This window comes from Pseudonocardia wallangbongensis, assembly GCF_054486945.1.
On the sequence record NZ_JBRERS010000003.1, the window covers coordinates 280130 to 337204 of the forward strand.

The 57075-nt window shown below is 73.7% G+C and carries 55 protein-coding genes (2 of these 55 only partly in view); 38 read left to right on the top strand and 17 right to left on the bottom strand.

What is annotated here, in order from left to right; genetic code table 11:
• On the bottom strand, positions 1-875 hold the 5' portion of the coding sequence (locus tag ACU436_RS12720) for a tetratricopeptide repeat protein (RefSeq protein WP_459024799.1). Its footprint begins 235 nt before the window's first position; only the first 875 of its 1110 coding nucleotides appear in the window; it begins with the start codon at positions 873-875; its stop codon lies off the left edge, out of view.
• 82 nt (positions 876-957) lie between these two features.
• On the opposite strand from ACU436_RS12720, the gene ACU436_RS12725 reads away from it, so the two are divergent.
• From ACU436_RS12725 to pucL, 5 genes are all read left to right on the top strand, one after another.
• On the top strand, positions 958-1107 hold the full coding sequence (locus tag ACU436_RS12725; RefSeq protein ID WP_459024800.1) for a hypothetical protein: 150 nt from the start codon (positions 958-960) through the stop codon (positions 1105-1107).
• A gap of 195 nt (positions 1108-1302) precedes the next feature.
• Positions 1303-3201 carry a 2-oxo-4-hydroxy-4-carboxy-5-ureidoimidazoline decarboxylase gene (gene uraD, locus ACU436_RS12730; protein WP_459024802.1) on the top strand — a complete coding sequence of 633 codons (1899 nt, stop codon included), beginning with the start codon at positions 1303-1305 and terminating at the stop codon, positions 3199-3201.
• Complete coding sequence (uraD, locus tag ACU436_RS12735; protein ID WP_459024804.1) at positions 3198-3680, top strand: 2-oxo-4-hydroxy-4-carboxy-5-ureidoimidazoline decarboxylase; 483 nt, start codon at positions 3198-3200, stop codon at positions 3678-3680. The genes uraD (ACU436_RS12730) and uraD (ACU436_RS12735) overlap by 4 nt, the downstream gene beginning before the upstream one ends.
• Complete coding sequence (gene uraH / locus ACU436_RS12740; RefSeq protein ID WP_459024805.1) at positions 3677-3994, top strand: hydroxyisourate hydrolase; 318 nt, start codon at positions 3677-3679, stop codon at positions 3992-3994. Before uraD (ACU436_RS12735) ends, uraH begins: the two co-directional genes overlap by 4 nt.
• Position 3995: 1 nt before the next feature.
• A complete protein-coding gene (pucL, locus tag ACU436_RS12745) occupies positions 3996-4841 on the top strand; it encodes a factor-independent urate hydroxylase (RefSeq protein ID WP_459024807.1) in 846 nt (281 codons plus the stop codon).
• Between the two features lie 320 nt (positions 4842-5161).
• Here the strand turns inward: pucL and ACU436_RS12750 are convergent, their stop codons facing one another.
• From ACU436_RS12750 to ACU436_RS12770, 5 genes are all read right to left on the bottom strand, one after another.
• The gene (locus ACU436_RS12750; RefSeq protein WP_459024809.1) at positions 5162-5674 is read right to left on the bottom strand and encodes a GNAT family N-acetyltransferase; all 513 of its coding nucleotides are present in this window, start codon (positions 5672-5674) and stop codon (positions 5162-5164) included.
• The gene (locus ACU436_RS12755; protein WP_459024811.1) at positions 5671-6459 is read right to left on the bottom strand and encodes an alpha/beta fold hydrolase; all 789 of its coding nucleotides are present in this window, start codon (positions 6457-6459) and stop codon (positions 5671-5673) included. Before ACU436_RS12755 ends, ACU436_RS12750 begins: the two co-directional genes overlap by 4 nt.
• Positions 6460-6562: 103 nt before the next feature.
• Positions 6563-7144 carry a TetR/AcrR family transcriptional regulator gene (locus ACU436_RS12760; protein ID WP_459024813.1) on the bottom strand — a complete coding sequence of 194 codons (582 nt, stop codon included), beginning with the start codon at positions 7142-7144 and terminating at the stop codon, positions 6563-6565.
• Positions 7145-7197: 53 nt separating this feature from the next.
• A complete protein-coding gene (locus ACU436_RS12765; protein WP_459024815.1) occupies positions 7198-8079 on the bottom strand; it encodes a DUF4394 domain-containing protein in 882 nt (293 codons plus the stop codon).
• A gap of 306 nt (positions 8080-8385) precedes the next feature.
• On the bottom strand, positions 8386-9927 hold the full coding sequence (locus ACU436_RS12770) for a PucR family transcriptional regulator (protein ID WP_459024816.1): 1542 nt from the start codon (positions 9925-9927) through the stop codon (positions 8386-8388).
• Between the two features lie 94 nt (positions 9928-10021).
• Here ACU436_RS12770 and ACU436_RS12775 point away from each other — a divergent pair, with 94 nt between their 5' ends.
• The 10 genes from ACU436_RS12775 to gcl are packed head-to-tail and all read left to right on the top strand — an operon-like array spanning position 10022 to position 21140.
• Positions 10022-10894: an FAD binding domain-containing protein gene (locus ACU436_RS12775; protein ID WP_459024817.1), complete on the top strand. Its 873-nt coding sequence runs from the start codon at positions 10022-10024 to the stop codon at positions 10892-10894.
• Positions 10895-10896: 2 nt separating this feature from the next.
• Positions 10897-11361 (top strand): (2Fe-2S)-binding protein, encoded by a 465-nt coding sequence (locus tag ACU436_RS12780; protein ID WP_459024819.1) that lies wholly within the window; start codon positions 10897-10899, stop codon positions 11359-11361.
• Positions 11358-12698 carry an 8-oxoguanine deaminase gene (locus tag ACU436_RS12785; RefSeq protein WP_459024821.1) on the top strand — a complete coding sequence of 447 codons (1341 nt, stop codon included), beginning with the start codon at positions 11358-11360 and terminating at the stop codon, positions 12696-12698. The genes ACU436_RS12780 and ACU436_RS12785 overlap by 4 nt, the downstream gene beginning before the upstream one ends.
• Positions 12695-14968, top strand: coding sequence for a xanthine dehydrogenase subunit D (pucD, locus tag ACU436_RS12790; protein WP_459024823.1), 2274 nt, complete (start codon positions 12695-12697; stop codon positions 14966-14968). Before ACU436_RS12785 ends, pucD begins: the two co-directional genes overlap by 4 nt.
• Before the next feature lie 6 nt (positions 14969-14974).
• Positions 14975-15352, top strand: coding sequence for an allophanate hydrolase-related protein (locus ACU436_RS12795; RefSeq protein WP_459024825.1), 378 nt, complete (start codon positions 14975-14977; stop codon positions 15350-15352).
• A complete protein-coding gene (allB, locus tag ACU436_RS12800) occupies positions 15349-16653 on the top strand; it encodes an allantoinase AllB (protein WP_459024827.1) in 1305 nt (434 codons plus the stop codon). Before ACU436_RS12795 ends, allB begins: the two co-directional genes overlap by 4 nt.
• Positions 16653-17654: an allantoicase gene (gene alc, locus ACU436_RS12805; RefSeq protein WP_459024829.1), complete on the top strand. Its 1002-nt coding sequence runs from the start codon at positions 16653-16655 to the stop codon at positions 17652-17654. Before allB ends, alc begins: the two co-directional genes overlap by 1 nt.
• A 47-nt stretch (positions 17655-17701) precedes the next feature.
• Entirely contained in the window at positions 17702-18487 is a 786-nt protein-coding gene (locus ACU436_RS12810; RefSeq protein WP_459024831.1) for a hydroxypyruvate isomerase family protein, read from the top strand.
• Positions 18484-19365 (top strand): 2-hydroxy-3-oxopropionate reductase, encoded by an 882-nt coding sequence (locus ACU436_RS12815; protein ID WP_459024832.1) that lies wholly within the window; start codon positions 18484-18486, stop codon positions 19363-19365. Before ACU436_RS12810 ends, ACU436_RS12815 begins: the two co-directional genes overlap by 4 nt.
• Positions 19365-21140, top strand: coding sequence for a glyoxylate carboligase (gcl, locus tag ACU436_RS12820; protein ID WP_459024834.1), 1776 nt, complete (start codon positions 19365-19367; stop codon positions 21138-21140). Before ACU436_RS12815 ends, gcl begins: the two co-directional genes overlap by 1 nt.
• 314 nt (positions 21141-21454) lie before the next feature.
• Here the strand turns inward: gcl and ACU436_RS12825 are convergent, their stop codons facing one another.
• Together ACU436_RS12825 and ACU436_RS12830 are read right to left on the bottom strand one after the other, a co-directional pair.
• Positions 21455-23899 carry a putative bifunctional diguanylate cyclase/phosphodiesterase gene (locus ACU436_RS12825; protein ID WP_459024836.1) on the bottom strand — a complete coding sequence of 815 codons (2445 nt, stop codon included), beginning with the start codon at positions 23897-23899 and terminating at the stop codon, positions 21455-21457.
• A 197-nt stretch (positions 23900-24096) separates the two neighbouring features.
• Entirely contained in the window at positions 24097-25317 is a 1221-nt protein-coding gene (locus ACU436_RS12830; protein ID WP_459024838.1) for an ROK family protein, read from the bottom strand.
• Between the two features lie 112 nt (positions 25318-25429).
• On the opposite strand from ACU436_RS12830, the gene ACU436_RS12835 reads away from it, so the two are divergent.
• The 5 genes from ACU436_RS12835 (at position 25430) to ACU436_RS12855 (ending at position 31312) form a co-directional block, all read left to right on the top strand.
• Entirely contained in the window at positions 25430-26932 is a 1503-nt protein-coding gene (locus ACU436_RS12835; RefSeq protein ID WP_459024839.1) for a sugar ABC transporter ATP-binding protein, read from the top strand.
• Between the two features lie 64 nt (positions 26933-26996).
• A complete protein-coding gene (locus tag ACU436_RS12840) occupies positions 26997-28049 on the top strand; it encodes an ABC transporter permease (RefSeq protein WP_459024840.1) in 1053 nt (350 codons plus the stop codon).
• A gap of 10 nt (positions 28050-28059) precedes the next feature.
• Positions 28060-29127 (top strand): substrate-binding domain-containing protein, encoded by a 1068-nt coding sequence (locus ACU436_RS12845; protein WP_459024842.1) that lies wholly within the window; start codon positions 28060-28062, stop codon positions 29125-29127.
• Positions 29124-30305 (top strand): Gfo/Idh/MocA family protein, encoded by a 1182-nt coding sequence (locus ACU436_RS12850; protein WP_459024844.1) that lies wholly within the window; start codon positions 29124-29126, stop codon positions 30303-30305. The genes ACU436_RS12845 and ACU436_RS12850 overlap by 4 nt, the downstream gene beginning before the upstream one ends.
• The gene (locus tag ACU436_RS12855) at positions 30305-31312 is read left to right on the top strand and encodes a sugar phosphate isomerase/epimerase family protein (protein WP_459024845.1); all 1008 of its coding nucleotides are present in this window, start codon (positions 30305-30307) and stop codon (positions 31310-31312) included. Before ACU436_RS12850 ends, ACU436_RS12855 begins: the two co-directional genes overlap by 1 nt.
• A gap of 246 nt (positions 31313-31558) precedes the next feature.
• Here ACU436_RS12855 and ACU436_RS12860 read toward each other — a convergent pair whose 3' ends face one another.
• Positions 31559-32221 carry a GAF domain-containing protein gene (locus ACU436_RS12860; RefSeq protein WP_459024846.1) on the bottom strand — a complete coding sequence of 221 codons (663 nt, stop codon included), beginning with the start codon at positions 32219-32221 and terminating at the stop codon, positions 31559-31561.
• Positions 32222-32405: 184 nt separating this feature from the next.
• Here ACU436_RS12860 and ACU436_RS12865 point away from each other — a divergent pair, with 184 nt between their 5' ends.
• The 11 genes from ACU436_RS12865 (at position 32406) to ACU436_RS12915 (ending at position 42260) form a co-directional block, all read left to right on the top strand.
• On the top strand, positions 32406-33233 hold the full coding sequence (locus ACU436_RS12865) for an SDR family oxidoreductase (protein WP_459024848.1): 828 nt from the start codon (positions 32406-32408) through the stop codon (positions 33231-33233).
• Between the two features lie 94 nt (positions 33234-33327).
• Complete coding sequence (locus ACU436_RS12870; protein WP_459024849.1) at positions 33328-34164, top strand: mycofactocin-coupled SDR family oxidoreductase; 837 nt, start codon at positions 33328-33330, stop codon at positions 34162-34164.
• A 13-nt stretch (positions 34165-34177) separates the two neighbouring features.
• Positions 34178-34987, top strand: coding sequence for a mycofactocin-coupled SDR family oxidoreductase (locus ACU436_RS12875; protein ID WP_459024851.1), 810 nt, complete (start codon positions 34178-34180; stop codon positions 34985-34987).
• Positions 34984-35874 (top strand): AAA family ATPase, encoded by an 891-nt coding sequence (locus tag ACU436_RS12880; protein WP_459024854.1) that lies wholly within the window; start codon positions 34984-34986, stop codon positions 35872-35874. The genes ACU436_RS12875 and ACU436_RS12880 overlap by 4 nt, the downstream gene beginning before the upstream one ends.
• Positions 35875-36002: 128 nt before the next feature.
• A complete protein-coding gene (locus ACU436_RS12885; protein WP_459024856.1) occupies positions 36003-36857 on the top strand; it encodes a vWA domain-containing protein in 855 nt (284 codons plus the stop codon).
• Between the two features lie 112 nt (positions 36858-36969).
• The gene (locus ACU436_RS12890; protein WP_459024858.1) at positions 36970-38046 is read left to right on the top strand and encodes a sensor histidine kinase; all 1077 of its coding nucleotides are present in this window, start codon (positions 36970-36972) and stop codon (positions 38044-38046) included.
• Positions 38046-38822 carry a LytR/AlgR family response regulator transcription factor gene (locus tag ACU436_RS12895; RefSeq protein WP_459024859.1) on the top strand — a complete coding sequence of 259 codons (777 nt, stop codon included), beginning with the start codon at positions 38046-38048 and terminating at the stop codon, positions 38820-38822. The genes ACU436_RS12890 and ACU436_RS12895 overlap by 1 nt, the downstream gene beginning before the upstream one ends.
• A gap of 40 nt (positions 38823-38862) precedes the next feature.
• Entirely contained in the window at positions 38863-39249 is a 387-nt protein-coding gene (locus ACU436_RS12900; RefSeq protein WP_459024860.1) for a hypothetical protein, read from the top strand.
• Positions 39246-40910, top strand: coding sequence for a sodium/solute symporter (locus ACU436_RS12905; RefSeq protein ID WP_459024862.1), 1665 nt, complete (start codon positions 39246-39248; stop codon positions 40908-40910). The genes ACU436_RS12900 and ACU436_RS12905 overlap by 4 nt, the downstream gene beginning before the upstream one ends.
• Positions 40911-40953: 43 nt before the next feature.
• A complete protein-coding gene (locus ACU436_RS12910; protein ID WP_459024864.1) occupies positions 40954-41952 on the top strand; it encodes an RNA polymerase subunit sigma-70 in 999 nt (332 codons plus the stop codon).
• Positions 41953-41963: 11 nt separating this feature from the next.
• Positions 41964-42260, top strand: a complete 297-nt coding sequence (locus ACU436_RS12915; RefSeq protein WP_459024865.1) for a hypothetical protein — start codon at positions 41964-41966, stop codon at positions 42258-42260.
• Between the two features lie 11 nt (positions 42261-42271).
• Here the strand turns inward: ACU436_RS12915 and ACU436_RS12920 are convergent, their stop codons facing one another.
• The 5 genes from ACU436_RS12920 to ACU436_RS12940 form a co-directional block, all read right to left on the bottom strand.
• A complete protein-coding gene (locus ACU436_RS12920) occupies positions 42272-44296 on the bottom strand; it encodes a hypothetical protein (RefSeq protein ID WP_459024867.1) in 2025 nt (674 codons plus the stop codon).
• A 258-nt stretch (positions 44297-44554) separates the two neighbouring features.
• A complete protein-coding gene (locus ACU436_RS12925; RefSeq protein ID WP_459024868.1) occupies positions 44555-45994 on the bottom strand; it encodes a GH1 family beta-glucosidase in 1440 nt (479 codons plus the stop codon).
• Positions 45991-46968: a pseudouridine synthase gene (locus ACU436_RS12930; protein WP_459025694.1), complete on the bottom strand. Its 978-nt coding sequence runs from the start codon at positions 46966-46968 to the stop codon at positions 45991-45993. The genes ACU436_RS12925 and ACU436_RS12930 overlap by 4 nt, the downstream gene beginning before the upstream one ends.
• 4 nt (positions 46969-46972) lie before the next feature.
• Positions 46973-47947 (bottom strand): helix-turn-helix domain-containing protein, encoded by a 975-nt coding sequence (locus ACU436_RS12935; protein WP_459024870.1) that lies wholly within the window; start codon positions 47945-47947, stop codon positions 46973-46975.
• 69 nt (positions 47948-48016) lie between these two features.
• Positions 48017-48229, bottom strand: a complete 213-nt coding sequence (locus ACU436_RS12940) for a DUF397 domain-containing protein (RefSeq protein ID WP_459024872.1) — start codon at positions 48227-48229, stop codon at positions 48017-48019.
• Between the two features lie 122 nt (positions 48230-48351).
• Here ACU436_RS12940 and ACU436_RS12945 point away from each other — a divergent pair, with 122 nt between their 5' ends.
• Positions 48352-48732 carry a hypothetical protein gene (locus ACU436_RS12945; RefSeq protein ID WP_459024874.1) on the top strand — a complete coding sequence of 127 codons (381 nt, stop codon included), beginning with the start codon at positions 48352-48354 and terminating at the stop codon, positions 48730-48732.
• Positions 48733-49189: 457 nt separating this feature from the next.
• On the opposite strand, the gene ACU436_RS12950 is transcribed toward ACU436_RS12945, so the two are convergent.
• Positions 49190-49774, bottom strand: a complete 585-nt coding sequence (locus ACU436_RS12950) for a TetR/AcrR family transcriptional regulator (RefSeq protein WP_459024876.1) — start codon at positions 49772-49774, stop codon at positions 49190-49192.
• Positions 49775-49869: 95 nt separating this feature from the next.
• On the opposite strand from ACU436_RS12950, the gene ACU436_RS12955 reads away from it, so the two are divergent.
• Positions 49870-50568 carry an NADPH-dependent F420 reductase gene (locus ACU436_RS12955; RefSeq protein ID WP_459024878.1) on the top strand — a complete coding sequence of 233 codons (699 nt, stop codon included), beginning with the start codon at positions 49870-49872 and terminating at the stop codon, positions 50566-50568.
• Between the two features lie 40 nt (positions 50569-50608).
• Here the strand turns inward: ACU436_RS12955 and ACU436_RS12960 are convergent, their stop codons facing one another.
• Positions 50609-52189 carry an AMP-binding protein gene (locus ACU436_RS12960; RefSeq protein ID WP_459024880.1) on the bottom strand — a complete coding sequence of 527 codons (1581 nt, stop codon included), beginning with the start codon at positions 52187-52189 and terminating at the stop codon, positions 50609-50611.
• Between the two features lie 87 nt (positions 52190-52276).
• On the opposite strand from ACU436_RS12960, the gene ACU436_RS12965 reads away from it, so the two are divergent.
• Positions 52277-53125, top strand: coding sequence for a PaaX family transcriptional regulator (locus ACU436_RS12965; protein ID WP_459024882.1), 849 nt, complete (start codon positions 52277-52279; stop codon positions 53123-53125).
• Between the two features lie 26 nt (positions 53126-53151).
• Here ACU436_RS12965 and ACU436_RS12970 read toward each other — a convergent pair whose 3' ends face one another.
• Positions 53152-54393 (bottom strand): NAD(P)/FAD-dependent oxidoreductase, encoded by a 1242-nt coding sequence (locus ACU436_RS12970; protein WP_459024884.1) that lies wholly within the window; start codon positions 54391-54393, stop codon positions 53152-53154.
• 90 nt (positions 54394-54483) lie between these two features.
• Between ACU436_RS12970 and ACU436_RS12975 the strand changes: the two genes are divergently transcribed.
• The 4 genes from ACU436_RS12975 to ACU436_RS12990 form a co-directional block, all read left to right on the top strand.
• Positions 54484-55104 carry a TMEM175 family protein gene (locus ACU436_RS12975; protein WP_459024886.1) on the top strand — a complete coding sequence of 207 codons (621 nt, stop codon included), beginning with the start codon at positions 54484-54486 and terminating at the stop codon, positions 55102-55104.
• A 375-nt stretch (positions 55105-55479) separates the two neighbouring features.
• Complete coding sequence (locus ACU436_RS12980; protein WP_459024888.1) at positions 55480-55650, top strand: hypothetical protein; 171 nt, start codon at positions 55480-55482, stop codon at positions 55648-55650.
• Between the two features lie 28 nt (positions 55651-55678).
• A complete protein-coding gene (locus ACU436_RS12985; RefSeq protein WP_459024890.1) occupies positions 55679-56587 on the top strand; it encodes a hypothetical protein in 909 nt (302 codons plus the stop codon).
• Positions 56584-57075, top strand: partial view of an alpha/beta hydrolase-fold protein gene (locus ACU436_RS12990; RefSeq protein ID WP_459024892.1) — the 5' end (the start) only. Its footprint extends 651 nt past the window's final position; only the first 492 of its 1143 coding nucleotides appear in the window; the start codon lies at positions 56584-56586; its stop codon lies beyond the right edge, outside the window. Before ACU436_RS12985 ends, ACU436_RS12990 begins: the two co-directional genes overlap by 4 nt.

Consider the following 57075-nt stretch of genomic DNA (forward strand, 5'->3'; position numbering starts at 1 on the left):
TCGGTGGCGTGGCCGAGCGAGTTGAGCACGACCGCGTGGTTGTGGCGGGACACCAACGTGTCCGGGTGATCGTCGCCCAGCTGTCGGGAGCGGGCCTCGACGAGCACGCGGTTCATCTCCAGCGCTTCGGTGCCCTTGCCCTGGTGGGTGAGCACCGCGGCGAGGTTGTGCCGCACGACCATGGCGAGGTCGTCCGTGTCGCCCGCGGCCGACTCGATGTCGTCCAGGAGCGCCAGGTACATGCGTTCGGCCTCGGCGAGCCGCGCCGGCGAGCCCCGCAACGCTCCCGCCAGCACGTTCCTGCTGCCCAACGTGTCCGGATGGGCGGCGCCCAACACGCGGGTGGAGCGGTCGACCGTGTCCCGCATCAGCGGTTCCGCCTCGTCCCGGCGGCCGAGGTCGAGCAGGACCTTCGCCAGGTTCGCCGCGATCGCCAGCGTCCGGGCGTCGTCCCGGCCGCGCAACCGCTCCCAGCCGGACAGTCCCTCCCGCAGCCGCTGCTCGGCGAGCGCGAGGTTGCCCCCGTCCTGCAGGAGCCTGGTCAGGTCGTTCAACGCCAGCAGCCGGTTCTCCTGGTCGTCGGCCCGGGCGTCGACCAGCCAGCCGAGCAGCTCGACGGCCTCGTCCCGCCGGTCGGGGAGGTTCCCGAGGGCGACCCCGTACCGGTGCAGCGCATGCAGCGTCTCGAGGTGGTGCAGGCCGAGCTCGTCACGTTTGTGCTGGAAGTCGAGCCGGTGGGCGTACTCGGGCGTCAACGACAGCGTGACGTCGATGAGCGGTGGCTCGCCGCGCCGATCCGTCACGTCGATCTCGGCACTGCCGAACTCGCCGACGTGGTGATCGGTGCTCTTCGACTTCTTCCTCCAGAACGGCACGGCTCAGTCCTATCGACACCCACCGGCACGGCGGATACCTTGGCTGATCAATGACCCGAACGGACCAACGCGGCCGGAGGACATGAGCTTCTTCTCCCGATTCCGCCGCAGGTCCACCGACGGGCCGGGGCCGGCCGACGAGGCCGTGCTGGTGATCGACCAGCACGCGGTGGACCCGGGTTGCGGGCCGCGGGGCGTGCTGGAGCTGCTGGCCGCCCGCACGCGGTGGTGATGTCCCACCCGTTCTTCCTGGTCCGGGGACGCAAGCCGGTCTGAGCCGGTGAGGCGGGCTCGCCGCGCCGGCTGGTGGGATCCCACAAACGTGGGTGGCGGGCGCGGGCCGGGGTTCGTAAGTTCCGCGGGTGTCCGGGGTACGTCCCGGGCAGCGATCGTGAATCGTTCCCGCAGCCGCACACCGAGGTGCCCCATGCCGCGACGTCCCCACCCCGTCGACGAGGTCCTGCCCGCCGGCAAGCTCGCCGTGTACGGGTTCCAGCACGTGCTCGCGTTCTACGCGGGCGCGGTGATCGTCCCGATCCTCCTGGCGGGCGCGATCGGCCTGTCCGAGCGCGAGCTCATCCACCTGATCAACGCCGACCTGTTCACCTGCGGGATCGCCTCGATCATCCAGGCCGCCGGGTTCTGGAAGATCGGCGTGCGCCTCCCGCTGCTGCAGGGCGTCACGTTCACGGCGGTGTCACCCATGATCGCCATCGGGTTGGCGGCCGGCGGCGGCACCGAGGGCCTGCTCGTGATCTACGGCGCCGTGATCGTGGCGGGGCTCGCCACGTTCCTGATCGCGCCGTTCTTCGGTCGCCTGATCCGGTTCTTCCCGCCGGTCGTCACCGGTTCGGTCATCCTGATCATCGGTCTGGCGCTGCTGCCGGTCGCCGGTCTGGACGCCGTCGGCGGCGGGTCCGCCCCGCAGCCGGACAACCCCCGCTACCTCGCCTACGCGCTCGGGACGCTCGCCGTGATCGTGGCGATCCAGCGCTTCTTCCGCGGGTTCCTGGCCACGGTCGCCGTGCTGATCGGGCTGGTGCTCGGGACGCTCGTCGCATGGCTGCTGGGCGACGCGCACTTCGGCTCCGTCGGCGAGTCGGCCTGGGTCGGGGTGACCACGCCCTTCTACTTCGGGTGGCCGCAGTTCAGCTTCGCCGCGATCGTGTCGATGATCGTGGTCATGCTCATCACCGCGGTGGAGACCACCGGGGACGTGTTCGCCACCGGCGAGATCGTCGACAAGCGGGTCGGGCGCGAGGACATCGCCCGCGCGCTGCGCGCCGACGGCCTCGCCACGACGATCGGTGGCGTCCTCAACTCGTTCCCGTACACCTGTTTCGCCGAGAACGTCGGCCTCGTCCGGCTCACCCAGATCAAGAGCCGCTGGGTGGTGGTCGCCGCCGGCGGCTTCATGATCGTGCTCGGGCTGCTGCCGAAGGCCGGTGCGGTCGTCGCCGCCATCCCGCACCCCGTGCTGGGCGGCGCGGCGCTGGCCATGTTCGCGGCGGTGGCCGTGGTCGGCATCCAGACGCTCGCCCGCGTCGACTTCCACGACCACCGCAATGTCGTGATCGTCGGTACGAGCGTCGGGCTCGCCATGTTCGTCACGGCCCAGCCGGACGTGGCGACCGCGGTGCCCGGCTGGGCGCAGGTCGTGTTCGGCTCCGGCATCACGCTCGGCAGCATCACCGCGATCGTGCTCAACATCGTGTTCCACCACATCGGGCGCGGCCGCGGGCCGGCCGTCGCCGGCGCGCCGGGGGCGGGCTCGGTGCGGCTCGAGCAGGTCAACCGGATGAGCCGCGACGAGTTCGTCGAGACCTTCGGGCGGCTCTTCCAGGGCAGCCCGGACATCGTGGGCCGCGCCTACGACCGGCGCCCGTTCGCCGACACCGGGAACCTGCGCGCCGCGTTCCAGGAGGCCCTGTTCTCCGCGCCGCCGGAGGAGCAGCGCGCGCTCATGGCCGCCTACCCGGACCTCGGAGCCGACCGCGTCGCCGACGGCGAGGAGGGCGAGGACTCCGAGCGCGACCAGGCGAGTGCGGGCCTGACGAGGCTCGCCGACGAGGACCACGCCGAGCTCGCGGAGCTGACCGCGGCGTACCGGGAGCGGTTCGGGTTCCCGCTGATCGTCTGCGTGCGCGACTCGGGGTCGCGGGAACGCGTGCTCACCGAGGGGCAGCAGCGGCTGGCGAACTCGGCGGCCCAGGAGCACGCCGCGGCGCTGATCGAGATCGCGAAGGTGGCCAACAACCGCTTCGCCGACCTCGTCGCGGACGCCAACCCCATCGCCACCGCGCGCACGAGGGCGTTCGGCCGGTGAAGATCGACGAGTGGAACGCCCTCGCCGCCGCCGACGCCGAGGGGGAGCTGCGCCGGGTGTGCGCGGTGCCCCGGTGGGCGCGGGAGGTGGCGGCGAGCCGCCCGCACCCCGACGTGGCCTCGCTGCAGGCCACCGCCGAGGTGGCGCTCACCGACGCCGACCTGGACGAGGCGATGGCCGGCCATCCCCGGATCGGGGACCGTACCGCGGCCGGCGCGTCGCGGCGCGAGCAGAGCGGCGTGGCCGGCGCGGATGCCGAGGTACTGGCGGCGCTCGACGCCGGCAACCGCGCCTACGAGGAACGCTTCGGGCACGTCTACCTGGTGTGCGCCACGGGTCGGAGCGCGCACGAGCTGCTCGAGATCCTGCGTGCCCGGCTGGGCAACGCCCCGGCCACCGAGCGGGCCGTCGCGCTGGCCGAGCTGGCGGCGATCAACCGGCTGCGCCTCGCGCGCCTCGTCGAGGAGGACGGCGCATGACCCTCTCCACGCACGTCCTCGACGCGTCCCGGGGTACGCCGGCCGCCGGGGTCGCCGTGCGGCTCACGACCAGGGACGGGCGGGAGCTCGCCGCCACCGTCACCGACGCCGACGGGCGGGCCCGCGATCTCGGGGCGCTCGCCGCAGGCGACTACCGGTTGACGTTCGCCACGGGGGAGTACTTCGCCGCCACCGGGCAGCAGGGCTTCTACCCCGAGGTGGTCGTCACCTTCACCGTCACCGACCCCGGACAGCACCACCACGTGCCGCTGCTGCTGTCCCCCTACGCCTACTCGACCTACCGCGGGAGCTGACATGCCGATCGTCCTGGGGGCGAACCAGTACGGGAAGGCGGAGAACCGCCTCGTCCGGATCTACCGGGAGACCGCCCGGCACGAGATCCGCGACGTCACCGTGTCCACGGCGCTGCGCGGCGACTTCGCCGACGCGCACCTGCACGGCGACCAGGCCAAGGTGCTGCCCACCGACACGCAGAAGAACACCGCCTACGCGTTCGCGAAGCAGCACGGGCTGCGCGCGGTCGAGGAGTACGCGCTCACGCTCGCCCGGCACTTCGTCGACGACGTCGAGCCGGTGCGCGCGGCGCGGATCTCCGTCGACGAACACGCGTGGGAGCGGGTTCCGGTGGGCGGGCAGGGGCACGACCACACGTGGGTGCGCCGCGGCCCCGAGGTGCGCACGACCGTCGTCGACGTCTCCGCCGAGGGCACCGAGATCGTCTCGGGCCTGCGCGACCTGGTGCTGCTGAAGTCCACCGGATCGGAGTTCCACGGCTTCCTCGCGGACGGCTACACCACGCTGCCCGAGACCGACGACCGGATCATGTCGACGGCGCTCGTGGCGCAGTGGCGCCACTCGGTGCTCGACGCCGACTGGGACAAGACCTGGGCCGACGTCCGGCGCATCATGCTGGAGCAGTTCGCCACCGTGCACTCGCTCGCGCTGCAGCAGACGCTCTGGGAGATGGGCCGCGCCGTGCTCGAGGCGCACCCGCAGATCGCCGAGATCAACCTGCAGGCGCCCAACAAGCACCACTTCACCGTGGACCTGTCGCCGTTCGGGCTGGAGAACCCGAACGAGGTCTTCTACGCCGCCGACCGGCCGTACGGGCTGATCGAGGCGACCGTGACCCGCTCCTGACCCACCCGGCGGGAAACACCGCAGCGGGGGGTCACGTGGTCGGCACGATCGACCACCGTCCGGTGATCGATCCGAGGTCCCCGCGAGCGCCGTCGGGAAGGCGCCCACGGTGATCTCGCAATGATCAACGGCGCGTGATCCATCCGAGAGGTGCCGAACTGCCCTTCCGGGGGCCCTGAGCTCCGCTTCGCAACGATCAACTGTCTGCAAGCCGGACCCAACAACCACTGCTAACGGCGCCCTCGCACGCTAGGTGCGATCGAACGCGCCGTTCGCTCCACCGGCGCCCGGCGAGCCGGTGAAGGTTCGTGGACATCCCACTAACGCACCAGGTCGGCCAGCAGGTCCTCGTGCGTCACGGTCCAGGCGGCCGGGCCGATCGGGGCGACGAACTGCACGGTCTCGCCGTCGAACCACGGCCGGGCCCAGGGCAGCACGCTGCGGGCGAGCCCCTGCATCGCCACGTTCTCCGGCAGGACCGAGCCCCGCAGTTCGGTGTACCCGATCTCCTCGGCGAGGGCGGCGACGGCCGTGAGCAGCCGCCTGCCGATCCCGCGCCGCTGCCAGGCGTCCACCACCGCGACGGCGACGTCGGCCGTGCCGTTGCCGTCGCCGAAGATCTGGGCGAGCCCGATCGGCCCGAGGTCGCGGTCCTCGGCGACGACGGCGGCGTGCCGGCGCCCGTCGACGTCCACGAGCCGGGCCCGCACGGACGCCGGCAGCCGCGGCACGGGGGAGTGGAAGCGCAGGTAGCGGCTGCGCGGGGACAGGCCGGCGAAGACCGCGTCGACGGCGACGTCCGCGCAGGCGCGGTCCAGCGGGCGGACGATCATGCCGGCCGCCGCGCGGCGCGGGCGGTGGCGACGAACCGGACGGCCTCGTCGATCACCGCCGGGTCGCGCAACAGCCTGCGGTGGCCGAGGCCCTCGGTCTCCCGCAGCCGCGCGCCGGGCCAGGCGTCGGCGATGGCGCGGCCGTGTTCCGCGCCGAGCTCCCGGTCGGCCGCGTCGTGCACCACGAGCGTGGGCGGCACGGGCGTCGAACGGTGCAGCGACGGGACGTCGAACGTCTCCCACGGCAGCCCGACCCGCCGCACGACCGCGCGCTCCAGGCCGGCCCGCACCCGCGGCCCGGCGCCGAGCCGGTGCACGAACCGGTCGAGCACCCAGCGCGGGTCCGCCGCGGGTGCGAGGAGGACGAGCGCGGCCGGCCGCAGCCCGGTGCGGACGGCGTGGGCGACGGCGGCGGCGCCCATGGAGTGGGCGATCACCGCGTGCGGCGTGCCGTGCTCGGCGACGGCGGCGTGCAGCGCGTCGGCGAGCTCGGGGATCGTGGTCGAGCGCGGGCCGTGGGCCCCGGCGGGGGACGCCCCGTGGCTCGGCCCGTCGAAGGCGATCACCCGGTGCCCGGCGGCCACCAGCGGTGCGACGAAGCCGCCGAGCTGCTCGGACCGCCCGCCCCACCCGTGCAGGAGGTAGACCGGCTCGCCCGCGCCCCACGCCACCGCGTGCAACGGTCGCCCGTGCAGCTGCACCCGCGCGGCCTCGCCCGGTGGCAACCCGGGGAGGCGGTCCCGCGCGATCGCGGGCGGGAGGGTGAACCACAGCCGGGCCGCCACGCGGGCGGCGATCGGCGGTGCGAACCGCTCACCCCAGTCAAAGGCACGAACGATCGTGCTATTTGTCGGCGACGCGGGCATGGGCCCCTCCAGGGCATGACGGTCAGGCGGCGGCGGTGGCGAGGAGCGCGTCGAGGGCGCGGTGGGCGCGGTCGGCCGCGTCCGGGTCGGAGAGCAGGCGGCTCGACATGTGGAAGGAGAGCATCACGCCCTGGGCGTCCTGGGCGAACTGGCGGGGGTCGGCGTCGGGCCGGAAGTGGCCCTCGCCGATGCCGGTGGTGAACACCGTGGCGAGGGTGTCGGCCCAGTCGCGCTGCACGCGGACGAGACTCTCCCGCACCGGTCCGGGCTGGTCGTCGAGCTCGAAGGAGGCGGCGACGAGCGGGCAGCCGCCTTCGACCGAGTCCCACGCGAGCCAGCGCCCGAAGAGGTCCCGCACCCGGGTCACGCCCCGCGGCGCCTTGAGCGCGGGGCGGATGACCTCGTCGACGAACCGGTCCCTGCTGTGCTCGAGCACCTGCAGCTGCAGCGACTCCTTGGAGCCGAAGTGGGCGAAGAGGCCGCTCTTGCTCATGTCGGTCTGGGTGGCGAGCGAGCCGATCGTGAGGCCGCCGAGGCCGACGCGGCGCGCCAGCCGGCCCGCCTCGTCGAGAATGACCCCGCGGGTCGCCTCGCCCTTGCTCATGCCGCCATTTCTAGCACGACCGTTCGTACTGGTCCAGGAACGGTCGGCGGATCTCACCGGATGTCGACGGCGATGTCGCTGACCGTGCCGTCGAGGGCGCCGATCCGGGTCGCCGCGCCGCTGAGCAGGTCGATCGAGTACAGCTCGTACCCGCTGCCGCCCCGCATCGTGGCGTAGCCGGTGTTGACGCCGTCCTCATCGGTGTGGATGTCGAACCCCCACCCGGCCTCGGCCTCGACGCCGAGGCTGCCCGCCGGTGCCAGCGTGCCGGCGTTGGCCGGCGACTGCAGCGAGATGCGGCCCGCGCCGGCGTCGAGCACGAACAGTGACGTCGCGGTCGTGTCCTGGGTGTCGTTGTTGGTGTAGGCCGCGGAGACCACACCGGTGGCCGGCACCGTGCCGGTGGCGGGGGCCCGGGCGGGGTTGGTCAGGGCGGTGTCGGCGACCGACTCCGTCAGCGGCGTCGCAGCGAACGGCTGGCGCAGGTTCTGCCCGGTGTCGCTGATGATCCGGAGCGCGTCCGCGGCGGGGTTGAAGTCCACGCCGAACACCTCGCCGTCCAACTGTTGGGCCAGCCGGCCGACCTCGGTGGCGGTGCCGCCGTCGGTGAGCGAGTACAGCCCGCCCGCCTCGCCGACGCCGTAGAGAGTCCGGTCCCGGACCCGGAAGTCGATGCCCACGAGGCGGGTGTCCCCGTCGAGGCCGGACACCGGGACGGCTGGGGCGAGCGCGGTGTCGGCGGTGCTGAAGCGCACCAGCGAGGTCCCACCGACCAGGCCGACGACGTCGACGGGTTCGGGTCCGGCGGCCGGCGCTGCGGCGGGCCCGCCGACGGGCTGGCTGAGCGCGGGGGGCACCTGGTCGGCGATGGCGCAGGAGGCGATCGAGACCAGGGCGGCTCCGGCGATCAGGGCCGCCTTCCACGATGTGTGCACGGAGATCTCCAGGTGTCGGGAAGTGGATCTCTCCGGTGGGTACGGGCGCGAGCCGTGCCGCGTTCACGCGGTCGGCGGAGCGTGCCGGCCAAGGGACCTTCCCGCGCGCCCAGCGGGCGTGGGGTGCGGGCGGACATGATCACGGCATCGGTGCGGGGGCGGCCCCCACATACGGCCGTCGGTGCACCGATCCGCTGATCAAGCCGCTCCCGGTGGCCAGAGCGACCGGGGTATCGGTCCGAGCTCTCCGACCGCGAGGACACCACCCGGACGCCGCTCGCTACGGCCGGAGTTGTTCGGGACCTCCTACAGCGAGCGGAGCGCCAGGTACACGTCCACGCGGTCGGAGAGCTCGGCCAGGTTGCGGCCGGTGAGCTCCTCGACCCGCCCGATCCGGTACCGGACGGTGTTGACGTGCAGGTGCAGCCGCTGCGCGGCGCGGCTCCACGACCCCGAGCACTCGAGGAACGCCTCGAGGGTCTCGCGCAGGCCGGCGCCGGTGCGGGCGTCGTAGTCCAGCACCGGCTCCAGCACGCGCATCGCGAACGCGAGGCGCACCTCGTCGGGCACGGCGGCGAGCAGCCCGACGTGCGAGGTGACCTCGGCGCCGGTGACGACGTGCACCGGGCCGGGCCGGCGGGCGGCCAGCTCGCGGGCGTGCCGGGCCTCCTGGAGCGCGCCGGAGAGCGCCTCGATCGGCGCGGGCCGGCTCACGCCCACCGTGAGCCGGTCCGAGCCCAGCCCGGGGACGAGCCGGCGCAGCGCCGTGCCGAGCACGGCGTCCGACGGTGCGTCCGGCGGGCCCGCGGGCAGCAGCGCCACCGCCAGCCCGTCGTGGACGCCGACCACCGGCGGCCCGACGTGCGTCACGGCGTCGACGAGCACGGAACGGGCGGTCTGCACGCGGTCGGGCGTCCCGAACCCGGCCACGGCGACCACCATCGGCGTGTCCGGGTCGAGGCCCGCCTGCCGCAGCCGCACGGTGACCTCGGGCCGGTGCACCGACCCCGCCGCCACGAGCCCGATCGCGTCCTCGGCGATCTCGCGGGCGAGCCGCAGGCCCTCCCCGCGACGGGCCCGGTCGAGCGCGGTGATCGCGACCAGCTCGCCGACGGTGTCGCCGATCTCGTTCTCCCAGCGCGTGCAGTCGCCGTCGGCGACCACGAACCATGAGGTCACCCGTTCCTCGGAGGCGGGGCCCACCGGGAACACGGATCGCCCGGTGCCGGGCACGACCGCCGGCAGCCGGTTCGCGGTGAGGAACGTGGTGACGGCGGCGTCCAGCTCGTCGCCCGCGAGTGCGATCGGGCCCGCCACGACGGCGCGGCCGGTGGCGGAGAGGACCCGGATCACGACGCCGGTGGTCATCGAGACCTCGGCGGCGAGCTCGTCGAGCCCGAGCCCACCCGCGACGGCCGAGAGCAGCCTGCGCTGCCGGCCGAGGGTGTGCGCGAGCCGGTCGCCGCGTGCGGCCGTGAGCGCGCCGACCACCAGCTCGGTGACCGCCGCGAACGACACCTCCTCGGGTACGGCGAGCAGTGCGAGGTCGTGGCGGCGACAGGCGTCGACCAGGTCGTCCGGGATGCCGTGGAACACCGCCTCGCCCGCGGCGAGCGCCACCGCGCCGGCGCCGGCGACGGCGGCGACGAACCGCTCGCTGTCGGCCGGCTCGTGGTGCCAGACCAGCCCGCTGATCACCAGCTCGCCGCCCGACAGGTAGCGGCCCGGGTCGATCAGATCGGTGGTGTAGACCCAGCGGACCGGCCGATCGAGGGCGTCCGGCGCGCTGCCGGCGTGCAGCAGCCGCAACCGCAGGGCGGGGTTCGCGAGCAGGTCGCGCAGCTGCATTGGAGGAACCTACAACCCATTCGGGGTCCCGGGTCGGGCGATTCGTCACGACGGCGACTTCTGCGTGTCGCCCGACAGCGCTCTACTTTCTGGCATGGACTTCCTCGCCCCGACGACGTGGGCCGACGCGCTCGCGGCGAAGGCCGAGCAGCCGGACGCCGTGCCGGTGGCCGGCGGCACCGACGTGATGGTCGAGATCAACTTCGACCACCGGCGCCCGCCCGCGCTGCTCGACCTCACCCGCGTCCCCGAGCTGCGGGAGTGGGGCGCCGACCCCGACGGCCGGATCCGGCTGGGCTCGGGCGTCACCTACACCCGGATCATCGACGAGCTGGGCGACCGGTTGCCGGGCCTCGCGATGGCCGCGCGAACGGTGGGGTCACCGCAGATCCGCAACCGCGGCACGGTGGGCGGCAACCTCGGTGCGGCCTCGCCGGCCGGGGACAGCCACCCGCCGCTGCTCGCGGCCGACGCGGAGGTCGAGCTCGCGTCGGTGCGCGGAGTCCGGCGCGTCCCCGCCGCGGAGTTCTACACGGGCGTGAAGCGCAACGTGCTCGCACCCGACGAGCTGATCGCGGCGATCCTGATCGCGCCGGCGAGCGGGCCCCAGCAGTTCTGCAAGATCGGCACCCGCAACGCCATGGTGATCGCCGTGTCGGCGTTCGGGCTGGCCCTGCACCCGGGCCGGCAGGCCGTCGGCACCGGCATCGGCTCGGCCGCACCCACCCCGCGCCGAGCCCTCGCCGCCGGGGACTTCCTGGCGGGCGAGCTGGCGGCGGCCGGGCTGTGGGAGTCCCGGGGCGCGCTGCCCGAGGGGCTCGCCGTGGAGTTCGGGCGGAAGGTCCGCGACGCCGCCGCCCCCATCGACGACGTGCGCGGCAGCGCCGCGTACCGGCTGCATTCCCTGTCGGTGATGGCGCGGCGCGCCGCCACCTGGGCGTGGGACGACTACCGGAGGGCCGCGTAGAGATGCGCATTCAACTGACGATCAACGGCGAGCGGCGGGAAGCCGACGACGTGTGGGAGGGCGAGAGCCTGCTCTACGCCCTGCGCGAGCGGCTCGGCCTGCCCGGGTCGAAGAACGCCTGCGAGCAGGGCGAGTGCGGCTCCTGCACGGTCTACCTGGACGGCACCCCGGTGTGCTCGTGCCTGGTGGCGGCGGGGCAGGCGAGCGGGCGCGAGGTCACCACCGTGGAGGGGCTCGGGTCCGGCGAGGAGCTGCACCCGGTGCAGCAGGCGTTCGTGGAGCGGGGCGCCGTGCAGTGCGGCTTCTGCACGCCGGGTCTGATCGTCTCCACCCACGACCTGCTGCAGCGCAACCCCCACCCGTCCGACCCGGAGATCCGGGAGGCCCTGGCCGGGAACCTGTGCCGGTGCACCGGCTACGAGAAGATCATGGATGCCGTGCGGACCGCCGCGGAGCGTGCCGAATGATCGTCATCGAAGGGGCGCACGTCATCACCGTCTCCGGGCAGGAGTACCCGGACGGGCACGTGGTCGTGGAGGGCAACCGGATCACCGCGGTCGGCTCGGGCCCCGCGCCGCGCGCCGAGGGGGCGCGCGTCGTGGACGGGCGGGGCTGCCTGCTCACACCGGGGTTCGTCAACACGCACAACCACCTCTACCAGTGGGTCACCCGCGGCCTCGCCGTCGACTCGACGCTCTTCGAGTGGCTCACCACGCTCTACCCGGTGTGGGCCGGGATCGACGAGCACGCGGTGCACGTCGGCGCGAGCGGGGCGCTCGCCCAGCTCGCCCGCACCGGCTGCACCACCAGCACCGACCACCACTACGTGTTCCCGCGGGAGGGCGGCGACCTGCTCGGCGCCGAGATCACCGCCGCCCGCGACGTGGGCCTGCGTTTCCACCCGACCCGCGGCTCGATGGACCTCGGGGAACGCGACGGCGGGCTCCCGCCCGACGACGTCGTGGAGGACCGCGACGCGATCCTCGTCGCGTCCGAGGAGGCGATCGACCGCTGGCACGACCCGGCGCCCGGTGCGATGCTGCGGATCGGGCTGGCGCCGTGCTCGCCGTTCTCCGTCACCGGCGACCTCATGCGCGAGACCGCCGGGCTCGCCCGCCGCCGCGGCGTGCGGCTGCACACCCACCTCGCCGAGACCCTCGACGAGGAGGAGTTCTGCCGCGAGCGGTTCGGCTGTTCCCCGTTGGAGTACGTCGAGAGCCTCGGCTGGATCGGCGAGGACGTCTGGTTCGCCCACGCGATCCACCTCGACGACGCCGCCGTGAAGCGGATCGGCGACACCGGCACCGGCGTGGCGCACTGCCCGTCCTCCAACGCCCGGCTCGGCGCGGGCATCGCCCGCACCCGCGACCTGCGCGACGCGGGCGCCCGGATCGGCCTCGGCGTGGACGGGGCGGCGAGCAACGAGGCCGGCAGCCTCCTGGAGGAGGTGCGCCACTCGGTGCTCTTCGCCCGCGCCGTCGGCGGTCCCACCGCGCTCTCCGTGCGCGACGGCCTGGAGCTCGCCACGCTCGGCGGCGCCACCGTGCTCGGGCGGGCCGACGAGCTCGGCTCCGTCGACGTCGGCAAGCTCGCCGACCTCGCGCTCTGGCGCATCGACGGCCCGGCCCACGCCGACGTCGCCGACCCCGTGGCCGCCCTCGTGCTGGGCGCCCCGCCACCCCTGGAACTGCTGCTCGTCGACGGTAGCCCGGTCGTCGAGCGCGACCGGGTGCTCACCGTCGACGCGGACGCGCTGGCCCGCGAGGCGCAGGCCGTCCACCGTCAACTGCTGGAGAAGTCATGACCAGTACCGAAACCCGCGCCACGGGCCGGATCGGCGACAGCCCGCTGCGCCCGGACGGAACGCTCAAGGTCACCGGCGAGTTCGCCTACGCCAGCGACCTGTGGCACGACCAGATGGCGTGGGGCGCCACCCTGCGCAGCCCGCACCCGCACGCCCGGATCGCGTCGATCGACATCACCGCGGCTCTCGCCGTGCCGGGCGTGTGGGCCGTGCTCACCGCGGCCGACGTCCCGGGCGAGAACTCGGTCGGCCTCGAGCACCAGGACACCCCGGTCCTGGCCGGCGAGATCGTCCGCTACCAGGGTGAGCCGGTGGCGCTCGTCGCCGCCGACCACCCCGAGACCGCCCGGCGGGCCGCCAAGAAGATCGTCGTGACGTACGAGGAGCTCCCCGCCGTCACCGACCCGCGCCGCGCACTGGACGCGGCCGCCCCGCCGGTGCAGCCCGGGGGCAACCTCGTGCGCCACCTGAAGCTCCACCGCGGCGAGCCGGACCCCACCGCACCCGTCGTCGTCGCGCTCGACTTCGAGGTCGGCATGCAGGACCAGGCCTTCCTCGGCCCCGAGTCCGGCCTCGCCGTGCCCGCCGAGGACGGCGGCGTCGACCTCTACGTCGCCACCCAGTGGCTGCACGTCGACCAGCGGCAGGTCTGCCGGGCACTCGGCATGGAGCCGGCGGAGGTGCGGCTGCACCTCGCCGGCGTCGGCGGGGCCTTCGGCGGGCGCGAGGACCTGTCCATGCACGTCCACGCCTGCCTGCTCGCCCTGCACACCGGCAAGCCGGTGAAGATGAGCTACTCGCGCGAGGAGTCGTTCTTCGGGCACGTGCACCGCCACCCCGCCTGGCTGCACTACGAGTTCGGCGCCGAGCGCGACGGCACCCTCGTCTACGCCAAGGCCGACATGCTCTTCGACGGCGGCGCCTACGCATCCTCCACGCCGGCGGTCGTCGGCAACGGCGGCACGTTGGGCCTGGGGCCGTACCGGATCCCGAGCGTGCGGGTCGACGCCCGCGGCGTGTACACGAACAACCCGCCGTGCGGCGCGATGCGCGGGTTCGGCTGCGTGCAGGCCGCGTTCGCACACGAGGCGCTGATGGACGAGCTCGCCGACACGATCGGCGTCGACCGGGTGGAGATCCGGGCCCGCAACGGCATGCGGGAGGGCGACGTCAACATCACCGGCCAGCTGATCGACTCCGCCGCCCCGGTGGCCGAGCTGATCCGCAAGGTCCGTGACCTGCCCCTGCCGCCCGAGCCCGGGACCGAACGCGACCTGCGGGACCTGCCCGGCGGGGTCTCCAACACCACCCACGGCGAAGGCGTGGTCCGCGGCATCGGCTACGCGGTGACCTACAAGAACGTGGGCTTCTCCGAGGGCTTCGACGACTACTCCACCGCCCGCGTGCGGCTGCAGATGATCGGCGGCGAGCCGGTGGCCACGGTGCAGACGGCCGCCGCCGAGGTCGGCCAGGGGCTGATCACCGTCGAGCAGCAGATCGTGCGCACCGAGCTGGGGGTCGACCGGGTCGTCGTCGCGCCCAAGGACACCACCGTCGGGTCCGGCGGATCCACCTCGGCGTCGCGCCAGACCTACGTCACCGGCGGCGCGGTGAAGGCCGCCTCCGAGGCGGTGCGCGCCTCGGTGCTGGGGCGGGCATCCACCGTGCTCGGGCGGTCCGGCCTGCGGCTGGACGGCGTCAAGATCGTCGACGCCGGCGGCGAGGTGCTCGCCGACCTCGCGGAGGTCCTCGGGGACGACGCCGTGGAGGAGACCGTCGAGTGGCGGCACCGCCCGACCCACCCGATCGACCCCGAGACCGGCCAGGGCGACGCCCACGTGCAGTACGCGTTCTCCGCCCACCGCGCGGTCGTGGACGTCGACGTGGAGCTCGGCCTCGTCAAGGTCGTCGCGCTGGACACCGCGCAGGACGTCGGCAGGGCGATCAACCCGGACGCGGTCGTCGGCCAGATCCAGGGCGGCAGCGCGCAGGGCATGGGCCTCGCCCTGATGGAGGAGGTGCTGGTGCGCGACGGCATCGTCCAGAACCCCTCGTTCACCGACTACCTGATCCCCACGATCCTCGACATGCCGCCGATGAAGATCGAGGTTCTCGAGTACGCCGACCCGCACGCCCCTTACGGTGTGCGGGGGGTCGGCGAACCGCCGACGATCTCCAGCGGCCCCGCCGTCGCGGCCGCGATCCGGGCGGCGACGGGGCGGGCCCTGCGCCGCGTCCCGATCCGTCCCGAACAGATCACGGGGGTCTGACCGCACATGCCACGGATGTTCCTGAACGGCACCGCCATGTCCGGCGGCGCCGACCACCACCTCGTGGGCGACGCCCCGCTGGTCGCGCGCACCACCACGGCGCCGCGCTACCGCTTCCACGCCGTCGGCGGCAGGTACCCGGCGCTCGAGGACGTCGGCGAGGGTGGCGCGGCCGTCGAGGGGGAGGTCTACGACCTGCCTTACGAGCAGCTGCGCGACGTGCTGCTGCCCGGCGAGCCCGACGGGCTGGAGCTGGGGGTCGTCGAGCTGGCCGACGGCACCGGGTCGCTCGCGATGGTCCTGCGCCGCGAGTACCCGCGGCTCCCGCCGTTGGAGGACATCTCCGAGCTCGCGAGGTGGCGTTCCTACCAGGAGAAACAGTGATCGTCATCCGGGCGCCGCGGGCCGTCCTCGGCGGTGCCGAGCGCCCGGCGGCCGTGCTGGTGTCGGGGGAGCGGGTCGAGGCGGTGCTGCCCTACGACATGCCCCTCGATGCCGAGGACGTGATCCTCGCCGACGACGAGGTCCTGCTGCCCGGGCTGGTCGACACGCACGTGCACGTCAACGAGCCCGGCCGCACCGAGTGGGAGGGCTTCGCCACGGCCACCCGCGCCGCGGCCGCCGGTGGCGTCACGACGATCGTGGACATGCCGCTCAACTCGCTGCCGCCCACCGTCGACGCGGCGGCGCTGCAGACCAAGCGCGCCGCCGCGGCCGGGCAGTGCGCGGTCGACGTCGGTTTCTGGGGCGGCGCCATCCCCGGCAACACCGGCGAGCTCGGGAAGCTGCACGCCGACGGCGTCTTCGGCGTGAAGTGCTTCCTGCTCGACAGCGGGGTGCCCGAGTTCCCGCCGCTGTCCGCCGACGGCCTGCGGGCCGCCCTCGAGGCGGTGGCCGAGTTCGACGGCCTGCTCATCGCGCACGCCGAGGACGGCCACGCGATCCGTCCCGCGTCCGGGCGGCGCTACGCCGACTTCGTGGCCTCCCGCCCGCCCGCCGCCGAGGACGGGGCGATCGCCACACTGCTGCGCCTCGCCCGCGAGACCGGGGCCCGCGTGCACGTCGTGCACCTGTCGGCGGCCTCGGCGCTGCCGCAGCTCGCCGCCGCCCGGGCCGACGGCGTGGCCGTGAGCGTCGAGACCTGCCCGCACTACCTCGCGCTCACCGCCGAGGAGGTGCCCGACGGCGACACGCGGTTCAAGTGCTGCCCGCCCGTGCGCGAGGCGGCCAACCGGGACGCGCTGTGGCGGGGCCTCGCCGACGGCGTGATCGACATGGTGGTGTCGGACCACTCGCCGTCGCCGCCCGCGCTGAAGCACCTGGAGACGGGGGACTTCGGCACCGCGTGGGGCGGGATCGCCTCCTTGCAGGTCGGGCTGCCCGTCGTGTGGACGGAGGCGCGCCGGCGCGGGCACGGGCTCGCCGACGTCGTCGAGTGGATGGCCCACGCGCCCGCCGCGCGCGTCGGGCTGGCCCGGAAGGGCCGCATCGCCGCCGGCGCCGACGCCGACCTCGTCGTCTTCGCGCCCGACGCGCCGTACACGGTGGGAGAGCTGCACCACCGCCACGCGGTCACCCCGTACACGGGTCGCGAGCTCACCGGTGAGGTGCGCCGGACCTGGCTGCGCGGCGCACCGGTCGACGACACGCCGCGCGGACGGCTGCTACGACGAGGGGAGGACTGATGACGGACTTCCGGGAGCTGCCCGATCTGGCGTCGCGTTCGATCGGCGGTGCCGTCGTGCACGCCAACGACGACGCGTTCGCCGCCAAGGAGAACCTGATCACACCGGGGCGGCCGGTGTTCGACCCGGCCGACTTCGGCTCGCAGGGCAAGGTCTACGACGGCTGGGAGACCCGCAGGCGGCGCGCACCCGGTCACGACGAAGCGATCCTGCGACTCGGGGCGTCCGGGGTGGTGCACGGCGTCGTGGTCGACACGGCCTGGTTCACCGGCAACTACCCGCCCGAGGTGGCGGTCGACGGCATCCGCGCCGACGCGGGCGTCGACGTGGCCGAGGTGGTGGACTGGGAGCCGCTCGTCGCGCGCAGCGCGGTGAAGGGCGACACCGAGAACGCCTTCGCCGTGGAGAGCCCGCGGCGGGTCACCCACGTCCGGCTCCGGATCTTCCCGGACGGCGGGGTGGCGCGACTGCGGGTGCACGGCGAGGCCCTGCCCAACCCGTCGCTCCTGGACGTGCTCGGCAACGCCGACCTCGCCGCGATCGAGAACGGCGGCCGGGTGGTGGCCTGCTCCAACGCGTTCTACGGCTCGCCGAACAACCTGCTGCTTCCCGGGCCCGCCCGCACCATGGGCGAGGGCTGGGAGAACGCCCGCCGCCGCGACGAGGGCAACGACTGGGTCGAGGTGGCGCTCGTCGCCGAGGCCGAACTGGTGCTGGCCGAGCTCGACACGAGCTGGTTCCTGCACAACGCCCCCGGCTGGGCGGCGCTCACCGGCCGCACCGCCGACGGCGCGCCCGTGGACCTGCTCCCGCGCACCGCGTTGCAGCCCGACACCCGCCACCGTTTCCGCGTGCCCACCACCCCGGTCACGCACGTCCGCATGGACGTGTTCCCCGACGGTGGCCTGGCCCGCCTGCGCCTGCATGGCGCGCTCACCCCGAGGGGCCGCGCCGATCTGGCGGCCCGTTGGTCTGGAAGTTCAGGAAAGCCACATTCCTGAACCTGGAGGACAGCAATGTGGCTTTCCTGAACTTGCCTGGAGGACACGTGACCACCCGCTACACCGTCAACTGCTCGATCCTCTTCACCGAGCTGCCCCTGCTCCACCGGCCCGCCGCCGCCTCGGCCGCCGGGTTCGACGCCGTCGAGTTCTGGTGGCCCTTCCCCTCGGCCGCGCCCGACGACGGCGAGGTCGACCGCTTCGTGCGCGCGATCGAGGACGCGGGCGTGCAGCTCACCGGGCTCAACCTGGCCGCGGGCGACATGCCGGGCGGGGATCGCGGGCTGGCCTCGTGGCCGGGACGCGAGGCCGAGTTCCGCGACAGCATCGACATCGCCGCGGCCATCGGCAAGCGCCTGGGCACGCGGGTGTTCAACGCGCTCTACGGCAATCGCGCCGACGGCGTCGACCCGCGCGACCAGGACGACCTCGCCGTGCAGAACCTCGCCCGCGCCGCCGCCCTGCTCGACGGCACGGTCGTGCTCGAGCCGCTGTCGGGCGCGGACCGCTACCCGCTGCGCACCGCCGCCGACGCCCTGGCCGTGGCCGACCGGGCGGGCGTGCCGAACGTCGCGCTGCTGGCCGACCTCTACCACCTCGCCGTCAACGGGGACGACGTCGCCGCCGTGATCCGCGACCACACCGCGCGGATCGGGCACGTCCAGATCGCCGACGCCCCCGGCCGCCACGAGCCCGGCACCGGCGAGATCCCCTTCGACGCGCACCTGTCCGCCCTCGCCGCGGCCGGCTACACCGGCTGGATCGGGCTGGAGTACGTGCCGTCGACCACCACCGACCAGTCCTTCGGCTGGCTGCAGGAGGAGAAGCAGTGACGACCATCGCCTTCATCGGGCTCGGAATCATGGGCGCCCCCATGGCCGGCCACCTGATCGACGCCGGCCACGACGTGGTCGGCCACAACCGCTCCCGGCCCGCGGTCGACGCGTTGGCGGAGCGCGGCGGGCGCGCCGCCGACAGCGTGGCCGACGCCGTGCGCGACGCCGCGGTCGTGATCACGATGGTGCCGGACAGCCCGGACGTCGAGCAGGTCGCGCTGGGGGACGACGGCATCTACGCCGCCGCGAAGCCCGGCACCCTGCACGTCGACTGCTCCACCATCCGCCCCGACGTCGCCCGCGCGGTCGCCACGGCCGGCAACGAGCGCGGCATCCGCGTGGTCGACGCCCCCGTCAGCGGCGGGGAGGCCGGCGCGAAGGAGGGCTCGCTCTCGATCATGGTCGGCGGCTCGGCCGAGGACGTGGAGGCGGCGCGGCCCTACCTCGACGTGGTGGGTGGCACCGTCGTGCACGTCGGGCCGGCCGGCGCGGGCCAGACCGTGAAGGCGGCCAACCAGCTGATCGTCGCGGGCAACATCCAGCTGCTCGCCGAGGCGCTGGTGTTCCTGGAGGCGCACGGCGTCGACACCGAGGCCGCCACCGAGGTGCTCGGCGGCGGGCTCGCCGGCAGCACCGTGCTGCAGCGCAAGGCCGCCGGCATGCGGGCCCGCGAGTTCGCGCCCGGCTTCCGCATCGACCTGCACCACAAGGACCTGGGCATCGTCACCGCCGCCGCCCGCGAGGCCGGCGTCACCATCCCGCTCGGGGCGCACGTGGCGCAGCTGGTCGGGGCGCTGCGCGCCATGGGCCACGGCGACCTCGACCACAGCGCGCTGCTGCTGCTCGTCGAGCGGCTGTCGGGAAGGAGTACGTGATGGCAGGCACGCCACGCATGCGGGCGGTCGACGCCGCCGTCGCGATCCTGCGCCGCGAGGGCGTCGCGCACCTGTTCGGGGTGCCGGGCGCCGCGATCAACCCGTTCTACGACGCCGTCCGCCGGGACGGCGGGCTGCAGCACGTCCTCGCGCGGCACGTCGAGGGCGCCGCGCACATGGCCGACGGCTACAGCCGCACGGCGGCCGGGAACATCGGCGTCTGCGTCGGCACGTCCGGGCCGGCGGGCACGGACATGATCACCGGCCTCTACGCCGCAGCGGCCGACTCCGTGCCGATGCTCGCGATCACCGGGCAGGCGCCGGTGGCTCGGCTGCACAAGGAGGACTTCCAGGCCGTCGACGTCGCCGCCATCGCCGCTCCCGTCGCCAAGTGGGTGGTCACCGTCCGCGAGCCTGGGCAGGTGCCCGGCGCGTTCGCCCAGGCCTTCCACCTGATGCGCTCGGGGCGGCCGGGGCCGGTGCTGATCGACCTGCCGCTGGACGTGCAGCAGGCCGAGATCGCCTTCGACGCCGAGACGTACGCCCCGCTGCCCGTGCACCGGCCGGCGGCCACCCGCGCCCAGGCCGAGAAGGTCCTGGACATGCTCGCCGCGGCGCAGCGGCCGCTGATCGTCGCGGGCGGCGGCATCGTCGGGGCGGACGCCTGCGCGGAGCTGGTGGAGCTGGCCGAGCTCCTCGACGTGCCGGTGGTGCCCACGCTCATGGGCTGGGGCGCGATCGGCGACGACCACCCGCTCATGGCCGGCATGGCGGGCCTGCAGACCGCGCACCGCTACGGCAACGCCACCCTGCTCGCGTCCGACCTCGTGCTGGGCATCGGCAACCGGTGGGCCAACCGGCACACCGGCGGGCTGGACGTCTACCGCGCGGGCCGCACGTTCGTGCACGTCGACATCGAGCCCACCCAGGTCGGGCGGGTGTTCGCGCCCGACTACGGCGTGGTGTCCGACGCGGGCGCGTTCCTGCGCGAGATGCTCGCCGCCGCCCGCGAGCGCGAGCTGCCGGGCCGCGCCGCGTGGGTCCGCGACTGCGCGCAGCGCAAGGGCACGATGCAGCGCCGCACGCACTTCGACGACATGCCGATCAAGCCGCAGCGGGTGTACGAGGAGTGCAACCGGGCGTTCGGGCCCGACACCCGCTACGTCACGACGATCGGCCTCTCCCAGATCGCGGCCGCGCAGTTCCTGCACGTCCAGCGGCCGCGGCACTGGATCAACGCGGGCCAGGCCGGCCCGCTCGGCTGGACCGCCCCCGCCGCGCTCGGGGTGCGCGCCGCCGACCCGGACGCGCTCGTCGTGGCCGTCTCCGGCGACTACGACTTCCAGTTCATGATCGAGGAGCTCGCGGTGGGCGCGCAGTTCAACCTGCCCTACCTGCACCTCGTCCTGAACAACTCCTACCTCGGGCTGATCCGCCAGGCGCAGCGGGCGTTCGACATGGACTACTGCGTGCAGCTCGGCTTCGACAACATCAACGCGCCCGGCCTGGGCAAGTACGGCGTGGACCACGTCGCGGTCGCCGAGGGGCTGGGCTGCAAGGCCCTGCGCGTGACCGACCCGCGGGAGCTCGCGGGTGTCTTCGCCAGGGCCCGGCAGCTGATGTCCGTGCACCGGGTGCCGGTGGTCGTCGAGGTCATCTGCGAGCGGGTCACGAACATCGCCATGGGCACCGAGATCGACGCCGTGCAGGAGTTCGAGGAGCTCGCCACGACCCGCGCCCACGCCCCGACCGCGACGGTCCCGCTGGACGCCTGAGCCGTTCCCGTACCGAGGAACGGCACGCCCGTCGGTGCCTGTCGAACGGCCGAGCACTTCGACATCGTGACGTGGAGTCGACATGATCATGAACTCCCGGGGCGTGATCGTTGCGGGATGCGGCTCAGCGCCCCGGACAGGGCGATCCGCCGCACTTCGGCCCGATCATGCGACCTTGATCGCTGCGAGACCACCCTGAACGCCCTGGTGAGGGCAGTCTCCAGCATCTCGGTTCGATCAAGGGCGCGCCGATCGGCGCGAGCCCCGATCCCCGGACTCCGACGAACGTGCCGCCCGTCGGATGCGGGTGGCGCTCACCCGGGTTCGGACACCGGGCGGAAGTAACGGCCGGCCGCGAGCCGGGTGTCGCTCGTGCGCATCCCGCGCAGGTGCGGGGCGAGGATCGGGAGGTCGGCGAGCACCGCCGGCGTGAGCTGGGCGCCGGTGGCGGGGCGGGCCACGAAGTGGCCCTGCACCAGGTCGCAGCCCTGGCGGCGCAGCTCGTGCAGCTGCCCGGCGCGCTCGACGCCCTCGGCCACGGTGCGCAGGCCCAGGTGGCGGGACAGCTCGAGCAGGCCGCGCAGGAACCAGCGCTGCTGCTCGTCGTGGTCGATGTGCGCCACGAAGCACCGGTCGATCTTCACGGTGTCCACGGGGGTGCGGGCGAGCCTGGACAGGGTGCTGTAGCCGGTGCCGAAGTCGTCGAGCGCGATCCGCACGCCGAGCTCGCGCAGCCGGTGCATCACGTCGACGGCGTTCTCGGGGCGGTTGTTCACGGCCGTCTCGGTCATCTCCAGCGCGAGCTGGCCGGGGGAGATGCCGTAGCGCCGCAGGACCCCCGCCACGCGGTCGGGCAGCCCGCTGTCGCCGAACTCGGTGGGGTCGACGTTCACCGCGATCCGCAGCCGCCGGTGCGCGAGCCCGGCGTTCCACAGGCCGAGCTGGGCCAGGCCCTGTTCCAGCATGAGCGCGGTCAGCTGGCCGGACAGACCGGCCGCCGTGCAGGCCGGGATGAACGTGGACGGCGGGACGGACTCGCCCTCGTGGGTCCAGCGGGCGAGCACCTCCATGGCGGAGATCCGCCCGGACACCGGGTCCACCACCGGCTGGTAGATGGCCTGCACGTCGCCCCGGTGCAGGGCGTCGGCGAACGCCTCGGGGAGTGGCGGGCGGACCCGGCGCACCGAGTGCCGCCCGTTGCGGCCCGTCGGTTCCCCGTCGAGCGCGGCGGTGTGGGCGGCGACGTCACCCTTCCCGGACGCCTTCACCGCGTACATCGCGACGTCGGCGCGGTGCACCAGGGTGGCGGCGCGGGTTGCGGCGTCGGTGCCGGTGTCCTGATCGGCCTCGACGGTGGCCACGCCGATGCTCGCCGACACCGCCACCGACCGGCCGTGCACGTGGAACGGGTCGCGCAGGGTGCCCAGCAGCCGCCGGGCGGCGGCCGTCGCGTCGTCGCCCTGTTCCACCAGCACGGCGAACTCGTCGCCGCCGAGGCGGGCGAGGGTGTCGGCGCTGCGCAGCGCCCCGCGCAGACGGTCGGCGACCGCGACGAGCAGCGCGTCGCCCGCCGCGTGCCCGAGCGTGTCGTTGACGGCCTTGAACCCGTCCAGGTCGACGAAGGCCACGGAGACGGGCTGCCGGGTGCGTTCGGCCCGGCCGAGTGCGTGCTCGAGGCGGTCGAGGAACAGCGCCCGGTTCGCGAGGGCGGTGAGCGGGTCGTGGAAGGCGAGGTGGTGCAGCTCCACCTCGCGTTCGCGGATCGCGCGCGTGAGCTCCTGGTTCTCCCGCATCGTCACGTACTGGCGCACGAGGACGAGCAGCACGAGCGCCGCGATGCACGCCACCTCGACGCCGTCGAGGCCCACGCCGCCCGTGGCCTCGAGCGCGACGAGCACGGCGGCGGCCCCGAGCGGGAGGTAGGGCAGCAGCCCGGCGCGGACGGACTCGCGGGGCGCGGGCGCGCTGCGGAGCTCGGTGGGCCGGCCGCCCGGCACGAGCGTGCCGGCGATCCCGAGCAGGCAGAACGCGATCCGCCATCCCCAGTCGACGACCGACCCGCTGCCGTAGGCGCCCACCGCCGCCTGGTAGGCGAACGCCGTGTCGGAGGCCGCCATCGCGAGCACGGCCGCGCCGAGCAGGCCCCAGCGCAGCGGCGAGTCGCGGGTCTGGGCGAGCGTGAGGACCGTGACGGTCAGCAGGACGGCGTCCGCGACGGGGTAGGCGATCGCCATCGCGGCGTGCGTCAGGTCGCCGGAGGTGCCGATCACGGGGTCGAGCACGGTGACCCAGGCGACCAGCCCCACCGCACAACCGATGAGGAGCGCGTCGAGCACGCGCCGTGGCGTCGCGAGGCCGGAGGCGGCCGGGGCGAGGAAGGCCAGCCCCACCAGCGCGGCGGCCGGGAAGCCCAGGAAGCCGACGTCGGCCAGGGACGGGTACGGCGTGGGAACCCCGAGCAGCTCCTCGTACCCGGCCCACACCGCCTGCCCGGCCGCCCACGACCAGCACGCCACGGCGAGCGCGCCCCAGCCGCGGCGGATCCGCCCGTGGCTGCGCCGGGCCGCGCCGATGCAGCAGACGCCCGCCGCCGCGGCGAGCGCGAACACCCCGAGACCGGCCACCAGCCGCCGCGCGTCGCCGTCGAGCACCACGCCGAGCCCGCCGAGCGCCAGCAGCGCCACGGCGGCCGCCGCGGCCGCGGCCGCGCCACGGGGGCGGCCCTCCGCGCTCGCCAGCGGGATCGACGTGAGCCTCATCGACGTCCGTTTCCGTCCGGGTTCCGTGACCAGTAAAGATGCCTGTTCCCCGGCTAGTGAATCCGGCCCGCTGCCGCTCGCGTCACCGGGGTCCCCTTATTCACCCGATCCCGTGACGCCGGCCGGCCCGCCGCCACCACGCTCAGGGCTCGGCGCTTCGCGCAGGCACTGTGACATTGATTCGCTCGCAAGCTCGCTCAGCGCGCGAGGAGCAGCTCGATCGACTCCGTCGACAGCACGCGCTCGATCCCCAGCACGGCGGCGCCCGCGAGCCCCGCGTACTCGCCGAGCACGCTGTTGGTGAGCACCAGGTTGCGGGTGGCGAGCGGCAGGGCGCGCTGGTAGGCGACGCTGCGCACGCCGGCCAGCAGCTCGTCGCTGGCCGCGGAGAGGCCGCCGCCGATCGTCACGCGGGCCGGGTTGTAGAAGTGCACCAGCGTGGCGACGAGCTCGCCGATCAGCGCGGCGGCCTCCCGCACGGCCGCGGCGGCGGCGGGGTCCCCGCGCGCGAGCAGGGCCCGGACCTGCGCGGTCGGGATCGGCGGGCCGGGCGCCCCGAGCCGGCGTGCGATCGCACCGGCCGACGCGACGGCCTCGATGCAGCCCACGTTCCCGCACACGCAGGCGTCGTCGGGGGCGCCGCGCACCCGGACGTGTCCGATGTCGCCCGCCGCGCCGTCGGCGCCGTGGTGCAGCACCCCTTCCCGGCTCACGAGGCCTCCACCGATGCCCGTGCCGACCTTCACGAAGAGCAACGGGACCTGGTCGGCGGGCAGCGCCCTGGCCTCCCCGAGCGCGCGGAGGTTGACGTCGTTCTCCAGCACCGCGGGGCAGTCGAAGGTCTGCGAGAGCCGGGTGGCCACCGGGTAGGCGTGCCATCCGGGCATGATCGGTGGCCGGACCGGCACGCCGCGGGTGCCGTCCACCGGACCGGGCAGCCCGATCACGACCGCGCGCACCGGGACGCCGTCCGCAACCGTGGTCCGCAACCGGGTGAGCTGGCTCTCCACCGTTCGGAGCACCGTGTCCGGACCGTCGTTCATGTCGATGTCGACCTCGGTGCGGGCGAGCATCCGCTGGCTGAGGTCGACGAGCGCGAGGTGGGCGCTGCTGGCGCCGACGTCGGCGAGCAGTACGTGGCCGCCGCGCGGCGAGAGCGCCAGCCGGTCGGCCGGTCGTCCCCGGCCGACGGTCGGGCGGGTGCCGTCGATCTGCAGCAACCCGCGGGCGAGCAGCTCGTCCACGGCCGTGCTGACGGTGGTGCGCGCCAGCCCGGCCGCGGGCACGAGGTCGGCCTTGCTCACGGCGGCTCCGGAGGCGACGAGCCGGGCCACGGTGCTCAGCGTGACCGCGGCGTCGATTCGTCCGGTTCGTGCCGCGGACAGCCGCAGGGGCGGCAGCGGGGACGGTTGCAGCATCACAGCCCGATATCGACGGAAAACTCACGGAAAGAGGCATTATTCCGTCGTTGTACGGCACTGGTCAATGCTCCTAGGTTCCCCGGCTGGGGGCCTTGACCAAGGTGGGGAGATGACTGGAGAGCCGCTGCTCGCGATGCGGGGCATCGTCAAGCAGTTCCCGGGCGTGCGGGCCCTCGACGGCGTCGACCTGGACGTCGCCGCGGGCGAGGTGCACTGCCTGCTGGGACAGAACGGCGCGGGCAAGTCCACGCTCATCAAGGTGCTGGCCGGGGCCCACCGGCCGGACGCCGGCGAGATCGAGTGGGCGGGGCGGCAGGTGGCGTTCGCGGCGCCCCAGGCGGCCGACGCCGCCGGCATCGCGACCATCTACCAGGAGCTGGACCTGGTGCCGGGCCTGTCGGTCGCGGAGAACATCGTGCTCGGCCACGAGCCGTCCCGGCTGGGGTTCAGCCGGCTGCGCGCCGCCGAGGACACCGCGCGGGTGCTCCTGCGCAGGCTCGGGCACCCCGAGATCCCGCCGCGGCGCGAGCTGGGCCGGCTCTCGGCCGCCGGGCAGCAGGTCGTGAGCATGGCACGGGCGCTGGCCCGCGACGCGCGGATGATCGTGATGGACGAGCCGTCGGCGGTGCTCGACCCGGAGGAGGTCCAGAACCTGTTCCGCGTCATCCGCGAGCTCACGGCCGACGGCGTCGCCGTCGTCTACATCTCCCACCGGCTCGAGGAGATCCGCGAGATCGGCGACCGCGTCACCGTGCTGAAGGACGGCCGCACGGTCGCCCGCAACCTCCCGGCCCGTGAGACGCCGACCGCGGAGGTCATCCGCCTGATGACCGGGCGGACGATCGAGTACGTCTTCCCGGAGCGGGCCGCACCCTCGGGCGAGATCGTGCTGGAGGTCGAGGGGCTCACGCGCGCCGGCGAGTTCGCGGACGTCTCGTTCACGGTGGCATCCGGCGAGGTCGTCGGGCTGGCCGGGCTGGTCGGATCGGGTCGCTCGGAGATCCTGGAGACCGTCTACGGGGCCCGCAAGGCCACGGCGGGCACCGTGCGCGTGCACGGGCGGCCCCTGCGGCCGGGGTCGGTGCCCACCGCCGTCCGGGCGGGCATGGGGCTCGCCCCGGAGGAGCGCAAGAGCCAGGGACTGCTGCTCGGGGAGCCGGTGTTCCGCAACGTCTCGCTGCCCGGGATGGGCCGGTTCGCCCGCGGCGGCTTCCTCGGCCCGCAGGCCGACCTGGACGCCGCGGCGGGCGTGACCGCTCAGCTCGACGTCCGGCCGACGGACCCCACCCGACCGGTCCGCACGCTGTCCGGCGGCAACCAGCAGAAGGTCGTGCTCGCGCGCTGGCTGCTGCAGGGGTGCACGGTGCTGCTGCTGGACGAGCCCACCCGCGGCGTGGACGTGGGTGCGCGCAGCGAGATCTACGCGCTGGTCCGCAGGCTCGCCGCGGAGGGGGCGGCGATCCTGCTGGTGTCCAGCGAGGTGCCCGAGGTGCTCGGGCTCGCCGACCGCGTGCTGGTCGTCGGGGAGGGCCGGGTCGTGCACGAGGCGCCCGCGGACGAGCTGGACGAGGGCCGCGTGCTCGACCTGGTGATGGAAGGGAGCAGGGCGTGATCGAGCTTGCGAGATCACCGTCGGACACGGGCACGGCGCTGACGAGCGTCAGCGAGGAGGCGTCGTGACCGAGCGGACGACGGGACAGGCCACGGTTCCCGCGGCCGACGAGCACGCGCGCGTGGAACGGGCCGCCCGGGATGCGGAGCCGGCCCGCTCGTCGTGGAGGGGGGTGCTCGACACCGGCGTCGGGCGCAACCTCGGGCTCGTCGCCGTGCTCGTGCTGCTGGGGATCGTCGGCGTCGCCACCGCCGACACGTTCCTCACGGTGCCGAACCTGCTGATCGTCCTGACCCAGGCGTCGATCATCGGCGTGATCACCGTGGGCGCCACGTTCGTGATCATCGGCGGCGGCATCGACCTGTCGGTCGGCAAGGTGATGGCGCTGTCGTCGGTCTGGGCCACCACGGTCGCGACCCAGTCCTACGGGCCGGCGGTGATGGTGTTCTGCGCGGTCGCCGTCGGGGTGGGCGCCGGCCTGGTCAACGGCCTGCTGATCGCCTACGGCCGGATCGTGCCGTTCATCGTCACCCTCGCGATGCTGATCTCGGCCCAGGGTCTCGCGGAGCAGATCTCCGGCCGGCGCAGCCAGATCGTCACCGACCCGGTGATCGCCGGCATCGCGAGCACGCGGCTGCTCGGCATCCCGCTGCTGGTCTACATCTTCGCGGCCGTGGTGGCCGTCGGCTGGGTCGTGCTCAACCGCACGACGTTCGGCCGGCGCACGTTCGCCATCGGCGGCAACTCGGAGGCCGCACGCCTGGCCGGTCTGGACGTCAAGCGGCACACGGTGCTGCTCTACGTGGTCTCCGGGCTGTGCTGCGGCATCGCCGCGATCATGATCGCCTCGCTGACCACGACCGGGTCCAGCACGCACGGCACGCTCTACGAGCTCGACGCGATCGCCGCGGTGATCATCGGCGGCACCCTGCTCTCCGGCGGCCGCGGCACGCTGATCGGCTCGATCCTCGGCGTGCTCGTGTTCACGACGATCACCAACCTGTTCGTGCTCAACAACCTCGAGACCGACGTCCAGAACATCGCGAAGGGCGCGATCATCGTCGTCGCCGTGCTGATCCAGGCCCGAGCCCAGCGCTCGTCGGTTTCTTCCACCTGAGGAGATGAAGATGTCCGATCCCACCCGGGGCCTGCACCGTCGCAGGTTCCTCACCGGCGCGCTCGGCGTCGGAGCCGGCGCGGCCCTCACGGCGTGCACGAGCAACGAGGCCGCGGCCCCGGCAGGTGGCGCCCCGGTGGCCCCGGCGCCCGCCGGGGGCGAGGCCGCGGCGCCCGGCACCCCCGTCACCATCGGCTTCTCCGCCCCGGCGGCCGACCACGGCTGGATCGCCGCCATCGCGAACAACGCGCAGGCGCAGGCGGAGCAGTTCACCGACGTCACGTTCGAGCCGGTGAACCCCACCAACGACATCGCCCAGCAGATCGCGGCGGTGGAGACGCTGATCAACCGCGGCGTGGACGTGCTGGTGATCCTGCCCAACGACGGCAGCCAGCTCACCCGGGTGGGGCAGCAGGCGATGGACGCCGGCATCCCGGTGGTCAACCTGGACCGGATCTTCGACTCGCCGCTCGCGTACCGGACGTGGGTCGGGGGCGACAACTACGGCATGGGCGTGAGCGCGGGCCACTACATCGGCGGGCGGCTGCGCGACGCGGGCGTCGCGAACCCGATCATCGCCGAGATCGCCGGCATCGACAGCCTGCCGCTCACCCAGGAGCGCACCCGCGGCTTCAACGACGCGCTGGCCACCTACGGCTTCGCCGTGGGCCCACGCCAGGCGGCGGACTTCACGGCGCAGGGCGGGCAGGAGGTCACCGCCAACCTGCTGCAGGCGGCACCCCGGCTGGACGCCATGTGGAACCAGGACGACGACCAGGGCATCGGCGTGCTCGCCGCGATCAACCAGGCCGGCCGCAACGAGTTCTTCATGGTCGGCGGGGCCGGGTCGGCCAACGCGATGCGCGAGATCCAGGCCGACACCAGCGTGCTCGAGGCGACCGTGACCTACAGCCCGTCGATGGCGTCGTCGGCCGTTGCGCTGGCGCGGCTCGTGGCGCAGGGTCGGGGCATGAGCGATCTTGCCGAACAGGAGGTGCCGGCGTCGATCACGCTGGCGTCGGTGATCATCACCAAGGAGAACGTGGCCACCTACCTGCCACTCGGTTTCGAGTCATGACCGAAAGCAAGACGCTCGGGGTCGGGATGGTGGGCTACGCCTTCATGGGCGCGGCCCACTCCCAGGCCTGGCGCACCGCGGGGCGGTTCTTCGACCTCCCGTTGCAGCCGGACATGGCGGTGCTCAGCGGCCGCAACCCCGAGGCCACCACGGCCGCCGCGCAGCGGATGGGGTGGCGGCACACCGAGACCGACTGGAAGGCGCTGCTCGGCCGCGACGACGTGCAGCTGATCGACGTCTGCACACCGGGCGACACGCACGCCGAGATCGCGATCGCGGCCCTCGAAGCCGGCAAGCACGTGCTGTGCGAGAAGCCGCTCGCCAACACCGTCGACGAGGCGAAGGCGATGGTCACCGCGGCGGAGAAGGCGCGCGCGCAGGGCGTGCGCAGCATGGTGGCGTTCAACTACCGGCGGGTGCCCGCGGTGGCGCTCGCCCGTCGCCTCGTGGAGCAGGGCCGGATCGGCCAGATCCGCCACGTCCGCGCCGTCTACCTGCAGGACTGGATCACCGACCCGGAGTTCCCGCTGGTCTGGCGGCTGCAGAAGGACAAGGCCGGCTCCGGCGCGCTCGGTGACATCGGGGCGCACATCGTCGACATGGCGCAGTTCGTCACCGGCGACCGCCTGAGCGGCGTCTCCGCGCTCACCGAGACGTTCATCAAGGAACGGCCGCTCCCGGAGGCGTCCAGCGGGCTGTCGGCGTCCGGTTCGACGGAGCGCGGCGAGGTGACCGTCGACGACACGGCGCTCTTCCTCGGCCGGTTCGGCGGTGGCGCGGTCGCAACGTTCGAGGCCACCCGGTTCGCCACCGGCCGCAAGAACGCGCTGCGCCTGGAGATCAACGGCAGCGGGGGATCGCTGGCGTTCGACTTCGAGTCGATGAACGAGCTGTCGTTCTACGACGCGGAGGAGGACGCCGAGACCGCCGGCTTCCGCCGGATCTACGTCACCGAACCGACCCACCCCTACGTCGGCGCGTGGTGGCCGCCCGGCCACGGGCTCGGCTACGAGCACTCGTTCACCCACGAGGTCGTGGACCTGGTCCGCGACCTCGCCGCGGGCACCGACCCCACCCCGTCGTTCGCCGACGGCCTGCAGGTCCAGCAGGTGCTGGACGCCGTGGTCCGCTCGGCCGAGTCCGGCAGCGGCTGGGTCCCGATCGCAGGAGAGGCCTGATGGCACGACCGATCACGCTGTTCACCGGCCAGTGGGCCGACCTGCCCTTCGAGGAGGTCGCCCGGCTCGCCGGTGAGTGGGGCTACGACGGCCTGGAGATCGCCTGCTGGGGCGACCACTTCGACGTCCGGGCCGCCGTCGAGGACGACTCCTACATCCGGGGGCGCCGGGAGATCCTGGAGAAGCACGGCCTGGAGGTCTTCGCGATCTCCAACCACCTGAACGGCCAGGCGGTCTGCGACGACCCCATCGACGAGCGGCACCGCGGCATCGTGCACCCGCGCGTCTGGGGCGACGGCGACCCCGAGGGCGTGCGGCAGCGGGCCGCCGAGGAGATGGAGTACACGGCACGCGCCGCCGCGAAGCTCGGCGTGAACACCGTCGTCGGGTTCACCGGGTCGAAGATCTGGAAGACCGTCGCGATGTTCCCGCCGGTGCCCGAGTCGATGGTCGAGGACGGCTACGCCGACTTCGCCGCCCGCTGGAACCCGATCCTCGACGTGTTCGACGAGGTCGGCGTCCGCTTCGCCCACGAGGTCCACCCGTCGGAGATCGCATACGACTACTGGACGACGGTCGCCGCACTGGAGGCGATCGGGCACCGGGAGGCGTTCGGCCTCAACTGGGACCCGAGCCACTTCGTGTGGCAGGACCTCGACCCCGTCGGGTTCCTGTGGGACTTCAAGGACCGGATCTACCACGTCGACTGCAAGGACGCGAAGCGCCAGGTCGGCAACGGCCGCAACGGCCGCATGGGCAGCCACCTCCCGTGGGCCGACCCGCGGCGCGGCTGGGACTTCGTCTCCACCGGCCACGGCGACGTGCCGTGGGAGGCCTGCTTCCGGATGCTGAACACCATCGGCTACGACGGCCCCATCTCGGTCGAATGGGAGGACGCCGGCATGGACCGCCTGGTCGGTGCCCCCGACGCCCTGGAGTTCGTGAAGCGCACCGTGTTCGACGCGCCGGCGGCGGCCTTCGACGCGGCGTTCAGCAGCGGCTCGTAGCGGCGCGTTCGGCGCCACCGGAGGCCGGTCTCCGCGGGCATGATCGTTGCTTCGGTGCGAAGGCGGGCGAAATCGACACGAGAACGCGTCGAAGCGCCGATCATGAGGGCGTTGCGGCCAGGTGATCGCCGGGCAGGCCCGAGGCTCACACACCAACATCCGCGCTCACACACGAACTGCAGTCACTGTGCGGGCACCACAGTTGGTGTGTGAGCACCCGGCGGCCGGGGCGACCCGGGCGTAGGGCTACTGCGGGCGGCTGAGGGTCGCGATCGCATCCAGGCGCCGCTCCAGCTCGACGATCCGGCGCTCGTCGGCCACCAGCATGGCGAGGACGTCGCCGAAGGCCTCCACGGCGCGGACCTCGGGGGCGAGCAGCTCCCGGCGGCTCACGACGAACAGCACGCCGAGCGCGGCGCCGTCGCGGTGCACGGCGACCGCGACCCCGTGGCCGGTCGAGCGCGGCTCCGGGAACGCGGACTCGGCGGGGTCGAACAGGCACGGGCGCCGGTTGCCGAGGGCCCGCGCGACCGGCGCCGGCGGGGGAGCGGCCGAGAGTCGCTCGGCCAGCCAGCGCGGCACCCCGAACGCCGCCGCGAACCGCGGCTCCCCGGTGCGCAGGAGGTAGAGCCCCGCGCTGTCGGCCTCGAGCGCCTGTGCCAGCGGGCGGACGGCGGCGCGGGCGGCTGCGGCGACCGTGACCGCGTCCGCCGGCGCGGGCGGTTCCACCGGCGCTCCGGCGTCGCCCCAGGCGGAGGCACCGCCCGCCCGCTCCGCGTACCGGCGCAACTCGGCGGGGTCGTAGCGGCGATGCCCGCCGGGTGTGCGCAGCGCGGTCAGCAGGCCGGCCTCCTCGGCGGCCAGCAACGTGGTGCGGGAGAGCCCGAGCACCCGGCTCGCCTCGCTCACGCTCAGTCGCCGTTCGATCCCCACTCCACCTCCGATCCGTCCGAGTCGATCCGAGACGATTTGTGCCGTCACCCGATCGAGTGGTACACCTCACATGGCGGGCGGTCAACGGCGGCGTCCGCCTCCAATCTGTGTAGTTCCGGACAGTTCCGGACAGCTCCGCCGGTTTCGGCCGGGGGTGGCTGTGCTCGATCCGCGTGGCGCGGCCCTCCCCGACCTCACCGGGCAGGTCGCCCTGGTCACCGGCGCCGGCCGGGGCCAGGGCCGCTCCCACTGCCTGGCACTGGCCGAGTGCGGGGCCGACATCGCCGCCCTCGACGTGTGCGCCGACCTCGACGTCCCCGCCTACCCGCTCGCCACCCGGGCCGAGCTCGACGAGGTGGTGGCCGCGGTCGAGGGCATGGACCGCAGGGCGCTGCCGCTCGTGGCGGACGTGCGGGACGCCGCCGCCGTGCGGGCGTCCGTCGCGGCGGTCGAGGAGGCCTTCGGCCGGCTGGACGTGCTCGTCAACAACGCCGCGGTGGTGACGAGCGCGCCGTTCTGGGAGCTGTCCGAGGAGCAGTGGTCGGCCGTGGTGGACACCAACCTGTCCGGGGTCTGGCGCACCACCACCGCGGCGGCGGGGTTGCTGCGCCACTCGCCGCGCGGCCGGGTCGTGAACATCGCCTCCACCGGCGGCGTGCGGGCCGTGCCGGAGTTCGCGCACTACGTGGCGGCCAAGCACGGCGTCGTCGGGCTCACCAGGGCGATGGCGATCGAGCTGGCCGACGCGTTCGTCACGGTCAACGCGATCCTGCCCGGCGCCGTCGACTCGCCCATGCTCGCCGGGCTCGCCGACGAGCTCGGGCTCACCCCCGAAGACGTGCACAAGCGCTGGCTGCACGACCAGCTACTGGTGGAGGTGATCACCCCCGAGGAGATCACCGGGGCGCTGCTGTGGCTGCTCAGCGACTCGGCGAGGCACGTCACCGGTCACTGCCTCGCGGTCGACGGAGGCGCACTGGCCCGCTAGCAGATGCTCGAGGAGGAGCGATGAGTGAGCTTGCGAACGAATCATGTAACAGCGTCTGCGCGAAGCGCCGGCCGAGCGTCAGCGAGGCCGTGCGGTGAGTAGGTTCGACGGCAAGGTCGTGCTGGTCACCGGCGGTGCGCGCGGGCAGGGCCGCTCGCACGCGGTGCGGTTCGCCCAGGAGGGCGCGGACGTGGCGTTCTGCGACATCGCCTCGCAGCTCGACACGGTGCCCTACCCGATGTCGACGCCGGACGACCTGGCGGAGACCGTGCGCCTCGTCGAGGACCTCGACCGGCGCTGCGTCGCCGCGCGGGCCGACGTGCGCGACCGCGGGCAGGTCGACGCGTTCGCCGAGCAGGCGCGCACCGAGCTCGGACGCATCGACTTCCTGCTCGCCAACGCCGGGATCTTCACCTTCTCCACCGTGGCGGAGATGGACGACCGCACCTGGCAGCAGATGATCGACACCAACCTGACGGGGGTCTTCAACGCCATGCGGGCCGTCCTTCCCGCGATGATCGCGCAGGGGTACGGCCGGATCGTTGCCACCTCGTCGATGGCGGGGAAGACGGGTTCCGCCAACATCGCGCACTACTGCGCCGCGAAGTGGGGCGTGATCGGGCTGGTCAAGTCGGTGGCGAAGGAGGTCGCCGGGAACGGGGTCACGGTCAACGCCGTCTGCCCCACCGGCGTGGACACCACCATGATCCAGAACGAGGCCGCGTACCGGTTGTTCGTGCCCGATGCGCAGAACCCGACGCGCGAGGACGCCGCACCCGCCTTCCAGGGCCTCAACGCGATCCCCGTGCCGTGGGTGGAGCCGAGCGACATCTCGAACGCGATGGCGTTCCTGTGCTCCGACGAGGCCCGCTACATCACCGGCGAGACCATCGCGGTCGCCGCCGGGTCGAACGCCGCCAACGCCGGTTAGGGAGGAGAGGTTCATGGCAGGACGCCTGGAGGGCAAGGTCGCGCTGGTCTCGGGGGCCGCGCGGGGGCAGGGGCGGTCCCACGCGGTGCGGCTGGCGCAGGAGGGCGCGGACGTCATCGCGTTCGACGTGTGCAGCCAGATCGGCACCGTGCCGTACCCGATGGCCACGGCCGCGGACCTCGCGGAGACGGTCAAGCTGGTCGAGGACCTGGACCGGCGGATCGTCGCCCGCGAGGCCGACGTGCGCGACACCGCGGCCGTGCAGGCCGTGGTCGACGAGGGTGTGCGGGAGTTCGGCCGCCTCGACGTCGTGTCCGCCAACGCGGGCATCGTGACGTTCGCGGACAACGTCTGGTCGCTGACCGACGAGCAGTGGGACGACATGCTCGCCGTGAACCTCACCGGGGTGTGGAAGACGGTGCGCGCCGCGGTGCCGGCGATGATCGGGGCGGGCAACGGCGGCTGCATCGTGCTCACCAGCTCCACCGCGGGCGTGAAGGGCATGGCCGGGATCGGGCACTACGTGTCGGCGAAGCACGGGGTGGTGGGCTTGATGCGCACGCTCGCCGTGGAGCTCGCCGAGCACTCGATCCGCGTCAACACCGTGCACCCGACGGGCGTCAACACGCCGATGGTGGTCAACGACTTCACCGCGGAGTTCACGGCGAGCGACAGCGGCCAGAGCAACATGCAGAACCTGCTGCCGGTGGAGATGGTCGAGCCCGTGGACATCTCGAACGCCATCGTGTGGCTCGCCTCCGACGAGGCCCGCTACGTCACGGGGGTGTCGTTGCCGGTGGACGCCGGGATGCTGCAGAAGTGACTGCTGCCGCCCGCCGCGACGAGATCGCCGCAGGGGTCGTCGGCCGGCGCCGCGAGCTCGACCTCGTGCTGGCCGCCGTGTCGGCGGGCCGGGACATCCTCCTCGAAGGCCCGCCCGGCACGTCGAAGTCGACGATCCTGCGGGCGATCACGGCGAGCTGGGGCGTGCCGTTCGTCCTCGTCGAGGGCAACGCCGAGCTGACGCCGGCCCGGCTGGTGGGCCACCACAACCCGGCCCGGGTGCTGCGGGAGGACTACTCGGAGGACAACTTCGTGCCCGGGCCGCTGGTCTCGGCGATGCAGGCGGGTGGGTTCCTCTACATCGAGGAGCTCAACCGGGCGCCGGAGGACACCCTCAACGTGCTGCTCGCCGCGATGGCCGAGCGGGAGGTGGCGGTGCCGCGGGTCGGCACGATCGCGGCGCTGCCCACGTTCCGGGTGCTGGGGTCGATGAACCCGTTCGACGACGTCGGCACCGCGCGGATCTCCGACTCCGTGTACGACCGGTGGTGCCGGCTCGCCGTCGGCTACCAGGACGAGCCCGACGAGCGGGCCATCGTCGTGGCCCGCACCGGCAGCGCCGACGACACGCTCGTCGCCGACGCCGTGGCGATCACCCGGGCGACCCGCGGCCACCCGGAGCTGCGGCGCGGGTCCAGCGTGCGCGGGGCGATCGACCTCGTCGCGGTCGCGACCGAGCTCGCCGCGCTGGGCAGCTACGGGGGCGACCGGCCGCGCCTGGTGCTCGACGCCGCGCTGCTCGCGCTCTCCGCCCGCATCGCCGTGGACGAGACCGGTGACGCCACGCCGGAGGAGGTGATCACCCGGATCTGGGAGGACCATTTTTTCTCGCGCCCCGGCGTGCGGCGCCGGGTGTCCACCGGGTAGAGGTCGAGAACGCGGTCCGGCTGCCGGGAGCCGGGTCGCCGGCGCGGGGCCTCGCTCCGCTGCGGCGCCGACCCAAGGAGCTCACGGCGGCGCCCGCGCTGTTCCACTCCGGCGCGGGTACGCCCCTGGTGCGGCACGCGGCCGCCGAGCGGGGCGCCGGGGAGGCCACCGGGCCGGCCGGTGGCCAGGGCGTTCTCGTCACCGGCCAACCCGCGGCGCTGCGCGACATCGGGGAGCTGTTCGAGAACAGCGCCCCGGACCGGGAGGCCGCGGCGATGGCCCAGCGGATCGCACGGCGGCTCGCCCTGCGCCGCCGCCCCCGCGAACGCCGCGGCGAGCGCGGTGCGGGCCGGCTGGCGTCCGTGCCGTACCGGTACCGCAGCGACGACATCGACCTCGACCGCACCATCGAGGTGCTCACCGAACGCCCCGTGCCGGAGGACACGGACATCGTGGTGCGGGAGCGCATGCACGCCCGCCGCGACGTCGTGCTCGTCGTGGACGTGTCCGGCTCGATGAAGGGCGAGAAGGTGCGGGTGGCGGCGGCCACGGTGGCGGCCCTGTCGGAGGAGGTGGTCGCCCGCGGCGACCGGCTCGCCCTGGTGGCGTTCTGGTCCGACGCGGCGCTGCTCAAGCCGTTCGACGCGGACGTCCCGGCCGGGCGGCTGCTCGACCGGCTCTTGCGGATCCCCGCGCGCGGGCTGACGAACGTCGGTTTCGCGCTCGCGGTGGCCCACGCGGAGCTCGGCCGCTCGCCCGCCCGGCACCGCGCCGCCGTGCTGTTGTCCGACGCCGTGCACAACGCCGGACCCGACCCGAGGGCCGTCGCCCGCCGGTTCCCCCGGCTGCACGTCCTGCTCGAGACCGACGGTGAGCACGACGCCCCGCTCGCCGCGGACCTCGCCCGGCTCGGCCGCGGCCGCCTCGCGCCGGTGGCGACCCACCGCGACGTCGCACCCGCGCTCAACCGGCTGCTCGGATAGGTGCTTCCCGATCTCCCATATCGATTCCGTCCCGTCCTCGCTGCCGGCTGGTCCCGGTGGCCGGGGTGACCTAACGTCATCCTGTTCGACGGAGGCGGCGATGGTTTCGGCGATGGATTCAGCGGACGCGGACGCCCCGCCAGAGGAGCCCCGCCGCCGGTGGCGCCGGGGCCGGGGCGGTGCGGAGTCGATGGTCACCCTCGCAGAGGCGCGCCGGATCGCGTCCGCCGTCCGGGGCGGGCTCGGCGGCCCCGAAGCGGTCGCGGCGGCGCGCGGGCTGCGGCGGCTGCTCGAGGCGGACGCGGTCGGGCTCGGTGGCCTGAACGGTGTGCTCGTATGGGCGGGCCGCCCGCCCGAGGACGCCGCTGCCCTCGCCGACTCGGTACTGCGCGACGACGCCCGCGCGGCCTCCCGCGGGATCGTCGCGCTCCCGGTGCACGCGCGGGACGAGTTCGCCGGGGTGATCGTGGTGGCGGGGGCCGTGGCGCCCACGGCCGTGCGCGAGGCGGCGCTCTGGGTGGGGGAGTCGCTCGAGCGGGCCCGCCTGGAGGAGTCCGCGGCCGTCGCCGAGCAGGCCGAGCTGCGGGCGCTGCGCGCGGAGATCTCACCGCACTTCGTCTACAACAGCCTCACCGCGATCGCGTCCTTCGTGAAGTCCGACCCGGAGCGGGCCCGCGATCTCATGCTCGACTTCGCCGAGTACACCCGCCACAGCCTGGCCCGCCACGGCGACTACACCACCGTGGCGGGCGAGTTCCGGGCCATCGAGGCGTACCTGGCGCTGGCCAGGGCGGTGCTCGGGGAGCGGCTGAAGGTGCAGGTGCGCATCGCCCCGGAGATCCTGCCCGTCGCGCTGCCGTACCTGGCGCTCCAGCCGCTCGTGGAGAACGCCGTCCGCCACGGCGTCGAGCTGCCGGGCGGCAGCGGTCTGGTGCAGGTCAGTGGCGAGGCCGACGGCACCGAGTGCGTGATCGCGGTCGAGGACGACGGGCCCGGCATGGACCCGGAGTACGCGGCCGCGGTCCTGGCCGGTGAGGGCTCGCCGGGAAGCATGGGCCTGGTGAACGTCGACAGGAGGCTACGGACGGTGTTCGGACCGGGCTACGGTCTGGTGATCGAGACGGGGGACGGCGCGGGCACCCGGGTGCTGCTGCGGCTGCCGCGCTTCCAACCGGGGGTGGTGGTGTGATGACCCGCCGCATGCGGGTGCTCGCCGTCGACGACGTCGCACCGGCGCTGGCGGAGCTGTCCCGGATGCTGAGGGAGTCCCCGGACGTCGGGGAGGTGGCCGAGGCCGGCGACCCGATCACGGCGCTGCGCCTGATCCAGGCCGGCCCGCTCGACGCCGTGTTCCTGGACATCTCGATGCCCGGCATGAACGGGCTCGAGCTCGGGTCGCTGCTCGCCCGGATGACCGATCCCCCGGTGGTCGTCTTCGTCACCGCGTACGAGGAGCACGCCGCGTCGGCGTACGGGATCGGCGCCGTGGACTACCTGCTCAAGCCGGTGAGCGCGGAGCGCCTCGCCGCGGCGCTCGCCCGGGTGCGGCGCTTCGGCGCACCGGAGAGCACGCCCGCGCCGGCTCCCGTCGACGCGCTCGCCGCGGTGCCGGTCGAGCTCGCCGGGCGCACCCGCTTCGTGCGCCGCGACGACGTGCGCTTCGTCGAGGCCCACGGCGACTACGTGCGCCTGCACACCCCCTCCGGCGCGCACCTCGTGCGGATCCCCATCTCGCGGCTCGAGGAGCACTGGGAGCACGCCGGCTTCAGCCGCGTGCACCGCAGCTACCTGCTCGCCGTGCCGGCCGTCCGCGAGCTGCGCAGCGACCTGTCCGGCGGGCTGCTCGCCCACACCGACGTCGGCGACGTGCCGGTGAGCCGCCGGCACGCCCGCGAGCTGCGCGAGCACCTCCTCGAGGCCGCCACGCGGGGCGCGTTCGAGTCCCCCGACCAGCGGGCCCGATGAGGGCTGTGCCGACGAGGGCTGTGCCGATGAGGCGGCGGCGATGAAGCAGCGGCGTCGCGTCGCGGTGACGAGCCCGCAGACCCGCGTGGCGCTCGCCGGCAGGCGCAGCGGTACCCCCGCCGCACCACCGCACCTCGCCCCGGCCGATGCCGAGCGGGCCCGCCGCATCCACCACCGGCAGCTGCGCTACGCCCTCACGGTGCTGGGCCTGCTGTGGGCGCTGCTGCTGGGGCTGCCGGTCGTGCTCGCCGGTGCCCCCGCCCTCGACACCGTGCGGCTGGCCGGGATCCCCGTCTCCTGGCTCGCCGTCGCCGTGCTGCCGTTCCCGCTGATGGCGCTGCTCGCCGGGTGGCAGCTGCGCAAGGCCGAGCGGGCGGAACGGTCGACGACGCTGGCGGCGCCGGCCGGGCGCCGGGTGGCCCGGTGATCCTCGCGATCGTCCCGGTCCTGCTGCTCACACTGCTGATCGGCGCACGCGGGGTCGCGGCCATGCGCACGACATCGGACTTCCTGGTGGCGTCGCGCCGGATCTCCCCGACGGTCAACGCGGCCGCCGTGTCGGGCGAGTACCTGTCCGCGGCGTCGTTCCTCGGGATCGCCGGTCTCGTCGTCAAGGACGGCGTCGGCTCGCTCTGGTACGCCGTCGGCTTCGCCGCGGGCTACGTCGCGATGCTCGCGCTCGTGGCCGCCCCGATGCGCCGCACCGGCGCGCTCACCGTGCCCGACTTCGCCGAGGCCCGGCTCGGGTCGCCCGCCCTGCGCAAGCTGTCGGCGGTGGTCGTGCTGGTGATCGGCTGCCTCTACCTGGTGCCGCAGTTCACCGCGGCCGGCCAGGTGCTGGGCGTGGTGAGCGGCAGCCCGTACTGGGTGGGCGTGGTGATCGCCGGCGCCGCTGTCAGCGTCACGCTGGCGCTCGGCGGGATGCGCGCGGCCACGTACGTGCAGGCGTTCCAGTTCGTGCTGAAGCTCGCGCTGTTCATCGTGCCGGCGATCTGGCTGGTTCTGCACGTCGGCCCGGACACCCGGCGCGACGCGCTGACCCCGGTCGAGTTCACCCGGTTCGAGACGGCCACCCCCGTGCAGTTCCGGCTCGACACCACCCTCACGCTCACCGAGCCGACCGACGTGCGGGTGGCCGGCGGCACCGACGAGGTGCTCGCCCCGGGTGAGTACGCCGTCAAGGCCGGGCAGACCTGGGAGTTCGCCGCCGGGGCCGCGGTGCCGCACGTCGGCACCGGGCCACCGGGCGGCGCCACCTGGGCGCGGCCACTGCTCGACCCCGGCGGCCACCCGCTGCTCGCCACCTGGTCGGTGCTGGTGGCCACGGTGCTCGGCACGATGGGCCTGCCGCACATCCTGATCCGCTTCCACACCAGCCCGAACGGGCGGGGCGCCCGCCGCACGGCCGCGATCACCGTGGGGCTGCTGGGCGTCTTCTACCTGTTCCCGGCGGTGTACGGGCTGCTCGGTGCGGCGCTCCTGCCCGAGCTGTACCTCTCCGGCGGCACCGACACGGTGGTCGTCGCCCTCCCCGCCCGGGTGGACGGTGGGTTCGCGGGCACGCTGTTCACCGCCCTGCTGACCGCAGGGGCGTTCGCCGCGTTCCTCGCGACCTCCCTCGGACTGCTGCTCGCCGTCTCCGGCGCCCTGTCCCACGACCTGGTGGCGAGCCCGCTGCGCAGGCTGCGGTTCACGCCCATCGTCGCGGCGCTCGCGGTCGTCCTGCTCGCCCTCCCGGCGGCCCGCCTCGACGTCGGCGTGCTGGTGACCTCGGCGTTCGCGGTGGCCGCGTCCACGTTCTGCCCGCTGCTCGTGCTCGGCATCTGGTGGCCCCGGCTCACGGCCCGCGGCGCGATCGTCGGGATGGTCACGGGGCTGCTGGCGTCGGCGGGCGTGATCGGGATCGACCTGTTCCTGGGCGTGCCGCGGGGCCTCGCCGGGATCCTCCTCGGCCAGCCCGCGCTGTGGTCGGTGCCGCTCGCGTTCGCGACGATGGTGCTGGTCTCGCTGCGCGGCCGCCCACCCGCCTGGGCGTCGGCGGCGATGCTGCGGCTGCACCTGGACGAGACCGAGACCGGCCGCCGGTGAGAGTCGCGCGATGAGTTTCGGGGCCCCCGAGGGTCTCACTCTCATGACGGCAGCGACTGATGGCCACATCTCCGGCGCGGTGGCAGCGGCCCAGGCAGGCGACCAAGCGGCGTTCGCGGCGCTCGCCGAGCCGCACCGGCAGGAGCTCCACGTCCACTGCTACCGGATGCTGGGCTCGTTCACCGACGCCGAGGACATGGTGCAGGAGGCGCTGCTGCGGGCCTGGCGCCGCCGCGAGACCTACGCCGGCCGCTCGACGTTCCGCGCATGGCTGTACCGCATCGCCACCAACGCCTGCCTCGACCACCTGGAACGCCACCCGCGCCGCCCCGCTGCCGCCGGCGAGGTGACGTGGCTGCAACCGTTCCCGGACCGGCTGCTCGAGCAGGCGGCGCCGGACGCCGAGCCGGACGTCGCGGTCGTGGCGCGGGAGACGATCGAGCTGGCGTTCCTCGTCGCGGTGCAGCACCTGCCGCCGCGGCAGCGGGCGGTGCTGATGCTGCGGGACGTGCTCGGCTGGTCGGCCGCGGAGAGCGCCGCCGTCCTCGGATCCAGCGTCGCGTCCGTCAACAGCGCGCTGCAGCGGGCGCGGGCCACGCTGCGCGAGCACCTGCCGCGGCGCCGGTCGGAGTGGTCTGCGGCCTCCCACCCCAGCGACGAGGAACGCTCGGTCCTGCAGCGGTTCATGGACGCGTGCGAGCGCGCCGACATGCCCGCGCTCGCCTCCCTGCTTCGCGAGGACGCGGTCTTCTCGATGCCGCCGCAGCCCGAGGTGACGCGCGGCCGGGATGAGGTCCTCGAGCTCTGGGCCCCCGCACTCGCCGGAGTGTCCGAGCTCGGGACGCTCCTCCTGGTGCCGGTCTGGCTCAACCGCCAGCCCGCCGCGGCGAACTACGTGCGCCGGCCCGGCGACCCGACGTTCCGCGCACTGGCGGTGGACGTGCTGCGCGTCGAGGACGGGGTGATCACCGACGTCATGTCGTTCGAGCACACGGCGACGTTCCCCGTTTTCGACCTGCTCGACCTCCCGGCCACCCGGTAGCGGGAGGAGACGTGGACGCCGAGCCGATCACGTTCCTCGGCCGCCCGCTGGGGCCGTCGTTCCGGGCCCGCACCGTGACGATCCGCCCCGGCGCCACCCGGCCCTACGTGGAGGACGAGTGGCGGGACGCCCTGGTCGTCGTCGAGCTCGGGGCGGTCGTCGTGGAATGCCACGCCGGCGGGCGCAGGGCCTTCGGCACGGGCGACGTCCTCTGGCTCACCGGCATGGGGGTGCGTGCCGTGCACAACGAGGGCGGGGAGAGCGCGGTGCTGGTCGCGGTCTCGCGCCGGTCCGCCGACGAGCGCTGAGGGTGCTTCCACTAGAGCCGGGTGAAGGCGGTGACGACCGAGGTCAGGGACTTGGCGACGGACTTGACCGCGTCGCTGACGTGGGACAACGCGGAGCTGTCGGAGTCGCCGTCGCTGTCGTCCGAGTCCTTGTGCGAGTCCTTGTGCGAGTCCTTGTCCGAGTCCTTGGAGTCGGAGTCGTCCTTCTTGTCGCTGTCCTTCTTGTCGCTGTCCTTCTTGTCCGACTTGTCGTCCGACGAGGATTCGTCACTGGACTTCTCGTCACTGGACTTCTCGTCACTGGACTTCTCGTCACTGGACTTCTCGTCGCTGGACTTCTCGTCGCTGGACTTCTCGGAGTCGGACTTGTCCGAGTCGGAGTCGGACTTGTCGCTGTCGGCCTTGTCGCTGTCGGCCTTGTCGCTGTCGGCCTTGGTGGTGTCGGCCTTGGTGGTGTCGGCCTTGGTGGTGTCGGCCTTGGTGGTGTCGGCCTTGGTGGTGTCGGCCTTGGTGGTGTCGGCCTTGGTGGTGTCGGCCTTGGTGGTGTCGGCGGCGTCGCTGGTGGTGTCGGGCTTGGTGGAGTCGGACTTGGTGGAGTCCGGGGCGGGGGCGTCCGATCCGTCCGTAGCCGATTCGGCCGCGCCGGCGGCGGCCTGGGCGGCATCCTCGGCCTGCTCGGCAGCGTCGTCGGTGGGTGCAGCCTCGATCACCGGCGGAAGCGGGGGGACCGGGATGCCGAGGGTGGGGCCGCCGTCCTCCGCGGGCGTTTCCGGCCCGCCCTGGGCGGCCTCGTCCGCCGGAGCGTCGTCGGCCTGCTCGTCGTCCGCCGCCGGAGGGGTCTGCTCGTCCTCGGCCGGCGCTTCGTCCCCCGTGGTGCCGGGCTCGTCCGCCGTGCCGTCGCTCGGCTGGGAGGGTGACTCGTCGGTGCTGCCCGTCCCGTCGTCCGACTGCGTGCTCGGCTCGCCCTCGGAGTCGCTGGGCCCGGAGTCGCTGGGCCCGGAGTCGCTGGGCCCGGAGTCGGTCACAGTGCCGGATCCGGAGTCGGTGCCGGGGTCGGATCCGGAGTCGGTGCCGGGGTCGGATCCGGAGTCGGTGCCGGATCCGGCGGGCGGATCGGCCGGAGCCTGCGTACCGCCCTGCGGCTCGGCGGGGGATTGGCTGTCGCCGCCCTGCGCGGTGCTCGGGGTGCCGGCGGAGCCCGCGGTGGCGTTCTGGTCGGTGCCCGAGGGGCCGCCAGGCGCGGCGGCCCGGACATCGGCGTCGGGTGCGCCGGGCGCCGTGCCGGGCTCGTCGCCCGCCGACGGGCCGCGTTCGCCGCGCGGACCGGGCCCTTCGCCCTCGTCCTCGCCGTAGGCCGGTGGCGCGGCGAGGATGCGCTCGTCGGCCGGCCCTTGACGGTCCGGCTCGCGTGGTGCCTCGGGCTCGTTCGCCTCGGAGGGACGCCCCGGTCCGACCGTGTCGGCGAGCTGACGCTGCTCGCGGGCGAGGCCCTCGTGGCCCTCGTCCGGCCGCACCTGGGGCAGGCTCGCGGCGGCGGCATCGATCTGGCGCGCGGCCTCGTCGGAGCGGCCCGCACGCAGCGCCGCCCGCGCCTGCTGCAGGTGGTCGTTCACCGCCATCGCGGCCTCGACCGACCGCGCCCGCTCCGCGTAGAACACCTTCGAGACCGGCCAGAGGACGCTGCCCGGTTCGGCGTCGGAGGCGCCGACGGCCACCCCCGAGGTGGCGAGGGCGATGAGCGCGGCCGCGACCCCGAGCCGCCGCGCGTAGGGGGTCATGGTCGTGCGGTGCCGGCCGGGACGCAGCGCGGTGACGGAGGCACCGGCGGGCTGCGCGGGAGCGGGAACGTCGGCCTCGGCGGCGATGATGCCGGTGGTGGGCGCATCCGCGGAACCTGTGGCGAGGCCGGAGGCGATGGCCTCGGGCCGCACCTCGGCAACCCACGCGGCGAGCATCGCGACGAGCTCGTCCTCGGTGCCCCGGTCCGCGGCGGGCACGTCGCGCGGGGCGATCCGCCCCATGGCCAGGCGTTCGATGAACTCGTTGTCGGCGCGCAAAGCCGCGACATCGAGGGGATGCTCTGAGTCGTGGGACGGGGAGCCGCGGTTTTCGGCGCCGCCGCCGTCGGGGAGATCGTTCTCGTCTCCGAGCCGCACCCCGACCTCCGTTTCTCGTGGGTGGTGCCGGCCGGGTAACCGGCGACAAGACTACCCCGGTCGCTGTAGCGGCCGGGGTGGTCCTGCCGTGTAGTCGTTCTCAGAGCGCCCGATGTTTCGCACCCTCGGACTTTCGCTCCACTTTCGTTCCGGACGGCGCTAGGGAAGCGCGTTGCGCCGGATCACCTCGGCGAAGAACCGGGCGCTGTCCTTCGGGGTGCGGACCTGCGTGTCGTAGTCGACGTGGACGATCCCGAAGCGCTTGGCGTAGCCCCACGCCCACTCGAAGTTGTCCAGCAGGGACCACACGTAGTACCCGCTGACCGGCGCACCCACCTCGATCGCCGCGTGCACGGCGGCCAGGTGGTCGCGCAGGTACTCGACCCGGTCGGCGTCGACGACCCGGCCGTCGGGTCCGACCACGTCCGGGAACGCGGCGCCGTTCTCCGTGACCAGCAGCTCCAGGCCGGGGGCCTCCCGGGCGACGCGGAGGAGCAGTTCCGTGAGCCCACGCGGATCGATGCTCCACCCCATGTCGGTGGTGGGCCCGGGCTGGATCGGGAACTCGACGTCGTCACATGCGATCCACGGGGTGGCGGAGCCGTCGCCGTGGCCGTCGGCGTTCTCCTTCGGACGTTCCCGCGTCCAGTGCCGCACGTGTGTGGGGGTGTAGTAGTTGACGCCGACCGCGTCGATCCGGGACGAGATGACGTCGAGGTCGCCGTCCCGCACGAACGACCAGTCCGTCACCCCCGCCGTGTCGGCCTGGACGTCCGCCGGATAGCGGCCGTGCAGCACCGGGTCGAGGAACACCCGATTCTGCAGGCCGTCGACGCGCCGGGCCGCATCGACGTCCAGGGGCGCGTCGGGCTGCTCGGGCCGCACCCAGGCGAGGTTCAGCGTGATCGCCACCCGGGTGGTGGGCGCCGCGCGGCGGATCGCCTCCGTCGCCAGCCCGTGGGCCAGGTTGAGGTGGTGGACGGCGGCGAGCGCGGCCGCGGGGTCGGTGCGGCCGGGAGCGTGCACCCCGCTGGCGTGGCCGAGGTAGGCGCTGCACCACGGCTCGTTCAGCGTGATGAAGAGCGGCACGCGGTCTCCCAGCGCCGCGGCCACCACCTGCGCGTATTCGCCGAACCGCTCCGCGGTGCGCCGCGCCGTCCAGCCGCCGGCGTCCTCGAGCGCCTGCGGGAGGTCCCAGTGGTAGAGCGTGATCGACGGGCTGATCCCGTGCGCGAGCAGCTCGTCCACCAGGCCGGAGTAGAAGCCGATGCCCTCGGGGTTGACGGGGCCGAGCTCGTCGGGGGTGACCTGCGGGGTGATCCGGGGCCACGACACGGAGAACCGGTACGAGGTGAGCCCCAGCCGGGCCATCAGGGCGACGTCGTCGCGGAAGCGGTGGTAGTGGTCGACGGCGACGTCCCCGGTGTCGCCGCGGGCGACGCGCCCCGGCGTGTGGGAGAACGTGTCCCAGATCGACGGGGTGCGCCCGCCCTCCGCGACGGCCCCCTCGATCTGGTAGGCGGCGGTGGCGGAGCCCCACAGGAACCCCTGCGGGAAGCGGATGGCGCCGGTCTCCGTGCTGGGCTGGGTCGTGGTCACGTCAGTCCTTCTGTTCTCGGTGATGCCCACTCCTCGTACGACGTCCACGCCCGCAGCTCGAGGCGGGTGGTGAACCGGCGCAGCGCTCCGCTGAACGGGTCGCGGAACTCCAGGGTGGAGGCCAGCAGCTGCAGGGGACGGCTGAAGTCGTCGAGCGGCTTCTCGGTCAGCTCGGGGAAGAAGTCGTCGCCGAGGATGGGGACGCCGAGCCCGTTCATGTGCACCCGGAGCTGGTGGGTGCGTCCGGTCTCGGGCACGAGCCGGTAGCGGGCGAGCTCCCCGCCCGTCTCGTCGTTGCGGTGCGCCAGCAGCTCGACGTGCGTGACGGCGTTGACCGGGCCGGGCTCCTCGTACGCGCGGATCACGCCGCGGTCCTTGACGATGCGGCTCTGCACGGTGCGGGGCAGGGCGAGCGCCGGGTCGTACCTGGCGACGGCCTCGTAGGTCTTGCCGACACGGCGGTCGCGGAACAGCGTCTGGTAGGCGCCGCGTCGCTCCCGGTGCACCACGAGCATCAGCAGTCCCGCGGTGGGCCGGTCCAGCCGGTGGGCGGGCGAGAGCTCCGGGAGCTCCAGCTCCTGGCGCAGGCGCACCAGCGCGGTCTCGAGGATGTGGCTGCCACGCGGGATCGTGGCGAGGAAGTGCGGCTTGTCGACGACGACCAGGTGGTCATCGCGGTGCACCACCCCGATCTCGAACGGCACCGGCGCCTCGTCGGGGAGGTCCCGGTGGAACCAGAGGAACTCCTCCGGCACGAACGGCGCGTCGAGCGCGACCGGCCCGCGGCGATCGACGATGCGGTCCTCGCGGAGCATCGCGTCGATCCGCGCCGGGTCGACGCGCGGCAGCCGATCGACCAGGTGGTCGCGCATCGTGACCCAGCGCGGGCCGTCAGGGGATTCCGCCGGCGTCCGCAGCCGCACCGGGTCGAGCCCGTGCCGCTGCGGAAGCGGCGACGTCAACTTGCGTCTGATGACACTAGATCGTATCCGCGCGGATCCTGGTGAGGATCTCCTCTGTGCGGTCCGGCTGCTCCACCTGCGCGCACAGCCGGTCCATCACCGCGGCGTAGTGCTCCACGTCGGAGCGCTTGTCCAGGTAGAGCGCGCTGGTGAGCTGCTCCAGGTAGACGATGTCGGGCAGGTCCGGCTCGGCGAAACGAAGGATCGCGAACGGGCCGCCCGCCGCGGCGTGGCCACCGTAGGAGAACGGTGCCACCTGCAGCGAGATGTTGGGCAGCTCGTTCATCTCGATCAGGTGCGTGAGCTGGGCGCGGCTCTGCTCCGGACCCATCAACGAGCGCCGAAGGGCCGCCTCGTCGACCACCGCCCACAGGGTGGGCGCGTTGGGGCCGGTGAGCAGCTTCTGGCGCAGCATCCTCAGCTCGACGCGCCGCTCGACCTCCACGGGGTCGGTGTGGCCGAGCATCGTCACGGCACGGGCGTAGTCGCGGGTCTGCAACAGCCCGGGCACGAACTGGAGCTCGTAGTTCCGGATCACCGAGGAGGCCTGCTCGAGCCCGAGGTAGGTCTCGAACCAGCTCGGCAGCAGGTCGGAATACCGGTGCCACCAGCCGGGGGTGTTCGCCTGGCGGGCCAGGTCCAGGAACTGCGCCCGCTCGGCGGGGTCCCGCACCCCGTAACAGGTGAGCAGGTCGGCGACGTCCCGTTCCTTGAACCCGACCCGTCCCAGCTCGAGCCGGCTGATCTTCGCGGGCGAGGCGCGGATCGCCTCGCCCGCTCGCTCGCGCGTGATCCCGACGGCCTCACGCTTGCGTCGGAGCGCCCCGCCGAGCCCGATGCGGAGCACGGTGGGACCCGTCGGGGCTCCCTTCGGAGCGCGAACGGCGGCACGGTCGAGAGTGGACTGGTCCAGTGACCCGGACTCCGCGTCGTCGGGCACGACGATCATCAGGTTCCCCCGGGAGTGTGGCTTGGGTGCGTTCGCCTGCATGCGCACTGTAGTGAGCACATTCACTTTGCCGTGCATCGGCACGTACGGCAAGCGCGCGCAGATGCGCGTTCAGCAGGCCAGGTCGTCGAGCTCCCCACTTCTCGCGGCCAGTACGAAGGCCGCCACCGCGGCCCGGGTGCCGACGAGCACGGGGCCCGCCGGGAAGCGCGAGTTGCGCATTGCGACGTCCCCACCTGTGAGTACTGCCAGTTCGACACAGTTTCCACTGGGGTTGCTGGCCGTGCTCTTGCGCCACTGCACGGACTCGTAGTTCTCTGTCATGACGTGTTGCACGTGCAGATGCTCATGCACTGGCACTTGCGGATGCAAGTTAGGAGGGCCACGATCAGTGCGAGAAGCGCCACCCGGCCGGGTGGGCGCGGCAAGTGGAACGGGGGAGCGCCATGAGTTACTCCTGGGGGGCGAGCCACGGCTCGGCGCGAGCGGGCGGAGTCGCGTTCGATCGTGCAGGGGTCACGGTGCACGGCGCAGCCTCGACGCGCCACCCCGTCGAGGCTGCGGGCCCACTCCAGTCCGGCGACGACCCGGCCGACCTCGGCGACGCCATGCCGGAACAGCAGCGGGTTGCCGATGAGCTGGCGCCGATGGTCGAGGTATGGCAGCGGCTGCTCGCGCAGCACGTCCCCGACCGCGCCGGCCGCTGCCGCACCTGCACCAAGGGAGGCACCGGACTGCCCACCACCCCCTGGCCGTGCGTGATCCACGGGATCGCTGACATGGCCCGCCGCTCCTACGACGCACAGCGCAGCCGCGCGGCCTCCTAGGCCGCCCGGCGCAGGGCTCGCCCGCCCGCGCCCGGACCCCGCCCCGGCGGTCACCACACCCCGCCGGGTGCCGGGCGCCCCAGCGGGCGACCCCCCAGCCGCGGCCGCGGATCGTCAGCGCAGCCGGTCCGCGGTCGCATGCCCCACCCGATGGGGGAGACGTGCTCGCGGACGGCGCTCACCGTCATCGGGTGTCGCGCGTCCTCTGGGGGCCCAGCCCCCAGACCCCGGCCGGGGGCGCGCCCCCGGACCCCCGTCCGTCGTGGTCGGTCTCTCGGGTTGGCCGGCGAGTTTCGGGTTGGCCGTTTCGTCGGTCGACCCGGTGAGGGGTGTCGTTGGCCGGCTGTGCCGCGCCGCCGTCATCGTGATCAGCAGGATCGGGACATGGGCTGCACCCGTGCGGTTGATGTCCCTTCTCCGCTGATCACAGGTTCGGCTGCGGGCCCGCGCCCTGCTGTCAGACCGGCGTTCTGATGCCGTCCAGTGCCATGGTGAGCACCCGCTCGCGCTGGGCGTCGTCCGCGATGTTGGCGCCGCTGACGCCGTTGATCAGGTAGCGCACGTCCTCGAAGCTGACGTCGGCGCGTGCTCGTCCCGCGTCCTGAGCGCGTTCGAGCAGCGGGCGGCCGGTGCAGTGGATGCGGTCGATGCAGGCGGCGAACATCGGCGAGTCGAGGTTCAGAGCCTCGTAGATGGCCTTCTTGGTGTTCGCGTAACCGACGAACCGGCGCAGCCAGATCTCCAGTGCGTCCCACGGGTCGTGGTCGTTCAGGTCGTCGGCGACGCGGGCGAGGGCGTCGACCTCGTCGACGTAGACGGCTTCGAACAGGGTCTGGCGGGTCGGGAAATTGCGGTAGAGCGTGCCGATCCCGACCCCGGCGCGCCGCGCGATCTCCTCCAGCGAGCCGTTCACGCCGTCCGCGGCGAACACCTCACGGGCCGCGGCGAGGAGGGCCTCGAAATTGCGGCGGCTGCTGGCGCGCTGCGGCCCGCGCACCGCGACCGGTGAGTCGTTCCGGCCCTCGCGTTCGATGTCGGCCATCCCACGTCCCTTCGCGTGACCTGCTGTGTTGCTGCCGGAGGCACCCCTCCGCTAACGTGGAGGCACCCCTCCGCCGGAGGGGTGCCTCCACTGTAGTGGAGGAGCGAGAAGGGACCGGCCCGGAAATGAAGACAGTCGGGATCATCGGAAGCGGGCACATCGGGGGCACCGTCGCGCGGCTCGCCGTGGCGGCCGGTTACTCCGTGATCGTCAGCAACTCGCGCAGCCCACGGACACTGGACGACCTGGTGGCGGAGCTCGGCCCGAACGCCCGGGCCGCGACCCCCGCCGAGGCGGGCGACGGCGGCGACCTCGTCGTGGTCTCCGTGCCGCTGCGGGCCTACCCGGACGTTCCGGTCGACGCGCTCGCCGGCAAGACCGTCATCGACACGAACAACTACTACCCCGAGCGCGACGGCCGGTTCGCCGAGCTCGACGCGGCCTCGACCACCAGCAGCGAACTGCTGCAGAAGCACCTGCCGGCATCGCGCGTCGTCAAGGTGTTCAACAACATCTTCTTCGAGACGCTGCGCACCCTGCCCCGCCCCGGCGGGGCACCCGACCGCACGGCACTGCCGATCGCGGGCGACGACCCCGGCGCCAAGGCCGAGGTCACCGCATTCCTCGACGCCATCGGCTACGACGCAGTGGACGCCGGCCCGCTCGCCGAAGGCCGGCGCTGGCAGCCGGGAACCCCGGCATACGGCGTCTTCGCCGGGGCGACGATCCAGGACGCGGTACCGGGCGACGGCGCGAAGGTGCGCGAAGCCCTCGCTGCAGCAGGGACGCGATGAGCTCCTGCGGATGAACGGGTGAAGCGCAGGCGGTCCGGCGTCAGACTCTCTCCCCGCCGGCCGCCTGCTCCCGCAGCACGAAGCGTTGCAGCTTGCCCGTGCTCGTGCGGGGGAGCTCGGCCACGAACTGCACGACCCGCGGGTACTTGTAGGGCGCGATCGTCTGCTTCACGTGGTCCTGCAGCGCCGCCGCGTCGTGCGCGGCGCCCTCGCGGAGCACGACGTACGCGGTGACGAGCGCGCCACGCTCCTCGTCGGGCGTGGCCACCACCGCGCAGTCCACGACGTCCGCATGTCCCAGCAGCGCCTGCTCGACCTCCGGCCCCGAGATGTTGTAGCCGGACGAGACGATCATGTCGTCGCTGCGGGCGAGGTAGGTGAAGTAGCCGTCGGCATCGCGGACGTAGGTGTCACCGGTGAAGTTCCAGCCGTGGCGCACGTAGTTGCCCTGCCGGTCGCCGTCCAGGTAGCGGCAGCCTGTGGGCCCCTTCACGGCGAGGTGGCCCGGTGTGCCGTCCGGCACCGGCCGGCCGTCGTCGTCGAGCACGGCGGCTCGGTAGCCGGGCACGGCGCGGCCGGTGGTGCCGACCCGGATGTCGTCGTCGGCGGCGGAGATGAACACGTGGAGCATCTCGGTGGAGCCGATGCCGTCGATGATCCGCAGACCGGTGGCGTCGTGCATCGCGTGCCACACGCTCGCGGGCAGCGTCTCGCCCGCGGAGACCAGCCGGCGCATGCCGGCCAGGCGGTCCGCCTTCCCGGCCGCGAGGATCGCCCGGTACGCGGTGGGCGCGGTGAAGAGCACGGTGGCGCCGTGCTCGGCCGCGGCGTCGGCGAGCTGGGGCGGCGTCACCCGGTCCAGCAGCAGCATGCACGCGCCGGCGCGGAGCGGGAAGACGACCAGCCCACCGAGCCCGAACGTGAACGCGATCGGCGGTGTGCCGGTGACCACGTCGGACGGCTCGATCTTGATCACGTGCCGGGAGAAGGTGTCGGCGATCGCGAGCACGTCGCGGTGGAAGTGCATCGTGGCCTTCGGGCGGCCGGTGGTGCCGGAGGTGAACGCCAGGAGCGCCACGTCGTCGGTGGCCGTCTCCACCGGGGTGAAGCCGCCGTCGTGGCCTTCGACCATGCTGGTGAGCCCGCCGGCGTCCCCGTACGTGACGGTGTGCAGATCCGGCGGCACGTCGTCGACGAAGCCGTGGTGGACGAGCGCGAGCGACGGGCGCGCGAGCTCGCAGATCGTGTCGAGCTCGGTGCGCCGCAGCATGGGCATGGTGGCCACCGCGACCCCGCCGGCCAGCAGCACGCCGAGCCAGCAGGCCACCTGCCACGGTTCGTTCGGTCCGCGCAGGAGCACCCGGTTGCCCGGCACGAGGCCGAGGTCCTCGGTGAGCACGGCGGCCACCTGGGCGGCGCGGTGGCGCAGGTCCCCGTAGGTCCACGCGATGCCGGACCCCAGCAGGCACGGGCGCTCGCCGGGCGGTCCTGCGAGCAGCTCGCGCGCGGCGTTGAGCTGTTCCGGGTAGTGCAGCTCCGGCAGTTCGAACTCGAGCTCGGGCCACTGGTCCCGTGGCGGCAGGTGATCGCGGCAGAACGGGTCCGTGTGGGCGCTGGCCATGGCGGAACCTCCCGCGTCGAGTATGGCGCTTTGCTGACGAGAGTCAACACTGCGCAATGTAGCGCCCCGCGGGGGTATGGTGCTCGCGTGACCGCCGTCACGAACACCGCAGCTGCGAACACCGCTCAACCGCGGCAGCTGATCGTCTCGCTCTACGGGCTCTACGCCCGGGCGGACGGCGGCTGGCTGTCGGTGGCGGCCCTGGTGCGGCTACTCGGCGGGCTCGGGGTGGAGGAACCCGCGGTCCGCTCGTCGATCTCCCGGCTCAAGCGCCGCGGGCTGCTCGCCGCCGAGCGCAGGGCGGGCAGTGCCGGGTACGCGCTCACCCCGGCCGCGCGGCAGATCCTCGACGACGGCGACGCGCGGATCTTCGGCCGGCGGCGCGCCGTCGCGGCGGACGGCTGGGTGCTGGTGGTGTTCTCCGTGCCCGAGTCCGAGCGCGGCCAGCGCCACCTGCTGCGCAGCCGGCTGGCCCGGCTCGGGTTCGGCACGGTGGCGCCCGGCGTGTGGATCGCGCCGGGGCACGTCGCGGGCGAGGCGGCGGACGCGCTGGGCCGGCTCGGCCTGGACGGCTACGTGCAGCTCTTCCGATGTGACCATCGCGGTCCTGAACTCGGGGACCGGCCCGCCCAGGTGCGCGAGTGGTGGGACCTCGACGCCCTGTGCGCCCGGTACGCGGCGTTCCTCGACCGGCACGGCCCCGTGCGGGCGCGCTGGGCGCGGCGGCGCCGGCCCGACCCGGAGCGAGCCTTCGCCGACTACGTCGCGCTGGTCACCGACTGGCGGGAGCTGCCGTACGCCGACCCCGGCCTCCCGCTCGCGGTGCTCCCGCCGGGGTGGAACGGGGTGGCGGCCGCCGAGCTCTTCGCGGGCCTCGGGGACCGGCTGTCCGAGCAGGCGCAGGTGCATGCCCGCTCGCTGATCGCCGGGGCATGAGGTGTGCGCGCTGCTGCAAGCCGGTGTCAGAGCTCCGCCAGGGGCACCTTCGGGTCGGCCAACCGGGCCGGGTCGACCTGCGCGCCGGAGCGGACGACCCGCTCGATGTCCTCGGCCACGTCCCAGACGTTGACGTTCATCCCGGCGAGCACGCGGCCGTCGGCGAGCCAGAAGGCGATGAACTCGCGGGCTGCGACGTCCCCGCGGAACACGACCCGGTCATAGCCGCCGGGTTCGACGTGGCCGGAGTACTCCATGCCGAGGTCGTACTGGTCGGTGAAGAAGTACGGCACGGGGTCGTACACGACGTCCTGGCCGACCATCGAGCGGGCGGCGGCGGGGCCGCCGTTCAGGGCGTTGGACCAGTGCTCGACCCGCACCCGGCGGTGCAGCAGCGGGTTCTCGGCGTTGGCCACGTCGCCCGCGGCGTAGACGTCCGGGTCGGACGTGCGGAGCGCCGCGTCGACGAGCACCCCGTTGTCGACCGCGAGGCCCGCGGCCTGCGCCGGCTCGACCGCCGGGGTGATGCCGACGCCGACGACGACCGAGTCCGCGGGCACCGACGTGCCGTCGTCGAGCGTCACCGACGCGACCCGGCCGCCGGACCCGACGATCTCGCGGACGCCGGTACCCAGGCGCAGGTCCACCCCGTGCTCGGCGTGCAGGTCGGCGAACACCTGCGCGACCTCGTCACCGAGTACCTGGCGCAGCGGCAGCGTGTCGATCTCGACGAGCGTGACGGCGGCGCCGTGCGTCCGGGCCGCGGCCGCGACCTCCAGGCCGATCCAGCCGCCGCCGACGACGACCACGCGGGCGCCGTCCACGAGCGCGTCCCGCAGCGCGTCGGAGTGCTCGATGCGGCGCAGGTAGTGGACGCCGTCCAGGTCGGCGCCGGGCACCGGCAGCGTGCGGACCACGGAACCCGTGGTGAGCAGCAGCTTGTCGTATCCCAGCTGCTCGCCCGTCGAGAGCGTGACGGTGTGGGCGTCCGGGTCGAGTGACTCGGCCCGGACCCCGGTGCGCAGCTCGATGTTCTGCTCCTCGTACCAGGAGCGCTCGTGCACGAACGCCGTGCCGCGCTCGTCGCTGCCCAGCAGGTAGCCCTTCGACAGGGGCGGTCGCTCGTACGGGGGTTCGGGCTCCTCGCCGACGAGGACCACGCGCCCCGTGAACCCCTCCTGGCGCAACGTCTCCGCCGCCTTCGCGCCGGCGAGGCTCGCGCCGACGATGACGAAGGTCCGGCTGTCCTGGGCGGTCGATCCGGTCATGGCTCACCTGCCGTACCTCGGGTGCCGAGCCGTCCCATTCGAGCACGCGGATCTGCCCGCTGCCACTGGTGTGACGGCTAGGTTGATCCGGTGGCCGAGCCCTACGGCGCCGAGCGCCTGGTGTTCTTCACCGATGCCGTGGTCGCGATCGCGATCACGCTGCTGGTGCTGCCGTTGGTCGACGCCGTCGGCGAGGCGGTCGCCGCACGGCAGAGCTCGGTGGAGGTGGTCACCGAGAACCTCGACCAGATCTTCAGCTTCCTGCTCAGCTTCGTCGTGATCGCGCGGCTGTGGACCGCCCACCACCGCCTGTTCGCCGGGGTCGCCACCGCGAGCGGCCGCGTCGTCACGGTGAACATGCTGTGGGTGCTCACGATCGTGGCGCTCCCGTTCCCGACGGAGATGGTCGGCGGCTACGGCGAGGACCGGTTCGCCGTCGGGCTCTACATCGGCACGATCCTGGCGAGCAGCGCCTGCCTCACCGCGCTCGCCGTGGCGGTCCAGAACCGGCTCGTCGGCGGCGCCGGAACCATGACGGTCATGCTCGCGGTCGCGTTCCTCGTGGCGGCGCTCGTCCCCGGCGTCGGGTACTCGGCCCTGCTGCTGCTGTTCCTGGCCCCGGTGCTGGACCGGCTGTGGCGGCGGTGGCGTCCGGGCGACTGGAACGGGCCCCGCGAACGCTCCGATCCCGGCTACGATCCCGAAGGATGAGGCGGCGCGGCATCGACCTGTGGTCGCCCGCGATCGGATCTTCCGGGTGGTGTCGTGGACGCCGACGTGCGGCGGCCGGCTTCACACACCCCGGACCGGCTTCACAAAGCCGGCCGTATGTGAAGCCACCACTGGATGTGTGAAGTGGGCCGCGGCCCGGCGGCACGTGCTCGGCGGGCACGGTGGTGATCACCCCGAGCCGGACGTCGGGGATCTGCGCCGCGAACCGGACGGTGGCAGGCATGAGGAACGGTGCGACGAAGGCAGCGACCGCCATCCCCCGGAAGCTAGCCTTCCTGGGGTGAACGTGGTCTGCGACCCGACCGGGACGGGCACATCAGCGGCTACTCGGGCGTCGACGAGGCCCAGGGGCGGGTGGGGGAGTGGGTGATCGACGCGCACCTGCCGCCATCCGGCACCGCGACGCAACCGGTCGAGGCGGGCTACTGGGCCAACGCCTACGTGCGGATGCGCCACCCCGACTACGACGTCCTGCGCGGGATGCTCGACGACGTGGGCCGGACCGTTCACGTGCACGCACATTGACGGAGCTCGCGAGGTCATCATCGGCGCTGTGAAGATCGTTGTCCTGGGTCCGCAACGGCGGCCGACGCTGGACTTCGTGGTGCGCACCCTGGACCTGGCGGGGCCGGTCGCCACCGTGACCGCGGGCTGGCGGGAGCGCGAACCCGACGACGCGGAGCTCGACGGGCTGCTCGGGGGACGCAGCGTGAACCTCGGCCTGTACACCCGCTGGCAGGACGTCCTGGCGAAGGACCCGGAGTACGCGGCGGCCGAGCTGGAGCACCGGGCCGCACTGCGCGAGCTGCAGGAGCTGTACCTCGTGCAGCTCGACGGCACGCTGCGCGCCCTGCGGGAGGTGGGCCACTACGGCGGCAGCCGGGCCGAGATCCGCGACGCGGCACGGGCCGACATGGAGGCCGCCGTCCGGGTCGTCGACGAGCGGCACCTCGCCCGCGTCCGGTACGCGCGGGACGCGTTCGTGGCGCGGTGGCGGCCGGGGGAGCGGCAGGCGGCCGCCGGGCACCGCGTCGACGTGGGCCGGGTGCTGGACGCGGCGGCCGCGCTCGTCGTCGCGGGCGGGCACGTGGGGGCCGTGCTGCACGTGCTGCGCCTGTTCGGGGTGAGCGCCGCGCCCGTCGTGATCGCGTGGTCGGCGGGCGCGATGGCGCTGACCGAGCGGGTCCTGCTGTTCCACGACCGGATCCCGCACGGCCCGGCGCACCCCGAGTTCCTCGATGCCGGCCTCGGGTGGGTCCCCGGTTGCGTCCTGCTCCCGCACGCGCGCAGGCGGCTGCGCACCGACGACCCGGCGCGGATGTCCGAGCTGGCGGGCCGGGCCGGGCCGGCGCGGTGCGTCGTGCTCGACGACGGCGTGCGCCTGGACCTCGACGAGAGCCGGGTGCTGCCGCCCGGCGCCCGGGTGATCGGGCCGGACGGCCGGATCGGGGACCTGGCATGACGCGCCTCGCGATCAACCGGCTCAAGGAGCGCAGGCCCGACGCCGCGGCGGTCGACCGGTTCCTGGCCCGGCACGAGGTGCCGATCGTCGAGGGGGACCGGTGCACGTTCCTCTGGCGCGGCGAGGCCGACGAGGTCTTCCTCGTGCAGCGGATCGTGGGGCTGCCGGAACGGCTGGCGCTGCGCAGGCTGTGGGGCAGCGACCTGTGGTACCTGGTGCTGGAACTTCCCGCGGGGTCGCGGATCAACTACCAGGTCGAGGTCCGCCGCGGCGAGCACGTCGAGCGGGGCAACGACCCGCTCAACCCGAAGCTGTCCTACAGCCCGGTGGGTACGTCGTCGGTGTGCTTCGCGCACGGCTACGTCACGCCCGACTGGACCGAGCCCGACCCCGACGCCCGGCCCGGCGAGCTGACTGAGCTGGTGGTGCCGAGCCGCGCGCTGCGCCGCGACAGCGGGGTCACGCTGTACCTGCCGGCGCGGTTCCGG

Excerpts from the sequence above, each read along its gene's own strand:
- ACU436_RS12760 (WP_459024813.1), bottom strand. The coding sequence starts at position 7,144 with ATGAGCAAGGGCGAGGCGACCCGCGGGGTCATTCTCGACGAGGCGGGC.
- ACU436_RS12875 (WP_459024851.1), top strand. The coding sequence starts at position 34,178 with ATGGCAGGACGCCTGGAGGGCAAGGTCGCGCTGGTCTCGGGGGCCGCG.
- ACU436_RS12845 (WP_459024842.1), top strand. The coding sequence starts at position 28,060 with ATGTCCGATCCCACCCGGGGCCTGCACCGTCGCAGGTTCCTCACCGGC.
- ACU436_RS12785 (WP_459024821.1), top strand. The coding sequence starts at position 11,358 with ATGATCGTCATCGAAGGGGCGCACGTCATCACCGTCTCCGGGCAGGAG.
- ACU436_RS12795 (WP_459024825.1), top strand. The coding sequence starts at position 14,975 with ATGCCACGGATGTTCCTGAACGGCACCGCCATGTCCGGCGGCGCCGAC.
- alc (WP_459024829.1), top strand. The coding sequence starts at position 16,653 with ATGACGGACTTCCGGGAGCTGCCCGATCTGGCGTCGCGTTCGATCGGC.
- ACU436_RS12950 (WP_459024876.1), bottom strand. The coding sequence starts at position 49,774 with ATGGCCGACATCGAACGCGAGGGCCGGAACGACTCACCGGTCGCGGTG.
- ACU436_RS12935 (WP_459024870.1), bottom strand. The coding sequence starts at position 47,947 with ATGCAGGCGAACGCACCCAAGCCACACTCCCGGGGGAACCTGATGATC.
- ACU436_RS12780 (WP_459024819.1), top strand. The coding sequence starts at position 10,897 with ATGCGCATTCAACTGACGATCAACGGCGAGCGGCGGGAAGCCGACGAC.
- ACU436_RS12910 (WP_459024864.1), top strand. The coding sequence starts at position 40,954 with ATGACGGCAGCGACTGATGGCCACATCTCCGGCGCGGTGGCAGCGGCC.
- ACU436_RS12855 (WP_459024845.1), top strand. The coding sequence starts at position 30,305 with ATGGCACGACCGATCACGCTGTTCACCGGCCAGTGGGCCGACCTGCCC.
- ACU436_RS12890 (WP_459024858.1), top strand. The coding sequence starts at position 36,970 with ATGGATTCAGCGGACGCGGACGCCCCGCCAGAGGAGCCCCGCCGCCGG.
- ACU436_RS12830 (WP_459024838.1), bottom strand. The coding sequence starts at position 25,317 with ATGCTGCAACCGTCCCCGCTGCCGCCCCTGCGGCTGTCCGCGGCACGA.
- ACU436_RS12940 (WP_459024872.1), bottom strand. The coding sequence starts at position 48,229 with ATGACAGAGAACTACGAGTCCGTGCAGTGGCGCAAGAGCACGGCCAGC.
- ACU436_RS12960 (WP_459024880.1), bottom strand. The coding sequence starts at position 52,189 with ATGGCCAGCGCCCACACGGACCCGTTCTGCCGCGATCACCTGCCGCCA.
- ACU436_RS12775 (WP_459024817.1), top strand. The coding sequence starts at position 10,022 with ATGGACTTCCTCGCCCCGACGACGTGGGCCGACGCGCTCGCGGCGAAG.
- ACU436_RS12750 (WP_459024809.1), bottom strand. The coding sequence starts at position 5,674 with ATGATCGTCCGCCCGCTGGACCGCGCCTGCGCGGACGTCGCCGTCGAC.
- ACU436_RS12945 (WP_459024874.1), top strand. The coding sequence starts at position 48,352 with ATGAGTTACTCCTGGGGGGCGAGCCACGGCTCGGCGCGAGCGGGCGGA.
- ACU436_RS12970 (WP_459024884.1), bottom strand. The coding sequence starts at position 54,393 with ATGACCGGATCGACCGCCCAGGACAGCCGGACCTTCGTCATCGTCGGC.
- ACU436_RS12850 (WP_459024844.1), top strand. The coding sequence starts at position 29,124 with ATGACCGAAAGCAAGACGCTCGGGGTCGGGATGGTGGGCTACGCCTTC.
- pucD (WP_459024823.1), top strand. The coding sequence starts at position 12,695 with ATGACCAGTACCGAAACCCGCGCCACGGGCCGGATCGGCGACAGCCCG.
- ACU436_RS12770 (WP_459024816.1), bottom strand. The coding sequence starts at position 9,927 with ATGCAGCTGCGCGACCTGCTCGCGAACCCCGCCCTGCGGTTGCGGCTG.
- ACU436_RS12900 (WP_459024860.1), top strand. The coding sequence starts at position 38,863 with ATGAAGCAGCGGCGTCGCGTCGCGGTGACGAGCCCGCAGACCCGCGTG.
- pucL (WP_459024807.1), top strand. The coding sequence starts at position 3,996 with ATGCCGATCGTCCTGGGGGCGAACCAGTACGGGAAGGCGGAGAACCGC.
- ACU436_RS12725 (WP_459024800.1), top strand. The coding sequence starts at position 958 with ATGAGCTTCTTCTCCCGATTCCGCCGCAGGTCCACCGACGGGCCGGGG.
- uraH (WP_459024805.1), top strand. The coding sequence starts at position 3,677 with ATGACCCTCTCCACGCACGTCCTCGACGCGTCCCGGGGTACGCCGGCC.
- gcl (WP_459024834.1), top strand. The coding sequence starts at position 19,365 with ATGGCAGGCACGCCACGCATGCGGGCGGTCGACGCCGCCGTCGCGATC.
- ACU436_RS12835 (WP_459024839.1), top strand. The coding sequence starts at position 25,430 with ATGACTGGAGAGCCGCTGCTCGCGATGCGGGGCATCGTCAAGCAGTTC.
- uraD (WP_459024802.1), top strand. The coding sequence starts at position 1,303 with ATGCCGCGACGTCCCCACCCCGTCGACGAGGTCCTGCCCGCCGGCAAG.
- ACU436_RS12825 (WP_459024836.1), bottom strand. The coding sequence starts at position 23,899 with ATGAGGCTCACGTCGATCCCGCTGGCGAGCGCGGAGGGCCGCCCCCGT.
- ACU436_RS12895 (WP_459024859.1), top strand. The coding sequence starts at position 38,046 with ATGACCCGCCGCATGCGGGTGCTCGCCGTCGACGACGTCGCACCGGCG.